At 69.3% G+C, this 57,671-nt stretch carries 48 protein-coding genes and 1 tRNA gene (1 of these 49 running past the window's edge); 17 read left to right on the top strand and 32 right to left on the bottom strand.

Annotated elements, in window-relative coordinates; genetic code table 11:
- Nucleotides 1–1,139: the 5' portion of an AAA family ATPase gene (locus ACT3SQ_RS10650; protein ID WP_442332481.1), read on the bottom strand. The gene continues 7 nt to the left of window position 1, outside the view; only the first 1,139 of its 1,146 coding nucleotides appear in the window; it begins with the start codon at nt 1,137–1,139; its stop codon lies off the left edge, out of view.
- Nucleotides 1,140–1,378: 239 nt separating this feature from the next.
- Here ACT3SQ_RS10650 and glgX point away from each other — a divergent pair, with 239 nt between their 5' ends.
- The 3 genes from glgX (at nt 1,379) to glgB (ending at nt 8,027) form a co-directional block, all read left to right on the top strand.
- Complete coding sequence (gene glgX, locus ACT3SQ_RS10645) at nt 1,379–3,625, top strand: glycogen debranching protein GlgX (protein ID WP_441444790.1); 2,247 nt, start codon at nt 1,379–1,381, stop codon at nt 3,623–3,625.
- A gap of 63 nt (nt 3,626–3,688) precedes the next feature.
- Nucleotides 3,689–5,716, top strand: a complete 2,028-nt coding sequence (locus ACT3SQ_RS10640; RefSeq protein WP_441444789.1) for a maltotransferase domain-containing protein — start codon at nt 3,689–3,691, stop codon at nt 5,714–5,716.
- 130 nt (nt 5,717–5,846) lie between these two features.
- Nucleotides 5,847–8,027, top strand: a complete 2,181-nt coding sequence (gene glgB / locus ACT3SQ_RS10635; protein WP_441444814.1) for a 1,4-alpha-glucan branching protein GlgB — start codon at nt 5,847–5,849, stop codon at nt 8,025–8,027.
- Between the two features lie 179 nt (nt 8,028–8,206).
- Here the strand turns inward: glgB and ACT3SQ_RS10630 are convergent, their stop codons facing one another.
- The 3 genes from ACT3SQ_RS10630 to ACT3SQ_RS10620 all read right to left on the bottom strand — a co-directional run bounded on the left by ACT3SQ_RS10630 (nt 8,207) and on the right by ACT3SQ_RS10620 (nt 11,301).
- Complete coding sequence (locus tag ACT3SQ_RS10630) at nt 8,207–9,112, bottom strand: tetratricopeptide repeat protein (RefSeq protein ID WP_441444788.1); 906 nt, start codon at nt 9,110–9,112, stop codon at nt 8,207–8,209.
- Nucleotides 9,113–9,187: 75 nt separating this feature from the next.
- Nucleotides 9,188–10,279 (bottom strand): hypothetical protein, encoded by a 1,092-nt coding sequence (locus ACT3SQ_RS10625; RefSeq protein ID WP_441444787.1) that lies wholly within the window; start codon nt 10,277–10,279, stop codon nt 9,188–9,190.
- Nucleotides 10,276–11,301: a hypothetical protein gene (locus ACT3SQ_RS10620; protein ID WP_444601126.1), complete on the bottom strand. Its 1,026-nt coding sequence runs from the start codon at nt 11,299–11,301 to the stop codon at nt 10,276–10,278. The genes ACT3SQ_RS10625 and ACT3SQ_RS10620 overlap by 4 nt, the downstream gene beginning before the upstream one ends.
- 196 nt (nt 11,302–11,497) lie before the next feature.
- On the opposite strand from ACT3SQ_RS10620, the gene nucS reads away from it, so the two are divergent.
- Nucleotides 11,498–12,205: an endonuclease NucS gene (gene nucS / locus ACT3SQ_RS10615; RefSeq protein ID WP_441444785.1), complete on the top strand. Its 708-nt coding sequence runs from the start codon at nt 11,498–11,500 to the stop codon at nt 12,203–12,205.
- Between the two features lie 131 nt (nt 12,206–12,336).
- The gene (locus ACT3SQ_RS10610; protein ID WP_442332091.1) at nt 12,337–13,566 is read left to right on the top strand and encodes an N-acetylglucosamine-6-phosphate deacetylase; all 1,230 of its coding nucleotides are present in this window, start codon (nt 12,337–12,339) and stop codon (nt 13,564–13,566) included.
- Between the two features lie 126 nt (nt 13,567–13,692).
- Here the strand turns inward: ACT3SQ_RS10610 and ACT3SQ_RS10605 are convergent, their stop codons facing one another.
- From ACT3SQ_RS10605 to lysA, 22 genes are all read right to left on the bottom strand, one after another.
- On the bottom strand, nt 13,693–14,133 hold the full coding sequence (locus ACT3SQ_RS10605; RefSeq protein ID WP_441444783.1) for a DUF2550 family protein: 441 nt from the start codon (nt 14,131–14,133) through the stop codon (nt 13,693–13,695).
- Between the two features lie 16 nt (nt 14,134–14,149).
- Nucleotides 14,150–14,431 (bottom strand): F0F1 ATP synthase subunit epsilon, encoded by a 282-nt coding sequence (locus ACT3SQ_RS10600; protein ID WP_441444782.1) that lies wholly within the window; start codon nt 14,429–14,431, stop codon nt 14,150–14,152.
- A complete protein-coding gene (gene atpD / locus ACT3SQ_RS10595; protein WP_441444781.1) occupies nt 14,428–15,885 on the bottom strand; it encodes a F0F1 ATP synthase subunit beta in 1,458 nt (485 codons plus the stop codon). Before atpD ends, ACT3SQ_RS10600 begins: the two co-directional genes overlap by 4 nt.
- Nucleotides 15,886–15,936: 51 nt before the next feature.
- Nucleotides 15,937–16,851 (bottom strand): F0F1 ATP synthase subunit gamma, encoded by a 915-nt coding sequence (locus ACT3SQ_RS10590; RefSeq protein WP_441444780.1) that lies wholly within the window; start codon nt 16,849–16,851, stop codon nt 15,937–15,939.
- 70 nt (nt 16,852–16,921) lie between these two features.
- Entirely contained in the window at nt 16,922–18,547 is a 1,626-nt protein-coding gene (gene atpA / locus ACT3SQ_RS10585; RefSeq protein WP_444601125.1) for a F0F1 ATP synthase subunit alpha, read from the bottom strand.
- 85 nt (nt 18,548–18,632) lie between these two features.
- Nucleotides 18,633–19,448, bottom strand: coding sequence for a F0F1 ATP synthase subunit delta (locus ACT3SQ_RS10580; RefSeq protein WP_441444778.1), 816 nt, complete (start codon nt 19,446–19,448; stop codon nt 18,633–18,635).
- Between the two features lie 9 nt (nt 19,449–19,457).
- On the bottom strand, nt 19,458–20,003 hold the full coding sequence (locus ACT3SQ_RS10575; RefSeq protein WP_441444777.1) for a F0F1 ATP synthase subunit B: 546 nt from the start codon (nt 20,001–20,003) through the stop codon (nt 19,458–19,460).
- A 10-nt stretch (nt 20,004–20,013) separates the two neighbouring features.
- Nucleotides 20,014–20,241, bottom strand: a complete 228-nt coding sequence (gene atpE / locus ACT3SQ_RS10570; RefSeq protein WP_087485484.1) for an ATP synthase F0 subunit C — start codon at nt 20,239–20,241, stop codon at nt 20,014–20,016.
- A 108-nt stretch (nt 20,242–20,349) separates the two neighbouring features.
- Nucleotides 20,350–21,093 carry a F0F1 ATP synthase subunit A gene (gene atpB, locus ACT3SQ_RS10565; protein ID WP_441444813.1) on the bottom strand — a complete coding sequence of 248 codons (744 nt, stop codon included), beginning with the start codon at nt 21,091–21,093 and terminating at the stop codon, nt 20,350–20,352.
- A gap of 259 nt (nt 21,094–21,352) precedes the next feature.
- Complete coding sequence (locus tag ACT3SQ_RS10560; RefSeq protein WP_441444776.1) at nt 21,353–21,862, bottom strand: hypothetical protein; 510 nt, start codon at nt 21,860–21,862, stop codon at nt 21,353–21,355.
- A complete protein-coding gene (locus ACT3SQ_RS10555) occupies nt 21,846–22,970 on the bottom strand; it encodes an MraY family glycosyltransferase (RefSeq protein WP_444601124.1) in 1,125 nt (374 codons plus the stop codon). The genes ACT3SQ_RS10560 and ACT3SQ_RS10555 overlap by 17 nt, the downstream gene beginning before the upstream one ends.
- Nucleotides 22,967–23,977 carry an L-threonylcarbamoyladenylate synthase gene (locus ACT3SQ_RS10550; protein ID WP_441444774.1) on the bottom strand — a complete coding sequence of 337 codons (1,011 nt, stop codon included), beginning with the start codon at nt 23,975–23,977 and terminating at the stop codon, nt 22,967–22,969. The genes ACT3SQ_RS10555 and ACT3SQ_RS10550 overlap by 4 nt, the downstream gene beginning before the upstream one ends.
- Complete coding sequence (locus tag ACT3SQ_RS10545; RefSeq protein ID WP_441444773.1) at nt 23,974–24,879, bottom strand: N5-glutamine methyltransferase family protein; 906 nt, start codon at nt 24,877–24,879, stop codon at nt 23,974–23,976. The genes ACT3SQ_RS10550 and ACT3SQ_RS10545 overlap by 4 nt, the downstream gene beginning before the upstream one ends.
- Nucleotides 24,879–26,015, bottom strand: a complete 1,137-nt coding sequence (gene prfA, locus ACT3SQ_RS10540; RefSeq protein ID WP_441444772.1) for a peptide chain release factor 1 — start codon at nt 26,013–26,015, stop codon at nt 24,879–24,881. The genes ACT3SQ_RS10545 and prfA overlap by 1 nt, the downstream gene beginning before the upstream one ends.
- A gap of 94 nt (nt 26,016–26,109) precedes the next feature.
- Nucleotides 26,110–26,319, bottom strand: a complete 210-nt coding sequence (gene rpmE / locus ACT3SQ_RS10535) for a 50S ribosomal protein L31 (protein WP_345079107.1) — start codon at nt 26,317–26,319, stop codon at nt 26,110–26,112.
- Nucleotides 26,320–26,450: 131 nt separating this feature from the next.
- On the bottom strand, nt 26,451–27,425 hold the full coding sequence (locus tag ACT3SQ_RS10530; protein ID WP_441444771.1) for a LacI family DNA-binding transcriptional regulator: 975 nt from the start codon (nt 27,423–27,425) through the stop codon (nt 26,451–26,453).
- 5 nt (nt 27,426–27,430) lie between these two features.
- The gene (locus ACT3SQ_RS10525; protein ID WP_441444770.1) at nt 27,431–29,446 is read right to left on the bottom strand and encodes an aldo/keto reductase; all 2,016 of its coding nucleotides are present in this window, start codon (nt 29,444–29,446) and stop codon (nt 27,431–27,433) included.
- Between the two features lie 206 nt (nt 29,447–29,652).
- Nucleotides 29,653–31,833 (bottom strand): transcription termination factor Rho, encoded by a 2,181-nt coding sequence (gene rho, locus ACT3SQ_RS10520; protein WP_444601123.1) that lies wholly within the window; start codon nt 31,831–31,833, stop codon nt 29,653–29,655.
- A 330-nt stretch (nt 31,834–32,163) separates the two neighbouring features.
- Nucleotides 32,164–33,078, bottom strand: a complete 915-nt coding sequence (gene thrB / locus ACT3SQ_RS10515; protein ID WP_441446076.1) for a homoserine kinase — start codon at nt 33,076–33,078, stop codon at nt 32,164–32,166.
- Nucleotides 33,075–34,133, bottom strand: a complete 1,059-nt coding sequence (gene thrC / locus ACT3SQ_RS10510) for a threonine synthase (protein ID WP_442332099.1) — start codon at nt 34,131–34,133, stop codon at nt 33,075–33,077. Before thrC ends, thrB begins: the two co-directional genes overlap by 4 nt.
- A gap of 4 nt (nt 34,134–34,137) precedes the next feature.
- Nucleotides 34,138–35,487: a homoserine dehydrogenase gene (locus tag ACT3SQ_RS10505; protein ID WP_441446078.1), complete on the bottom strand. Its 1,350-nt coding sequence runs from the start codon at nt 35,485–35,487 to the stop codon at nt 34,138–34,140.
- Between the two features lie 118 nt (nt 35,488–35,605).
- The gene (gene lysA, locus ACT3SQ_RS10500) at nt 35,606–37,018 is read right to left on the bottom strand and encodes a diaminopimelate decarboxylase (RefSeq protein WP_441446079.1); all 1,413 of its coding nucleotides are present in this window, start codon (nt 37,016–37,018) and stop codon (nt 35,606–35,608) included.
- Between the two features lie 354 nt (nt 37,019–37,372).
- Here lysA and ACT3SQ_RS10495 point away from each other — a divergent pair, with 354 nt between their 5' ends.
- Nucleotides 37,373–39,649, top strand: a complete 2,277-nt coding sequence (locus ACT3SQ_RS10495; protein WP_441446080.1) for a bifunctional alpha,alpha-trehalose-phosphate synthase (UDP-forming)/trehalose-phosphatase — start codon at nt 37,373–37,375, stop codon at nt 39,647–39,649.
- 62 nt (nt 39,650–39,711) lie between these two features.
- Here ACT3SQ_RS10495 and ACT3SQ_RS10490 read toward each other — a convergent pair.
- The 3 genes from ACT3SQ_RS10490 to ACT3SQ_RS10480 form a co-directional block, all read right to left on the bottom strand.
- Nucleotides 39,712–39,787 (bottom strand) — tRNA-Arg (locus ACT3SQ_RS10490).
- 78 nt (nt 39,788–39,865) lie between these two features.
- Nucleotides 39,866–40,924: a tRNA (adenosine(37)-N6)-threonylcarbamoyltransferase complex transferase subunit TsaD gene (gene tsaD, locus ACT3SQ_RS10485; protein WP_444601122.1), complete on the bottom strand. Its 1,059-nt coding sequence runs from the start codon at nt 40,922–40,924 to the stop codon at nt 39,866–39,868.
- A complete protein-coding gene (locus ACT3SQ_RS10480; protein WP_442332458.1) occupies nt 40,921–41,700 on the bottom strand; it encodes a M23 family metallopeptidase in 780 nt (259 codons plus the stop codon). Before ACT3SQ_RS10480 ends, tsaD begins: the two co-directional genes overlap by 4 nt.
- 489 nt (nt 41,701–42,189) lie before the next feature.
- Here ACT3SQ_RS10480 and ACT3SQ_RS10475 point away from each other — a divergent pair, with 489 nt between their 5' ends.
- The 5 genes from ACT3SQ_RS10475 to ACT3SQ_RS10455 all read left to right on the top strand — a co-directional run bounded on the left by ACT3SQ_RS10475 (nt 42,190) and on the right by ACT3SQ_RS10455 (nt 49,106).
- Nucleotides 42,190–43,014 carry a response regulator transcription factor gene (locus ACT3SQ_RS10475; protein WP_441446083.1) on the top strand — a complete coding sequence of 275 codons (825 nt, stop codon included), beginning with the start codon at nt 42,190–42,192 and terminating at the stop codon, nt 43,012–43,014.
- Nucleotides 43,011–44,108 carry an ATP-binding protein gene (locus tag ACT3SQ_RS10470; protein WP_441446084.1) on the top strand — a complete coding sequence of 366 codons (1,098 nt, stop codon included), beginning with the start codon at nt 43,011–43,013 and terminating at the stop codon, nt 44,106–44,108. Before ACT3SQ_RS10475 ends, ACT3SQ_RS10470 begins: the two co-directional genes overlap by 4 nt.
- A 150-nt stretch (nt 44,109–44,258) precedes the next feature.
- Entirely contained in the window at nt 44,259–48,155 is a 3,897-nt protein-coding gene (locus ACT3SQ_RS10465) for a multifunctional oxoglutarate decarboxylase/oxoglutarate dehydrogenase thiamine pyrophosphate-binding subunit/dihydrolipoyllysine-residue succinyltransferase subunit (protein WP_444502100.1), read from the top strand.
- 94 nt (nt 48,156–48,249) lie between these two features.
- Nucleotides 48,250–48,894, top strand: coding sequence for a GDSL-type esterase/lipase family protein (locus ACT3SQ_RS10460; protein WP_441446017.1), 645 nt, complete (start codon nt 48,250–48,252; stop codon nt 48,892–48,894).
- Between the two features lie 137 nt (nt 48,895–49,031).
- Nucleotides 49,032–49,106 (top strand): 50S ribosomal protein bL37, encoded by a 75-nt coding sequence (locus ACT3SQ_RS10455; RefSeq protein ID WP_395963762.1) that lies wholly within the window; start codon nt 49,032–49,034, stop codon nt 49,104–49,106.
- Nucleotides 49,107–49,236: 130 nt separating this feature from the next.
- Here the strand turns inward: ACT3SQ_RS10455 and ACT3SQ_RS10450 are convergent, their stop codons facing one another.
- Nucleotides 49,237–49,608 carry an anti-sigma factor gene (locus tag ACT3SQ_RS10450; RefSeq protein ID WP_441446016.1) on the bottom strand — a complete coding sequence of 124 codons (372 nt, stop codon included), beginning with the start codon at nt 49,606–49,608 and terminating at the stop codon, nt 49,237–49,239.
- Nucleotides 49,605–50,402, bottom strand: coding sequence for a sigma-70 family RNA polymerase sigma factor (locus tag ACT3SQ_RS10445; protein ID WP_441446015.1), 798 nt, complete (start codon nt 50,400–50,402; stop codon nt 49,605–49,607). The genes ACT3SQ_RS10450 and ACT3SQ_RS10445 overlap by 4 nt, the downstream gene beginning before the upstream one ends.
- A 256-nt stretch (nt 50,403–50,658) precedes the next feature.
- Here ACT3SQ_RS10445 and ACT3SQ_RS10440 point away from each other — a divergent pair, with 256 nt between their 5' ends.
- The 6 genes from ACT3SQ_RS10440 to ACT3SQ_RS10415 all read left to right on the top strand — a co-directional run bounded on the left by ACT3SQ_RS10440 (nt 50,659) and on the right by ACT3SQ_RS10415 (nt 56,784).
- Entirely contained in the window at nt 50,659–51,225 is a 567-nt protein-coding gene (locus ACT3SQ_RS10440; RefSeq protein WP_441446014.1) for a hypothetical protein, read from the top strand.
- Nucleotides 51,226–51,230: 5 nt separating this feature from the next.
- Entirely contained in the window at nt 51,231–52,556 is a 1,326-nt protein-coding gene (gene aroA / locus ACT3SQ_RS10435) for a 3-phosphoshikimate 1-carboxyvinyltransferase (RefSeq protein WP_442332462.1), read from the top strand.
- The gene (rsgA, locus tag ACT3SQ_RS10430) at nt 52,553–53,629 is read left to right on the top strand and encodes a ribosome small subunit-dependent GTPase A (RefSeq protein ID WP_441446012.1); all 1,077 of its coding nucleotides are present in this window, start codon (nt 52,553–52,555) and stop codon (nt 53,627–53,629) included. Before aroA ends, rsgA begins: the two co-directional genes overlap by 4 nt.
- Nucleotides 53,630–53,727: 98 nt before the next feature.
- Nucleotides 53,728–54,522, top strand: a complete 795-nt coding sequence (gene hisN, locus ACT3SQ_RS10425; protein WP_442332464.1) for a histidinol-phosphatase — start codon at nt 53,728–53,730, stop codon at nt 54,520–54,522.
- Between the two features lie 179 nt (nt 54,523–54,701).
- Nucleotides 54,702–55,922 carry a pyrophosphate--fructose-6-phosphate 1-phosphotransferase gene (locus ACT3SQ_RS10420; protein ID WP_441446010.1) on the top strand — a complete coding sequence of 407 codons (1,221 nt, stop codon included), beginning with the start codon at nt 54,702–54,704 and terminating at the stop codon, nt 55,920–55,922.
- A gap of 31 nt (nt 55,923–55,953) precedes the next feature.
- Complete coding sequence (locus tag ACT3SQ_RS10415; RefSeq protein WP_441446009.1) at nt 55,954–56,784, top strand: C2 family cysteine protease; 831 nt, start codon at nt 55,954–55,956, stop codon at nt 56,782–56,784.
- Between the two features lie 81 nt (nt 56,785–56,865).
- Here the strand turns inward: ACT3SQ_RS10415 and ACT3SQ_RS10410 are convergent, their stop codons facing one another.
- Entirely contained in the window at nt 56,866–57,495 is a 630-nt protein-coding gene (locus ACT3SQ_RS10410) for an SGNH/GDSL hydrolase family protein (RefSeq protein ID WP_441446008.1), read from the bottom strand.
- Between the last annotated feature and the right edge of the window lie 176 nt (nt 57,496–57,671).

Raw genomic sequence — 57,671 nt, 5'->3', positions numbered from 1 at the left:
ATCGGCACGGCGTGGAACACCGCGTCGATGATCTGTTCCGGCTTGATGCCGCTGGCGAGTGCGTCGAAGGTGAGCACCAGGCGGTGGCGCAGCACCCCGTGCCGCATCGCCCGCACGTCATCAGGGGTGACGTAGTCGCGTCCGTTGAGCAGCGCGTGCGCCTGGCCCACCTTCATCAGCGCGAGCGAGCCGCGAGGGCTGGCCCCGACCCGCACGGACTGGGTGAGGTTCGGGACCGGGCGCGGGCCGGATCCTCGGGTGGTGAAGATCAGATCGATGATGTACCGCTTGACCGCGGGATCGACGTACACCTGATCCACCATCTCCTGGAGGAAGCGGACGTCCTGGAGGGTCACGGTGCCCACCGCCTCGCGCGGGCCGGTGAGGCTCCCGGCGGTCGAGCGGTCGAGGATCTCATGCTCCTCGGCCGGTCGCGGGTAGGTCAGGATCTCCTTCATCAGGAAGCGGTCCATCTGCGCCTCGGGGAGGACATAGGTGCCCTCCTCCTCGATCGGGTTCTGGGTCGCGAGCACCATGAACGGCTCCGGCAGGCGGTACACCTCGCCACCGATGGAGGTCTGCCGCTCCTGCATCGCCTCCAGCATCGCGGACTGCGTCTTGGCGCTCGAGCGGTTGATCTCGTCCAGCAGCACCACGTTCGCGTGCACGGGGCCCAGCTGAGTGGTGAAGGTCCCCGTGCCCGAGGAGTAGATCTGGGTGCCGATGATGTCATTGGGCATCAGGTCGGGGGTGCACTGGATGCGCGCGAAGGAGCCGGTGATCGAGGAGGCCAGGGCGCTCGCGGCGGTGGTCTTGGCCAGACCCGGCACGGACTCCAGCAGCACGTGCCCTCCCGCCGCCAGGGCGGCGATCAGCGTCGTGCGCAGGTTCTCCTGGCCCACCACGCGGGAGTGGAAGACCCCGGAGATGGTGGAGATGATCGCTCCGGCGCGCTCGAGGTCGCCGGGCGCGATGGCAGCGCTCGAGGGCGCGAACCCGCCGGGCCGCTGCGCGGCCCCCGGCGCAGGCCGGCCCGGTCCCGAGGCACCCGAGGCAGAGGACTCCGACAGTCCGGGCGGCGGACCCGGCACCATGGGACGCGCCTGATTCCCGGCGTGCTGGCTGGGTGGATTGCTCATGCGCTGCGGCTCCCCCGTCATGCGTTCGACTCGTGCGACTGGTACTGCTCATGCTCGGCGACCACGACCCGAGGCCCTGCTCCTCCCCCGAGGAGGCCGGAGGCCGGACCGGTCGCGGCCATGCTGAGGACCCGCCGGCCGCCGGCAGCGGATCACGGATCACCTCGCCGATCCTAGCGGCACCGGTCACCCCGGGTGCGAGTCGGTCTCGTCCCGGGCGTCGGTGGTGGGACAATGCCATGGTGCAAGCAGACCACTTCGATCGCGCGACACCCCCCGTCGCCCCCACCTCACCGGGGCTGCTGGTGGACGCGCAGGGTCGGGGCACCTTCGCCGTCGCGGCTCCGAGGGCGGAATCGATCGACCTCTGCATCCGCCAGGGTTCCACCGAGCACCGTCAGCGGCTGCGGCACTTCGACGGAGGTCTGCGCTGGGACCGGGTCAGCGGGATGACGCCCGGCACCCGCTACGGGCTCCGCGTCGATGGGCCCTGGGATCCCGGCGCCGGGCTGCTGTGCAACCCTCGAAAGCTCCTGTTGGACCCCTGGGCCCGCGGGGTCTCGCACTCCTCGTCGCTGCTGAGCTCGTTCTTCCCCTTCGAGGTCGATGCGATGCTCGACCGAGTGGGTGAGACGCCGATCCGCAGCGAGGTCGACAACGGTGACGACGCGATCTGGTCCGTGGTCGTCGCCGACGACTTCGACTGGCAGGGGGATCTGCGCCCGCTCGTGGACTGGGACTCCACAGTGCTCTACGAGCTGCACGTCAAGGGGTTCACCCAGCTGCATCCCGAGCTCCCGCCCGAGCAGCGCGGCACCTATGCCGGGTTGGGCCATCCCGCGGTGACCAGCTACCTGCGCAGCCTCGGGGTGACCACCGTGGAGCTGCTCCCCCTGCACGCTGCGATGGACGAGCCGCACCTGACCCGGCTGGGTCTGACCAACTACTGGGGCTACTCGACCCTGTCGTACTTCGCCCCGGACCCCTCTCTCGCCACCCCGGCAGCCCAGCACGCCGGCGCCCAGGCGGTGCTCGACGAGGTCAAGACCATGGTGCGGAACCTGCACGCGGCCGGTTTCGAGGTCATCCTGGACGTGGTCTACAACCACACCGCCGAGGGCGGTGCCGATGGACCTGCGCTCTCGCTGCGCGGACTGGACAACCTCGAGTACTACTGGATCGACCACGGCACCTTCTTCGACGTCACCGGGACCGGCGGCACCCTGGACCCGCGCTCACGGCATGTGATGGACCTGATCCTCGCCTCGCTGCGCTACTGGGTGCAGGAGGTCCACGTAGACGGCTTCCGCTTCGATCTGGCGGCCACGCTGGGCCGGGACGACCACGGCTTCAACCCCGACCATCCGCTGCTGCGCGCGATCCTCACCGATCCCGTGCTGCGCGGCGTCAAGCTCATCGCCGAACCCTGGGACGTGGGCACCGGCGGCTGGCAGACCGGGAACTTCCCCGCCCCCTTCACGGAATGGAACGACGCCTTCCGCGATGACGTGCGTGCCTTCTGGCTCTCGGACCGGGCGATGCGCGAGCGCTCGGGCAATGACGCGATCGGCGGCATCCGCGACCTCGCCACCCGCCTGGCCGGTTCCTCCGACCTGCTCACCGGGCAGGATCCCCTCGAGCTCCCGGCCGGACGCAGCCTCCGCTCCCCCTGGGCATCGGTCAACTACGTCACCGCCCATGACGGCTTCACGCTGCGGGACCTCACCGTCTACGAGACCAAGCGCAATGAGGCCAACGGCGAGGACAACCGCGACGGCACCTCCGACAACCGCTCCTTCCATCACGGATATGAGGGGGAGGTCGGCTCGGGCATCGAGGGGGCGGCAGAGGTCGAGGAGGCACGGCGTCGCACCACCCGCAGCATCCTGGCCACACTGCTGCTGGCCTCGGGCACCCCGATGCTCACCGCCGGGGACGAGCGCTATCGCACCCAGCAGGGCAACAACAACGCCTACTGCCAGGACAACGAGATCTCCTGGATGGACTGGAGCCGCAGCCGCCGCAGCGACCAGCTGCGCGAGACCGTCTCCCGACTGCTGCAGCTGCGCGGCGAGCATCCGCAGCTGCGCGCGCCGCACTTCCTGCGCCCCGCCGACCCGGCGGCGCTCGATGCCGGGCAGGTCGCCTGGTTCGGTGCCGAGGGTCTGCCGATCGCGCACGAGGAGTGGATGGATCCCTCCCAGCACCTGCTCGCCATGCTGCGGCCGGCGATCCCGGGTCGGGAGGGTTCCGAGCACCTGCTCGTGATCCTCTCCACCGAGGCCGAGGAGGTCGCGCTGCGCCTGCCCAGGGCTCCCTGGCCGCAGGGCACCGCACGGATCCTCCTGGACACCGCCCTGGAGACCCCCGAGGGTCTTCCGCTCACACCGCTGGTGGAGCGGAGCGTCATGGTGGAGCCCGGCAGCGTGGTGGTCATCGGGATCAGCCCCGACGGCGCAGAGGGGACGCCCGAGCGGCTATCGTGAGGACCGTCACCGCGACCGTCGCAGAGCACCTCGTCAAGGACGAGAGCTCAGGCAGGAGAGGCCATGTCCGAGACCACTGACCGCACGGGGCTGGACGCCGGCATCGGCCGTATCCCGATCATGGCGGTGCAACCCGTCGTCGACGGCGGGAGGTACCCGGCACGCTGCGTCGAGGGCGAGACCGTCACGGTCAGCGCCAACACGTTCCGCGAGGGGCACGATGCGATGGGCGTGCAGCTCGTGCTGATCTCCCCCGAGGGGAAGGAGCAGCGACGCGCACTCGACCTCGTCGAACCCGGTCTGGACCGCTGGGAGACCTCCATCCGCCCCGAGCAGATCGGTCGCTGGAGCTTCCGGATCGAGGCGTATTCCGCACCGTTCAGCACCTGGGCGCACGTCGCCGAGGTGAAGATCCCGGCGGGGATGGACGTGGACCTGGTCTGCGCCGAGGGTGCGCTGGTGCTGCAGCGGGTGCTCGCCGAGATCGAGGACGGGAGCCGGCCTGCCGCCGACGGCCCGGTGCTCCGCGCCGCGCTGGAGAGCCTGCGCGCCCCCGGCCTGTCGGCCGCCGCGCGCGTCGCCCCGGCACTCGCCGCAGACCTGCGGGGCATCCTCACGGAGCGTCCGCTGCGCGAGGGGGTGACCGTCGCGGGACCGTTCCCGCTCGAGGTCCAGCGCCGTCGGGCCCTGTACGGCTCCTGGTACGAGTTCTTCCCCCGCTCGGAGGGAGCCCGCTTCGACCCCGAGCACGGCTGGACCTCCGGCACCTTCCGCACCGCGGCCGAGTCCCTGGACCGGATCGCCGAGATGGGCTTCGACGTCGCCTACCTGACGCCGATCCACCCGATCGGCTCGACCTTCCGCAAGGGCCGCAACAACACCCTCGACCCGCTGCCCGGAGACCCGGGCTCCCCCTACGCGATCGGTGCTGCGGAGGGCGGGCATGATGCGCTCCACCCTGAGCTGGGCACCATGGAGGACTTCGACGCCTTCATCTCCCGGGCGAAGGAGCTCGACCTCGAGGTCGCGATGGACATCGCACTGCAGTGCTCCCCGGATCATCCCTGGGTGAAGGAGCATCCTGAGTGGTTCACGGTGCAGGCGGACGGCACGATCGCCTATGCCGAGAACCCGCCGAAGAAGTACCAGGACATCTACCCGCTCAGCTTCGACACCGACTACGAGGGTCTCTACGCCGCGATCCGCGACATGCTCGAGCTGTGGGTGGCGCACGGGGTGACGCTGTTCCGGGTCGACAACCCCCACACCAAACCGGTGCGCTTCTGGGAAGAGCTCCTGGCCGAGTTCGCCCAGACGCATCCCGAGGTCATCTTCCTGGCCGAGGCCTTCACCCGGCCCACCATGATGCACACCCTGGGCAAGGTCGGCTTCCACCAGAGCTACACCTACTACACCTGGCGCGAGAGCGCCGAAGAGCTGCGCGAATACCTCGAGGAGCTGGTCGAGACCGCCCCCTTCATGCGGCCGAGCTTCTGGCCCACCACGCATGACATCCTCACCCCGTTCATGAGCGAGGGCGGTCGGCGGGCCTTCGTGCTGCGCGCCATCCTGGCCGCGACGCTGGTCCCGACCTGGGGCATCTACAGCGGCTATGAGCTCGTGGAGGACGTCCCCCGGCCCGGCGCCCAGGAGCAGATCGACAACGAGAAGTACGAGTTCAAGCCGCGCGACTACGCCGGCGCGCTGGCCCGGGGCGAGAGCCTCGAGCCGCTGCTGGGGACCCTGAACCGGATCCGCCGCGAGCACCCCTCGCTGCAGACCCTCACCACGATCCGCTTCCATGAGGCCGACGACGAACAGGTGCTGGTCTTTTCCAAGCACCTCGACGCCGCAGGCAGCGGGACCGGTGCCCCGGACACAGTGCTGGTGGTCTCGCTGACCGCGCACGACCGCGATGCCTGGACCACTCTGAGCCTGGATCTCGATGCGCTCGGGGTGGGCGAGAGCTTCGAGGTCGAAGATCTGCTGACCGGTGAACGGTTCCGCTGGGGACGCGATCCCTACGTGATCCTGAGCGCCGAAGACCGTCCCGCGCACGTCCTGCGGATCATCCACCCCGAGGAGAGCTGACATGTCCGACACTCCCGCCCGCGCTGACACTCCCGCCCGCGCTGCGACGCCGACGCCCCCTGATGCGGGAGCGGCGTCCCTCCCTACTCAGGGTTCCCGCTCCGCTCAGGGTTCCCGCTCCACGCCGGTGATGCCGCTGGGTGAGCATGAGCTGGGCGCCACCGCGACCGGCAGCTACCACGAGCCCCACTCGGTGCTCGGTGCCCACGAGTACGAGGGGGCGACCACTGTGCGCACCCTCAAGCCGCTCGCGCACGAGGTCTCGGTGCTGCTCCCGGACGGCGCCGTCCACGCCATGGAGCACGAGTACGACGGCATCTGGGTGGCGACCCTGCCGCTGCCCGAGCTGCCCTCCTACCGGATCCGGGTGACCTGGTCCGAGGGCACCGCCGCGGTGGACATCGAGGAGCCGTATCGCTTCCTGCCGACCGTCGGCGAGCTGGATCTGCACCTCATCCAGGAGGGTCGCCACGAGGAGCTGTGGCGCGCGCTGGGCTCGCATGTGCGCACCGTCGAGGAGGGCCCGGACACGATCGCGGGAACCTCCTTCACCGTCTGGGCCCCGAACGCGCGCGCCGTGCAGGTGGTGGGCTCGTTCAACGGCTGGGATGGTCGGATGCACGCGATGCGTTCGCTGGGCTCGGCCGGGGTGTGGGAGATCTTCATCCCCGGTGCCGGCGACGGCGAGACGTACAAGTATCGGATCCTCGGCGCCGACGGGACCTGGCGCGACAAGGCGGACCCGATGGCCCGCTTCGCGGAGGTGCCACCGGCCACCGGCTCCGTGATCACCACCAGCAGCTTCGAGTGGACCGACGAGCACTGGCTGGCCGAGCGCGCCGCCCATGATGCGGTCGCCTCGCGGATGTCCATCTACGAGGTGCATCTGGCCAGCTGGAGGCCGGGCCTGGGCTATCGGGAGCTGGCCGTCGAGCTGACCGACTATGTGCGCGACATGGGCTTCACCCATGTCGAGTTCATGCCGGTGGCCGAGCATCCCTTCGGAGGCTCCTGGGGATACCAGGTGACCGGGTACTACGCCCCCACCTCACGGCTGGGCACGCCTGATGAGCTGCGCCATCTGATCGACACCCTCCATGGAGCCGGCATCGGCGTGATCCTGGACTGGGTCCCGGCGCACTTCCCGAAGGACGAGTGGGCGCTGGGCCGTTTCGACGGCACACCGCTGTACGAGCATGCCGATCCACGTCGCGGGGAGCATCCGGACTGGGGCACCTACGTGTTCGACACCGGCCGCAATGAGGTGCGCAACTTCCTGGTCGCCAATGCGTGCTACTGGCTCGAGGAGTTCCATGTCGACGGCCTGCGGGTCGATGCCGTCGCCTCGATGCTGTACCGGGACTACTCCCGTGAGGAAGGGCAGTGGCTGCCCAACCACCACGGCGGCCGTGAGGATCTCGAGAACATCGCCTTCCTCCAGGAGACCACCGCCACCGCCTACAAGCGGGCCCCGGGCATCATGATGATCGCCGAGGAGTCCACCTCCTTCCCCGGTGTCACCCGCCCCACCGACACCGGCGGGCTCGGCTTCGGGTTCAAGTGGAACATGGGCTGGATGCACGACACCCTCGAGTACCTCGGGCAGGATCCCGTGCATCGCCAGTACCACCACGGCGAGCTGACCTTCTCGATGGTCTACCAGTACTCCGAGAACTTCGTGCTCCCGCTGAGCCATGACGAGGTCGTGCATGGCAAGGGGTCGCTGCTGCGCAAGGCTCCGGGCGATGACTGGCAGCAGGCGGCGAACCTGCGCGCCTATCTTGCCTTCCAGTGGTCGCATCCGGGCAAGCAGCTGGTGTTCATGGGCATCGAGTTCGCCCAGGGCACCGAGTGGTCGGAGCAGGCCGGACTGCCCTGGTGGCTGTTGGAGTACCCGTTGCACCGGGGTGTCCAGCAGCTGGTGAAGGATCTCAACGCCCTCCAGGCGGAGTTCCCCGCCTTCTACGAGCGCGACCAGGACCCGGGCGGCTTCGAATGGCTGATCGGTGACGATGCGAGCCACAACTCGCTGTCCTTCGTGCGTCGCGATCAGGCCGGCGATCCGGTGGTGGTGGTCCTGAACCTCTCGGCGGAGCCCTGGCACGAGTACCGGATCCCGTTGCCCGAGGGCGGGAGCTGGCTCGAGGTGCTGAACACCGACGCTCCGGTCTACGGCGGCGGCGGCGTAGGGAACCTCGGCCGGGTGCACGCGGAGCCGCTGCCGCAGCATGGCCGCGACTACTCGGTGCGGCTGTCGGTGCCGCCGCTGGGCGCGGTGGTGCTGGTCCCCGAACGGCTGCGGGCGGGCTGACCGCGCACCGCCGGGTCACACCGCCGGATCACTCCGCCAGATCACTCCGCCAGGTCCGCCCCGGCTGACTGCAGATGGACGATGCGCGGCCCGCTCCCCCGAGGGAACGGGCCGCGCATCGCGTGGGGCCGGGCATGTCAGAACAGACCTGTCAGAACAGACCTGTCAGAAGGGACCTGTCAGAACAGCAGGTTCGCCATGCGCTTGCGTGCCGGCGCCACCCGCGGGTCCTCTGCACCCGCCACCTCGAACAGCTCCAGCAGACGTGTCCGCACGATGTCCTTGGTCTCCTGATCGGCGCCGCGCAACAGGTCCAGCAGACGCGCGAAGGCGTCCTCCACATGACCACCGAGCATGTCGAGATCCGCGGTCAGCAGCTGGGCTCCCAGATCGGTGGGGCGCTGCGCAGATGCTTCCCGGGCTGCGGCGAGCTCGGTGCCCTGAGTGCGCCGCATCAGGTTCACCATCGCCAGGCCGGCCTTCGCCTCAGCATCTGCCGGCGCTTCCTGCAGCTGCTTCTGGTAAGCGGCCACGGCCGCGTCGAGATCGCCACGCTCGATCGCCGCATAGGCCTCGGCGATCAGCGGCGGCAGCGGCTCTTCGGCGGGAGCCTCTTGCGCGCCGTCGCCGGCGGGGATATCCATGCCCTGCTGGCGGGCCACTTCGAGCACCTGGGCGAGGAGATTGTCGATCTCTGCATCCGGGAGCACGGCCTGCACGATCGGCTGGATCTGGCCCATGATCAGCAGCAGCAGGGTGGGAAGCTGCTCGACGCGCAGCGCGGTGGCGACCCGCTGCTGGGTGTCGGCGTCGACGAGCGCGAGCCTGATCGCCCCGCCCCGCCCGTCGACCGAACGGCGCAGAGAGGCGAGGAACTGCTCTCCCTCGGGGACCCGCGAGCTGGTCACCAGCAGCAGGGTGGGCACCTGCTGGGAGTCCGTGATCAGCTGTTCGAGACCCTGCTCGGTGACAGCGACCTCGTGCGCCGACGGGGTGCCGGCACCGGGTGCTGCGCCGGCGGAGGCGGCGCCTCCGGCGGGCTGCTTCAGCGCTGCCAGATCGATGATTCCGTACGGATCGGTCACAGGTGTACTCCTTCGACGACTGCAGGACGGACCCAGTCTAGGGAGTCGTGCCGGGCATGCGCTGAGCCTGCCCGGTCACTTCCCGCTGGCATTCAGCGCGGTCTGCGTGGCGCCGATCGGCTGGACCTGTCCACCTGCGTCCTGAGACGGGATGTAGAGCGCGACATGGGTGCCGTACTCCCGGATGTACTCGGAGGTGAACTCCTTCTTCCCGATCACCTTGGTGTACTTGTTGTCCTCGGCGTAGCGCATCGTGGCGCCGTCCTTGATGGTGACCTTCCGGGTGGACATCAGCGTGCCCATCACGATCGCCCCGCCGTCATCGGTGCGCAGCCCGAGCAGCTCGCCGTCCTTGACGGTGTAGCTCTCCCGCACGGTCGCAGCCTCGTCCCACTCGACCCCGGCGTTGAGCTCGGAGCGCTCGGTCTGGATGCGCTCATGGGTGCCGGCCTGGAAAGGGTTGGGAGCGAGCAGGTCCTCGGCGTCGTCGGCATCGCCGCCGGTGAGCACCTTGGCGTAGAGCGCGAGCGCCTCGGCCGGAGTCATCACCAGGCCTTCGGTGTCCGCGGTGACCTGCTCCGCACCGATCAGCTCGTTGGCGACCACGGGCATCTCGATCCCCACGGCCTGCTGAGCCCAGCCCCAGGAGCTGTAGGGCGATTTCGCATCGGCCTGCTGCAGCGCCATGAAGTACGGGACCCCGTCCTCCGCCACCGAGTCCTGGACCAGCGCGATCGCGACCCGGGGGAACTCTGCGGTCACGGAGGTCATCGGGACGATCAGTTCGGTGCCGGGGACCTTGAGGTCCTCGGCCCACTCCTCTGCCTTGGCGATCATGGCGTAGGCGGCAGTGCGAAACTCGGCGGCGGATCCGGAGACACGCGGGGCGAGCAGCGCCGCGTCCCGCGCCTCATCGGCGGCGACCACTGCGGCATTGACCTCGGGCACGATGGTCGCGAACTGCTCCGTGGTCTGGACCGGAGCGGGCTCCTCTCGCGGCTCGCCGGTGGGCGGGGCCTCCGGCGGTGCGAGCTCGGCCGTGCAGGCGGCGAGGAGTCCGCTCGCCATGAGGGTTCCGGCACCGAGGAAGAGGCCGCGGCGACCGACGGATCGGCTGTTCATGGTGGTGTCCTTCGATGCAGGGTAGGGCAGGTCGTGGCGGCTCATCGGCGCTCCTCGTCATCGCCGAAGAGCCGGACCGGTCCGGCAGGATCCGAGTCGTCGTCCTCGGTGCCGGGCGTGCCGGGCGTTCCGAGCGACCAGACGCTCTCCTCCGGCACCGGATCCGTACCGGCGGTCTCGGTGCCTGCAGCCACGTCGTCAGCGGGTGCGGCGCCAGCGGCCGCGCCATCAGCAGGTGCGGCGTCAGCAGGTGCGGCGTCAGCAGGTGCGGCGTCAGCGGAGGTGAGGTCCGCGGAATCGACGTCGGGCTCGTCGGCGTCGGACTCATCGACGGTCGCAACAGCTTCGCTCCCGCCGGCTGCGGCACCGGCCAGGGCCGGAGCGGCCTGGTCCGCGACGCCGGGCTCCCCGTCCTCGACGCTCCAGTCCTCGTCCTCATCGCGTCGGCGGCCGCCGATCGAGACCACCAGCAGCACCAGCCCGATCACGGCGATCGCGGCGCCACCGGCGTAGGCGAAGGGCACCCATTCGTTCTCCGCGTCGACGGGCCAGGTGATGGAGACCTTGTCCGCGCCGGGGGCGGTGCCGTCGGTGACGATCAGCAGTGGCCGGTAGGCCTGCGCGTTCTCCCCATTCTCGCCCGCCCAGAAGTCCGCGACATCGATCGTGTAGGGGCTGGGCTTCGTCTCCACGGACCGCCAGAGGTCAGACGTGGTGGGATCGGTCAGCTCCGCGGCACCCTCGGGGTTGACCTCCTGGGTGCTCAGCGTGGTCCAGTCATCGGCGCCGGTGATCCGGGTGTAGCGGACGTCTTCGAGGTAGGCATCGATATCGCCGTTCGCAGCGGTGATGACCGAGACGTCAGAGGCGCCTTCGATGACGACCTTCCCCTCCTCGCCGCCCACATAGAGCACACCCGGGTCGATCACCACGGCAGAGCCGGGATCGTCGAAGGTTACCGTCGCGGTGGTCTCGGTCTCGGGCGCCCAGGTGGTCTCCCCCAGGCGGCCCAGCACGAGTCCGATGATTCCGATGAGGATCAACAGAACTGCCAGGGGTCGTTGCACGGTAGGAAGCTCCTTCGGGGTGGCCCGGGATCGGGACCGGTGCGGGGACCTGTTCACGATACGAGCGGCGCGGATCCCAGACCAGGCCCTAGTGAGCATCTGCACCTGGGTAAAGCCCTTCTCATGAACGTCTCATCGAACTCTCATCCTCCGGCCCGGGACCAGACCGCCACGGCCGGTGACGTACCCTGGATGGGTGCGTCTCGTCGTTGCCCGTTGCTCTGTCGACTACACCGGTCGGCTCACCGCCCATCTCCCGCTGGCCCCTCGGCTGCTGATCATCAAAGCCGATGGCAGCGTCCTCATCCATTCCGATGGGGGAAGCTACAAGCCCCTGAACTGGATGAGCCCTCCCTGCACGCTGTCGACCACGCGTCGCAGCGACGAGGAGGCTGCAGACGATCCCGAGGGCGGCTGGTTCGAGCAGTGGGACGTGGTCCACGGGAAGACGGGCGACCGGTTGCGGGTGCGGCTCCACGAGGTCTTCGAGGACTCCTCCCATGAGCTCGGCGTGGATCCCGGCCTGCAGAAGGACGGGGTCGAAGCCCATCTCCAGGCTCTGCTGGCGGACAACATCGAGACCTTGGGCACGGGCTGGTCCCTGGTGCGCCGCGAGTACTTCACCGCGATCGGCCCGGTGGACATCCTCGCCCGCGACCAGGACGGCGGTTCTGTCGCAATTGAGATCAAGCGACGGGGCGAGATCGACGGCGTCGAGCAGCTCACCCGCTATCTCGAGCTGCTCAATCGTGACCCGCTGCTGGCTCCGGTGCGCGGCATCTTCGCCGCCCAGGCGATCAAGCCGCAGGCCCGGGTGCTCGCCGGTGACCGCGGCATCGACTGCGTGACCCTCGACTACGACGCCCTGCGCGGCATCGACGACGCCGAATCCCGTCTGTTCTGACTGCCTCTGTTCTAGCAGTCTCTGTTCTGACCGTCGCTGTTTCGACCGTCTCTGTTTCGACCCTCTCTGTTCTGACCGTCGCGCCTGATCCGATGGCGCCGTCGGCATCCACCGCCTGACCAGGAGCGACCATGAGCACGTCCGAGCCTGAGCGGTCCCCCGCACTCACCGCCGATCTGGTCCTGCGCGGAACTGCCGTGCTCGAGCAGGGGCTGGTGCCGGACGCGCTGGTGCTGATCGGAGGAGGCGACATCCTCTGGGCCGGGCCCGCCGCACTGGCTCCGTGGCATGGGGCGACGAAGGTCCTCTCCCACGACGGCATCATCCTTCCCGGGCTGGTGGACCTGCACTGCCACGGCGGTGGCGGGGCGTCGTTCCCCGATGCGAGTGATCCTCGCGAGCTGCTCACTGCGGTGCACGAGCATCGTCGACATGGCACGACCAGCCTGGTCGCCTCTCTGGTGACCGCCGATGCGCAGACGCTGCGCTCTCGCGTCGCGGATCTCGCCCAGCTCGCCGCCGACGGCGAGATCGCGGCGATCCATCTCGAGGGCCCGTTCATCTCCGTCGCCCGGCGCGGGGCCCAGAATCCCGAGCACATCACCGGCGGCGATGCCGATCTGGTCCGCGAGCTCGCCCAGATCGCCGGCGGCGCTCTCGTCACCATGACGGTGGCCCCGGAAGCAGAAGACGCCGACGCGGTGATCGAGGCGCTGGCCGAGGTCGGGGCACTCCCCTCGCTCGGTCACACCGACGGCAGCAGCGCCCAGATGACACGGGCGATCGAACTCTCCCGCACCGAGCTGCGGCGGGAGCACGGTCGTTCCGCGCTGCCCACCGCGACCCATCTGTTCAACGGAATGCGTCCGATCCATCATCGGGATCCCGGCCCCGCACTCGCCGCTCTGGATGCCGCCGCGCGCGGGGAGCTGGTGGTCGAGGTGATCGCGGATGGCGTCCACCTCGATGCCCGCACCGTGGCCCACGTCTTCACGATCGCTCACGAGGACAGCGTGGCATTGGTGACCGACGCGATGGCGGCGGCCGGGATGCCGGACGGCCAGTACCGGCTCGGCGCGCTCGACGTCACGGTCGATGCGGGGGTGGCGACCCTCACCGGCGGCACGTCGATCGCCGGTGGCACTGCGCATCTGCTTGACGTGGTCCGCTTCGCGGTCACCGAAGCCGGGGTGGACCTGGTCCGCGCCGTGCGTGCGGCCTCCACAGTGCCGGCCACGGTGCTCGGCATGCAGGATCGGATCGGGATGCTGGCCGCAGGCCGCCGTGCCGATGTGGTGCTGGCAGATGCGCAGCTGAGGCCCATGACCGTGCTGCGTAGCGGCGAGACCGTGAGCGTCTGAGGCTCTGAGCGTCTGAGGCTCTGAACCTCTGCTCTGAGGCTCTGGGCCTCTGGGCCTCTGGCGAGCCTTAGGGAGCTCGCGTGCTAAGGCCTTAGGGCTCCAGAGCCGCATGATGGGGTGAGGGTCTCAGTCGGCGTCGCCGAGGACCATCCCCGTCGGTGCGGCCTCGAGCCAGGAGTTCAGCGCCGCCCCGGAGACCAGGTCCACGATCGCGCTGACCTCACGCCCGCCGCGCAGGTCGAACTCGAGGAGATAGGAGTCCTCCCCGCCCTCGATCGGGGACGGGAGGCGACGCCGCGAGACGTCCAGGATGTCGATCCGGCGGATCACCACCTCGGGGCGCACCCGCAGCGAGAAGGCCCGGAACCAGCGCAGCCGGTCGTTGCCGAAGCGCATCAGGCCGTGCTGCCAGCTGGTGCCGCCCACCAGCCCCCGGCGCCGCAGCGTGCACTCGAAGGCACCTCGGCGGCGAGAGACCAGCACCTGGCGCAGCACCACGAGCAACGCGGCCACGACGACGAGCATCCCGACCCCCAGCAGGAGGATCGGGATGCTCAGCTCTGTCATGGTCGGAGGGCGCGGATCAGAACCGGGAGTCCTGCGACGGAACGCTCGTCGCGTCGTCCACGCCGATGGTCACGACATCGGAGTCGACCGAGACGAAGCCGCCGTCCACGGCAAGCTGCTCGACGTGGCCGTCCTGGTCGATGATCCGCACCGTGCCGGTGCCGAGGATCGCCAGGGTGGGCTGCATCTGGGGCAGGATGCCCATCGAGCCGTCCACGGCAGGCACGACGACCTGCGCGGCCTCTCCGGTCCAGACGGTCCGGTCCGCGGTGACGAAGGTGACGTCGAGCGCACTCACGCGCCGAGCTCCTTGTCGATGCGGTGCTGGTTCTCGAGCACCATGTCGATCCCGCCGACGTTGAAGAAGGCGGACTCGGTGATGTGGTCGAACTCGCCGTCGCAGATGCCGCGGAAACCCTCGATGGTGTCGCGCAGCGGGACGTCCGAGCCGTCGACGCCGGTGAACTGCTTCGCGAGGTGCGTGTTCTGGGAGAGGAACTGCTGGATGCGGCGCGCACGCGAGACGATGACCTTGTCCTCCTCGGACAGCTCATCGACGCCGAGCATAGCGATGATGTCCTGCAGCTCCTTGTTGCGCTGGAGGATCTGCTTCACGCGCACCGCGGTGTCGTAGTGGTCCTGGCCCACGTAGCGCGGGTCGAGGATCCGCGAGGTCGAGGTCAGCGGATCGATCGCCGGGTAGAGGCCGCGCGAGGCGATCTCACGCGAGAGCTCGGTGGTGGCGTCGAGGTGGGCGAAGGTGGTCGCCGGAGCCGGGTCGGTGTAGTCGTCGGCCGGGACGTAGATCGCCTGCATCGAGGTGATCGAGTGGCCGCGGGTCGAGGTGATGCGCTCCTGGAGCACACCCATCTCGTCGGCCAGGTTGGGCTGGTAGCCCACTGCAGAGGGCATACGGCCCAGCAGGGTCGAGACCTCGGAGCCCGCCTGGGTGAAGCGGAAGATGTTGTCGATGAACAGCAGCACGTCCTGGCTCTGCACATCGCGGAAGTACTCCGCCATGGTCAGTGCCGAGAGCGCGACGCGCAGGCGGGTGCCCGGCGGCTCGTCCATCTGGCCGAAGACGAGGGCCGTCTTCTCGATGACGCCGGATTCGGTCATCTCCTCGATGAGGTCCCAGCCCTCACGGGTGCGCTCGCCCACGCCGGCGAAGACGGAGACGCCGTCGTGGTTGTTCGCCACGCGGTAGATCATCTCCTGGATGAGGACCGTCTTGCCCACGCCCGCGCCGCCGAACAGGCCGATCTTTCCGCCCTGCACGTAGGGGGTGAGCAGGTCGATCGACTTGATGCCGGTCTCGAACATCGTGGTCGCCGATTCGAGCTGGTCGAAGTTCGGTGCCTTGCGGTGGATCGGCCAGCGCTCGGAGATCTCGAGCTCGGAAGCCGGCTTGTTCAGCGGGTTCCCGACCACGTCGAAGACCGTACCGAGCGTCGCATCGCCCACGGGCACGGAGATCGGGGCGCCGGTGTCGGTCACGGCCTGACCGCGCACGAGGCCATCGGTCGGCTTCAGAGCGATCGCACGGATCATGCCGTCGCCCAGGTGCTGGGCGGTCTCGAGCGTCAGGGTCGAGGCCTCGAGGCCCGAGCCTTCCGCCGAGATCTCGATGGTCAGCGCGTTGTAGAGGTTCGGGATGTTCCCCGGGGGGAACTCGATGTCGACGACGGCGCCGGTGACGCGGGCGACGCGCCCGGTGGCGGTCGCGGTCGGAACGGGGGCGGTGGTGGTCATGTGCGTTCTCTCCATGTCGGGCCGACGCGCGGGGCGCTGTCGGCCAGGGTCTCAGCGTTCGGTGCGGCCAGATCCCGAGAGGGCGTCGGCGCCGCCGACGATCTCCGTGATCTCCTGGGTGATCTCCGCCTGACGGGCGGAGTTCGCCAGTCGGGTGAACTTTCGGATCTGGGTCTCCGCGTTGTCGGTAGCGGACTTCATGGCGCGCTGCGTGGAAGCGTGCTCCGAAGCCATCGCCTGCAGCAGGATGTTGATGATCCTCGACTCGACGTATCGCGGCATCAGCTCCGCGACGACGGTGTCGGCGTCGGGAGCGAACTCGTACAGCGGGAACGCCGGTCGAGTCTCGACTGCCCCGGGCGCCACAAGACCCATCGGCACCATCCGGATGGACTTGGTGTCCTGGACGAACCGGGTCTTGAACTGGGTGCCCACGACATACAGCTCGTCGAGGTGCACGGCCGGGTCCTCGCTGAGGAGATCCCCGGTGAGGACTCCCGCGATCTCCCGACCGAGGTTCGGCAGCTCGTTCTCCTTGTACGGAGTCCACGCGCGATGCGGGGGACGATTTCGGAAGCGGTAGTACGACTCGCCCTTGCGGCCGACGACGTACATCACCGGTTCCTTGCCCTCGTCGCGGAGCGTGTTCGCGAGCTGCTCCGCCGCCCGGATCACGTTGTGTGAGTACGGACCGGTCATGCCGCGGTCCGCCGTGATCATCAGGATTCCCGCACGGCCCGTCTGCTGGCGCTCGCTGTCCAGGAACGGGTGCGTGATCTCATCGGAGTGGGTGGCCACCGAGCCGATGGCGCGCGTGAGCGCATCGGCGTACGGCGTCGTCGCCAACACCCGGGCGTGGGCCTTGGCGATGCGCGACGCGGCGACCATCTCCTTGGCCTTGAAGATCTTCTTCATCCCTTGGGCTGAACGGATCTTCTGCTTGTAAACCCTCTGCTGGGCTCCCATGTCTCTCCTCGTGCGGGGTGGATGCGTCCGGCGGATGCCGCCGCCTCCTCAGAGGCGGCGGCAGCTCGCATCAGCCGCGGACGATCTGCTCCTGCTCGATCTGATCGGCTGCCAGTCGGCCGCTCTCGTCGTTGCGCACCGCACCGTCGCCCTTGCCGGCGAGGTAGTCCTGCTTGACCTGGTCGAGGATGCTCGAGAGCTCCTCTTCGGTGGCGGACTCGAACTTGCCGGTGGTGCGGATCGCCTCGAGCACGCCGCCGTTGTGGCGGAGATGCTCGAGCAGCTGACCCTCGAACTCGCGCACGTCCTCGACCTCGAGGTCGTCGAACTTGCCCTTGGTGCCGGCCCAGATCGAGACGACCTGCTCCTCCATCGGGAACGGCGAGTACTGGGACTGCTTGAGCAGCTCCATGAGGCGAGCGCCGCGGCTCAGCTGCTGCTTCGAGGCGGCGTCGAGATCCGAGGCGAACATCGCGAAGGCTTCGAGGTCCCGGTACTGGGCGAGGTCGATCTTCAGCGTGCCCGAGACCGACTTCATGGCCTTGGTCTGGGCGGAGCCGCCGACGCGGGACACCGAGATGCCGACGTCGACCGCAGGGCGCTGGTTCGAGTTGAACAGGTCCGACTGCAGGAAGCACTGGCCGTCGGTGATCGAGATGACGTTGGTCGGGATGTACGCCGAGACGTCATTCGCCTTGGTCTCGATGATCGGCAGGCCGGTCATCGAACCGCCGCCCATCTCGTCCGAGAGCTTCGCACAGCGCTCGAGAAGGCGCGAGTGCAGGTAGAAGACGTCACCCGGGTAGGCCTCACGGCCCGGCGGGCGGCGCAGCAGCAGCGACACGGCGCGGTACGCCTCGGCCTGCTTCGAGAGGTCATCGAAGATGATGAGGACGTGCTTGCCCTCGTACATCCAGTGCTGGCCGATGGCCGAACCGGTGTAGGGAGCGATGTACTTGAAGCCCGCGGGGTCAGAGGCCGGGGCGGCGACGATGGTGGTGTACTCCATCGCGCCGTTCTCCTCGAGCGTCGCGCGCACCGAGGCGATGGTCGAGCCCTTCTGGCCGATGGCGACGTAGATGCAGCGCACCTGCTTGTCCGGATCGCCCGACTCCCAGTTCGCCTTCTGGTTCAGGATCGTGTCGATCCCGATGGCGGTCTTGCCGGTCTGCCGGTCACCGATGATCAGCTGACGCTGGCCACGGCCGATCGGGGTCATCGCATCGATCGCCTTGAGGCCCGTCTGCATGGGCTCCTTGACGGCCTTGCGCTGCATGACGCCGGGAGCCTGGAGCTCGAGGGCGCGGCGGCCCACGGTCTCGATCTCGCCGAGGCCGTCGATCGGGGTGCCGACCGGGTCGACCACGCGGCCGAGGTAGCCGTCACCGACGGGCACGGAGAGGACCTGGCCGGTGCGACGCACCTGCTGGCCCTCCTCGATGCCGGTGAACTCGCCGAGCACGACGACGCCGATCTCGCGCAGCTCGAGGTTCAGCGCGAGGCCGAGGGTGCCGTCCTCGAAGCGGACGAGCTCGTTCGCCATGACGTTCGGCAGGCCCTCGACACGCGCGATGCCATCGGCGGCTTCGCTGACGCGGCCGATCTCCTCGCGCTCGGTGGCGCCTGCCTGATAGGTGGACACCGCAGTGTCCAGGGCGTTCCGGATCTCCTCCGGGCTGATCGTGAGCTCCGCCATCTGGTGCTTCGCTTCCTCTCGGTCTCCCCGCTGGGGGGGGATGGTCTTCACAAAGTGCTGGGGACGCCGGGGCGTCGGGACTAAGTCAGGCCACCAGCTGCGACCGGGCTCGGGAGAGCCGGGCCAGCACGGTGGCGTCGTAGAGGTCGTCGCCGACCTGGATCCGGAGACCGCCCACGACATCAGGGTCGACCTGGAGGTTCATCTGAACCTCGCGGCCGTAGATCCCGGCGAGGACCGCGCCGAGTCGGGACTGCTGTGCCTCGTTCAGGGGCACCGCGCTCGATACTGCAGCGAAGACGCGCCGACGACGATCGGAGGCGAAGCGTGCGAACTCCTCGACCCGCCGGGCCGGCTTGGTCGCGGTGCGACGTCCGACAGCTCTGGCCGCGAGGGCGAGAGCGAGCCGGTGGGTGCGACCCTCCAGCAGCGAGCGCAGGATGGTGGCGCGCTGCGCGGGATCCTCCCGAGAGCCGTCGAGCGCCGCAGTGAGATCACCGCTGTCGTCGATCAGCCGGGAGATCTCGAACAGCTCTCCTTCGACCTGCTCGAGCACGCCCTCGGACTGCGCCTGGGCAAGCAGCGCCGAGACGCCGAGCAGCTCGAGAGCGTCGAGGATGTCCTCCTGCTCGGACCAGCGCCGCTGCACGATCTCGAGCGTCAGCTCGAGGCTCTGCGGGCTGACCCGGCTGTTCAGCAGCGCACGCACGGTGGCCTCCTTGACCGCGGCCGGTCGGCCGGGGTCGGAGAGCGTGCGCACGAGCTGGTTGCTGGAGTCGATGGCATCTGCCACCGAGAACAGCTCCTGGGCTTCGGACTCCAGTGCACCGTTGCCGCCTGCGAAAGCGGCTTCGGCCTGCCGGAGCACCTCGGCGAAGGAGGTGGAGGAGGTTCCTCGCATCACGGTTCCTTATCGGGTGGTGGTCTGGCTCGACTCGAGGTCGTCCAGGAACCGGTCGATCACACGGCGGGAGCGCTCATCGTCGGTGAGTGACTCGCCGACGATCTTGGACGCCAGATCGCTTGCGAGCGATCCGACCTCCCCGCGCAGCTCGGTCGAGGCGGCGATCCGCTCGGCACTCAGCTGCTGACGGCCGTTGGCGAGCACGCGCTCGTTCTCGGCGTCGGCACGGGTACGGGCCTCGTCGACGATCTTCTGACCGTCGGCGCGGGCCTTCTCGCGGATCGAAGCGGCCTCCTGCCGAGCGGCAGCGAGCTCCTGCTCCTGATCGCTCTTGAGCTGGTCGACCTGCTCCTGGACCTTCTCCGCGTTGCGGATGCCGCCCTCGATCTTCTCTGAGCGTTCGTCCAGCACGGCGTTCATGCGCGGGAGCACGAACTTCATGAAGACGAGCACGAAGATCAGCAGGAAGATCGCCGACCAGGCGATCTCCTGCGGGAGCGGGATGAGCAGCCGCCAGCCGGGGACTTCTCCCCCTGCTTCTGCCAGAATCATCTGCTCCGCCTCAGAAGATCAGGCCGGTGACGATCGCCAGCAGCGCGAGGATCTCGGTGAAGGCGACGCCGATCAGCATCGTGGTCTGCAGCTGCGAGCGCATCTCGGGCTGACGAGCCTGAGCCTCAGCGGTCTTGCCGACCAGGATGCCGAGGCCGATGCCCGGGCCGATGGCGGCGAGGCCGTAGCCGATGGTCGCAATGTTGCCGGACACCTCAGCGAGGATCGTGGGCTCCATGGGGGTTTCCTTTCGTTGTGCCGCGTGGGGGCGACGATCAGGTTCTTGGGGGTCAGGCGGGAAAGCACCGCTCGGCGGTGGCCGCGAGGCCGCCCGCCGTGGCGGGGGTCAGTGCTCGTCGGAGGTCGCGAGCTGGATGTACACGGCGGTCAGCATCGTGAAGATGAAGGCCTGCAGTGCGCCGACGAAGATCTCGAAGCCGTAGATGCCGATGGCCATCGCTCCGGCGAAGGGGCTGATCGCGATCAGCCAGTCTCCCGAGAACAGCAGCGCGTGGGTCATGCCGATGAACACGACGATCATCATGTGTCCGGCGACCATGTTCGCGAGCAGTCGGATGGTGAGCGATGCCCAGCGAATCACGACGACCTGCAGCAGCTCGATCGGGATCAGCAGGATGTAGATCGGCCACGGGATGCCGGGGGGCATGGTCTCGGACTTCAGGTAGCCCAGGAAGCCATGCTTCTTGATGCCGGCGCCGACGTAGGTGACGAAGGTCCACAGGGCCAGCAGCAGAGGCAGCCCGATCACCGAGGTGCCGGCGAGGTTCAGGCCGGGGATCACACCGGCCAGGTTCATCGAGAGGATGAAGAAGAACATCGTGATCAGCATCGGGGCGAAACGCTTGCCATCCTTGAGGCCCAGCGTGTTCGCGATGATGTTGTTGTTCACGAAGTCGATCACGAGCTCGACGACGCTCTGGACGCGTCCGGGAACGAGCTTGGCCCGCGAGGCGATGATGCACATGGCGATCAGCACGACGGCGAGGACGATGAGCCGCACCAGCTGGACGCGGTTGAACTCGAACCAGGTCCCCTCGAAGAGGAGCGCCTCCGGGAAGAACTCCCCCAGCGTGGGGATATGGAAGAAGGAGTCCTCTGCATAGAGTGCGGGACTGAGGTCTGCGGTGTTCAGCTCGATCTCCCAGATTCGTTCGACCGTCGAGGACGGCCTGGATGGTCATGCCAGATCGAGTCCACTCGCGGTGCGGCCACCGTGCGTACGGCGATGGACGACGCCATGGCGGCCCGGGTGGTCGATCAGCCCTCGTCTGGTTCACAGTTCTATGCCGTGATCAGCGGTCGAGCGCCTCCGGAAGCATAACAGAGACTCATACTCCGGCAGTGGCCTCGGGCTCCTCCTCGGCGCCCTGATGGGGCTCCACATCCAGGGGCTGGCGGGTGCGGGCCAGCAGCACGGCCTCGACGAGCACCGCCGAGACCGCGCCGACCAGCAGTGCGAGCCCGATCCACGGCGTGGACACACTCGCCAGGTCCTTCACGGCGATCAGGACGAGGATCACAATGAACATCTTGACGGCCCAGCTGCCGAGCACGGTCGCGGCCATCGAGATCGGGGTGAGCCGTTTTCCGAGGAAGGTGATGCCCACTGTCGGCAGCACCATCACGAGGGTGAGCGCCGAGCCGACGAGCGCACCCCAGAGGGCTGCGGGGTCCGGGCGCGTGGCGGCGATGACGACCACGACCGCTGCCAGGAGGACACCCACGGCGAGTGCGATCAGCGTGGCGCGCTGCATGGCCCGGTCGCCAGCGGTGCGGGGCGGCGAGGTCCTGCGGCTGGCCTGCTCGGGAGCGTCGGGGGTCTCAGGGTGAGGGGACATCGGATTCCTTCCGGTGACGGCCGGAGCGCCATCTGAGGGGGTCGAAGGTGAGTAGGACGGCGAACAGCAGACCGATCACCCAGAAGATGACGACCGTGCGCATCGGGAGCACCAGTGGGAGCAGCAGCCCCACCGAGATGACCACGGTCCAGGTGTACATGATCAGCACAGCGGTGCGCTTGCTGTGCCCGAGGCTGAGCAGGCGGTGGTGCAGATGCGCCTTGTCCGCGTGGAAGGGCGACTTGCCGGAGCCGATCCGTCGCACGACCGCGAGGGCGAAGTCCAGGAACGGGACCACCATCACCCCGATCGGGAGCAGGATCGGCAGGAACTGGCCGAAGAAGTCCGCGCCCGAGAGTCTGCCGGGGTCGACCTGGCCGGTCACCGCGATGGTGCTCGCCGCGAGCAGCAGGCCCAGCAGCATCGACCCCGAGTCCCCCATGAAGATGCGGGCGCGGGTGAGGTTATGGGGCAGGAAGCCGAGGCACGCCCCGATCATCACTGCGGTCAGCAGCGCGGCCAGCGAGGAGTAGTCCGTGGCCGAGGAGCTGCGGGTGAGCGTGTAGGCGTAGACGAAGAAGGCGGAGCCGCCGATCGCCATCACTCCGGCGGCAAGGCCGTCGAGGCCGTCCACGAAGTTGACCGCATTCATGCTCACCACCACCACCAGCACGGTGAGGATCAGAGCAGTTCGCCCCGAGAGGACGGTGACGCCGTTGATCGGCAGGGTCACCAGGCTCACGCCCTGCCAGGCCAGCAGCAGCGCCGCCAGCACCTGGCCGGCGAGCTTGGTCACCCAGTTCAGATCCCATTTGTCGTCAGCGGCGCCGAGCAGGCACACGAGGCCTGCTGCGGCGAGGATCGCCCAGGGCTGCCGAGAATCGCGGAAGAGCCCTTCGAGGAAGGGCACGTTGCTCGCGACCAGCATCGCGCAGACCACGGCCACAAGCATCGCGAGGCCGCCGAGCCGGGGCGTGACGGCATCATGCACGTCACGGTCCCGCACCGCTGTCATCGCCCCTGCGCGCCGAGCCAGCAGCCTCACAGCAGGGGTTACCAGGTAGGCGACCGCCGCTGCGAGCAGCAGGAGGAAGAGATAGATCCTCACCCGGGCGTGTTCTCCGCGGGACCGTCCTCCGCGCCGCTGTCCCCGGGTGCGGCAGGGGCCTCACCGATCCCGTCCAGCGGAGTCTCGGCGAGCGGCAGCTCGGCACTGGCCGCGGACTGCTCCGGCTCGGAGGGGAGGTCCAGGACGGAGTCGTCCGACGACGCCGGGGGGTTGGCCGGGGGGTTGGGCGGGGTGTTGGGCGGGGTATTGCCGGCCTCGTCTGCATCGCCCGGGGTGATGCCGGCCGACCCCTCATCGGTGGCCTCCAGCTCCCCCGCCGCTGCGGCGTCGGTCGCTGCGGCCTCCTCCCCGGGCTGCTCGGCATCCTCGGGATCCGTCTCCGGCTCCGCCTCGGGCTCGGGCTCGGGGGCGGTGAAGATGTCCCCGACCGCCTCGATGATCCGCTCCTTGCTGATGGCGCCTTCGCGGACGATCTCCGCAGGGGTCACGGTGGTGTCCAGGATGGTGGAGCTCGAGCCGATCCGGGCCGGTCCCCCATCGAGGTAGATCGCCACCGAATCACCGAGCTGGGTCGCCGCGTCCAGGACGCTCTTCGCAGCGGGCTTGCCGTGGCGGTTGGCGCTCGAGACGGCGAGCGGGCCGGTGCGACGCAGCAGCTCGAGCGCCACCTCGTCCTCAGGCATCCGCAACGCCACGGTGCCGCGCGTTTCGCCCAGGTCCCAGGTGAGCGAGGGCTGGGCGGTGAGGATCAGGGTCAGCGCACCGGGCCACAGCTCCTCGGCGAGCTCCTCGACATAGTCGGGGAGGTCCGCGGCCAGTGCCAGCAGCACGGCGTGGTCGCCGATCAGCACCGGCGGCGGGGTGTCCCGGCCGCGGCCCTTGGCCTCGAGCAGCGCTTCGACCGCCTCCGGCGTGAAGGCGTCCGCGCCGATGCCGTAGACGGTGTCCGTCGGCAGGACGATCAGCTCACCTCCGCGGACGGCGTCGACGGCGGCGGCGAGGGCTTCCTCGCGGTTCTCTGGGTTCTGTGTGTCGTGCACGCTCACCGGGACAGTCTCTCACTTCCGAGGTTCGGTGCCCCCTGGGAGCGGCGCGCGATGAGGAAACGGTCGCGGCCGGTCAGGTCGGGGGCGGTGGTCAGCAGGTCGAAGCCGTCGAGCTCGGCGGCGAGGGCGCGGGTCGCTGCGCCCTGGACGTCCGCGTGCTCCATGATCAGCACTCCGCCGGGTCGCAGCAGGCGTCCGGCCCAAGCGATGACCGCTCGCGGCACCTCCAGGCCGTCGTCCCCGCCGCCGAAGAGTGCGCGGTGCGGGTCATGGTCGATGACCTCCACGTCACGGGGCACGGCGTCGGGCGGGATATAGGGAGGGTTGGAGAGGATCGCGTCGAAGGGTGCAGCGGCGACCAGTTCCGGGATCGCCGCTCTGAGGTCCGCCTGCACGACCCGACCACGGCCGGGTCCCGCCAGCTCGAGGTTCTCGGTGCTCAGCGCCGCCGCAGCGGCATCGACCTCGATGGCCAGCACGGCGGCGCCGGGGATCTCGTCGAGCACCGCAGCGCCCAGCGCACCGGAGCCCGAGCAGAGGTCCGCCACCTGGGTGGGAGCATCCGGGAGGTGCTCGCGCAGGAGGTCGAGGGCCAGCTCGGTCTCCGGCCTCGGGATGAAGATTCCGGGACGCACCGTGAGCATCAGTCGGCGGAAAGGCGCGCGCCCGAGGATCAGCTGCAGCGGCTCCCGCCGCTCGCGGCGGAGGGTGAGCCGCTCGAGGTCTGCGGAGAAGTCCGCCGGGAGCTCATCGAGCATCACCAGCGGCTGCTCGGTCCGCGCCGCATGGGCGATCAGTGCCCGGGCATCGACGCTCGGGGAAGGCACCCCGGCCGCTCCGAGCCGCTGGGTGGTCTCGGCCAGTGCAGTGCGCAGCCGGGCGCGCAGGTCTCGGGCGTCCATCAGAGCCGTTCCTCGGGGGTGCCCGCGCGGGCATCGGCCAGGCGGGCGTCCCGCTCGGCGGTCCGGGAAGAGGCGATCAGGTCGTCGAGGTCCCCGGCGAGGACCTGGGAGAGGTTGCCGGCCTTGTACCCGGTGCGGTGATCCGCGACCCGGGATTCGGGGAAGTTGTAGGTGCGGATGCGCTCGCTGCGGTCAACGCTGCGGACCTGCAGGCGGCGGGTCGCCGAGGACTGCGCCTCCTGCTCGGCGCGGCGGGCGTCCAGCAGGCGGGTGCGGAGGATCCGCAGCGCCTGATCGCGGTTCTGCAGCTGGCTCTTCTGGTCCTGGCAGGAGACCACCACTCCAGTGGGCAGGTGGGTGATCCGCACTGCGGAGTCGGTGGTGTTGACGCTCTGCCCGCCCGGGCCGCTCGAGCGGAAGACATCGATGCGGAGGTTCGCGGGGGCCATCGCCTCGGCCAGCAGCTCCGATTCATCGGCCTCGTCCGCTTCGGGCAGCACCAGCACGCCGACGGCGGAGGTATGGATCCGCCCCTGGGACTCCGTGACCGGGACCCGCTGGACGCGGTGCACGCCCGCCTCATGCTTGAGATGCGCGTAGACGCCGTCACCCGGCCCGGTCGCCGTGCGAGCCGTGATCGCGACGGTGACGTCCTTGAGGCCTCCGAGGTCGGACTCCGCGGAGGTCAGCACCTCCAGGCGCCATCCCTTGGACTCGGCATAGGCGCGGTACATGCGCAGCATCTCGGTGGCGAACAGAGCGGACTCCTCGCCGCCCGCTCCTGCCTTGATCTCGAGGATCACGTCGCGTGCGTCGTCGGGATCGCGAGGGGCGAGCAGGTCGTCGAGATGCTCGTGCTCGTGCTCGAGGCGGGCGGCGAGCTGCTCGGCCTCTGCGATCAGCTCCTCGTCCCCGTCCTCCAGGGCGATGAGCTCGCGGGCGGTCGCGAGATCCGCGGCAGTGCTCTCCATCCGCGCGGAGGCGGCGAGCACGCTCTCCAGCTCCGCATAGCGCCGACCGACTCGTCGGGCACGGGCCGGGTCATCATGCAGGGCGGGATCGGCCATCGACTCCTGGAGTCGGGCATGCTCGAGGCGCAGCGGAGCGAGGCGATCTGCAGCGTCTTGCTCGCTCATCGGTGCATCTTCCTCTGCGGCCCGGGCTCCGAACCCTCACATGCGACGACGCCGGTGCACGCCCGCAGGCGCGCACCGGCGTCGGAGACGTCGATCAGTTCTTCTTGCCGTAGCGGGCCTGGAAGCGAGCGACGCGGCCGCCGGTGTCCAGGATCTTCTGCTTGCCGGTGTAGAACGGGTGGCACTCGGAGCAGACCTCGGTGCTGATGGCACCGTTGCTCTTGGTGCTGCGGGTGGTGAACGAGTTACCGCAGGTGCAGGTCACCGTGGTCTCGCCGTAAGCGGGGTGGATATCAGCCTTCATGACTCTCCTTGCTCGGGGTCGCTGGGTCGGCGCCCGGCGGGCACCGTGAACCAGAACCGACGTCACAGTCTGCCACGACCAGCCCCTCCCGGGCGAGGGCTGTGGGTGCGGCGTGCGCAACATCGCGCTGCTCAGGTGGAGGCACGCACCTCCAGGCGGTACGGCACCACCCGGTGGGCGCCCTCCCCCTGCAGCGGGACGGAGCCGTCGAGCATCCCGGCGACGAGCGAGACCGTCTCCCGGGCCACCGCCTCGATGTCGATGCTCAAGGTGGTCAGCTCGGGGGTGACCAGCGAGCCGATCTCGAGGCCGTCGATGCCCACCAGGCGCACCTGGTCCGGCACGGTGATCCCGAGCTCGCGCAGGGCCCGCAGCAGACGGACGGCGAGTTCGTCGTTGAAGGCGACGAGCGTATCGACCCCGTCGGCGAGGACCTCCTCGAGGAGCTCCCTGTGTCCCTCCCTCGCATCCACCTCGCGCACCGGCACCTCGCCCTCTGGGACCAGCGGCGAGAGTGCGGCGGCGAGCGCGAGGCAGCGTGAGCGGCCGAGCCCGCCGGTGAGGTCGAGCACCAGGGGTCGGCGAGCACCGGACCGGCCCAGGTGCTCGGCAAGCTCCGCCATGGCGGTGCCCTGCGCCAGCTCGACCACCCCACCCTCATCGAGATGGGAGCGATGAGAATCCAGCTGGACCACCGGCATCCCGCCCCGGCCACGGATGTCGTCGGTGAGCACCCCGTAGCCGACGAGCGCGTCGACCCGTCGCGCCAGATCCCCTGCCACCTGCTGAGGGTTCGGGGCGTTCATCGCCTCGGCGAGCACCACGTTCCAGCCATGGGGTGCGCAGGCGCGGACCACTGCGGCGCCGAGCTCTGCGAAGTACGAGTTCGAGAGATCCTCCACCACCAGGCCGAGAGTGATCGGGCCCTGCTCGACGAGTCCGCGGCCGAACCGCGAGGGCCGGTAGCTCAGCTCCTTCGCGGCCGCGAGCACCCGCTCCCGGGTCCCCGCGCTGATGCCGGGCAGATCGTTCATCGCGCGCGAGACGGTCTGCCGGGAGACCCCGGCCCGCTCGGCGACGTCGACGATCGTGGCCCGGCGTGGCATGCCGCTCATCGTACCGGCGACTTGAGATCCAACCAGGCCATCTCCTCCGTGGTCAGCTCGACGCCCAGTCCCAGGGTGGACGAGCGCATCTCGGCGATGCTGCGGGGGCCGAACAGGGCGAAGGTCGGGAACTTCTGGTGCAGCACGAAGGCCAGCGCGATCGCCGTGGCCGGAACCCCCCGCTCGGCGCCGAGCTGCTCTGCGCGGGCGAGGCGTTCGAAGTTCTCGTCGCTGTAATAGCAGCGCACCAGCTCTGCATCCGAGCGGTCCTCCGGATGGGCGCGGCCGGTGAAGAAGCCGCGTGCCTGCGAGGACCACGGCAGCAGGGCGATGCCGCGCTCCTCGAACCAGGCCTTGGACTCGGGGTCGGTGGCGTGGACGCAGCCTGCCCACGGCACGTCCAGCGCCTCGGCGAGGCCGAAGTGGTTGGAGACGCCGACGAACCCGGTGCGTCCGTTGGCACGGGCGTACTCGTTGGCCTCGTCCACGCGGGCCGGGGTCCAGTTGGATCCGCCGTAGGCGCGGATCCGGCCGGCGCGCAGGTGCTCGTCCATCGCGTCCACGAACTCCCCGACGGGGATCTCGGGATTGTCGCGGTGCATCATGTAGAGGTCCGCATAGTCCGTGCCCTGACGCTCGAGGGACTCCTCGAGCTGGCGCGTGATCGACTCCGGGTCGCAGTGAGGGGTGTGCGCTCCCTTCGTGATCACGACGACGTCCTCGCGGACCCCGCGGTTGCGCACCCACTGGCCGAAGAGCTTCTCGATGTATCCGCCGCCGTAGATGTAGGCGGTGTCGAAGGTCGTTCCGCCGATCTCGTAGAAGGCGTCGAACATCGCCGATGCCTGGGGCAGGGTCATCTGGTTGTCACAGCCCATCACCAGGCGGGAGATCTGCTTCTCGATCCCCGGGATGCTGCCGTAGGTCATGGCCGGGCCCGTCTGGGCCGAGCCGTGCTCGATCGGGCGTCCGGTGAGGGTCGGGATATCTGCGTCCTCCGCTTCGAAGGGGTACTGCAGCCCGATCTGCTCGCGCCAGGAGTCCAGCGCCCGTGCCTGGCCTAGCGAGTTGTCCGCGGTGAGCTCGGGGACCTCTCCTGCTCCGCGTGCTGCCGCGGCGAGCGCATCGGCCTCGAGGGCATATGGAGCGGCGGCCGGCACCTCGATCCGCTGCGGCTGCTCCCCGACCACGTCGAGCTCGATCACCGTCGGCTCCTGGCCGAGAGCCCAGGGATCGGACAGCCGGATCACGCCGCGGGAGCCCGTGATGGTCGCGGACTGCGGATCGGCCAGACGCACCCCGGTGCGCAGGCTCGCGGTGATGTCGCCGGGCAGTGTGAGCTCGGCGGTGGCCCATTCGTCCACCCCCGTCTGGCCGATGGTCCCGTGGCCGGTGACGGTGAGCGGATCGGCGAAGGCTCGGCCCTGTGCGGCTCCGGCGACGAAACGGGCCAGGGACATCGGGTAGCAGCCCACGTCGAGGATGCCGCCTCCGGCGATGGCCGGGTCGAACAGGCGCCCGCTGCGGCCGCCGGTGTCGAAGGCGAAGGACGCATCGACATGGGCGACATCGCCGATCGCGCCCTCGGCGACGAGGTCGAGCACGCGCTGGGTCTGGGGGTGGAAGCGGTACATGTATGCCTCCAGCAGCACCCGGCCGGTGCGTGCGGCCAGATCGAGGAGGGCCATCGAGGTGGCGGCGTTCGGGGTGAGCGGCTTCTCGCACAGCACGTGCTTGCCCGCTTCCAGGGCCATCGCGGCCAGCCGGGCGTGACCGGTATGCACGGTCGAGATGTACACGGCATCGACCTGTTCGGAGGCGAGCACCTCGGCGTAGTCACCGATCAGCGCGGGCTCCGCGAGGGGGAACTCGTCGGCGAAGCTCTGCGCCCGCTCCTTGGAGCTGCTGCCGACGGCGACCAGGACACCGTCCTGGGAGGCGGGCAGCTGGGAGGCGAAGCGACGAGCGATCGAGCCGGGGCCAAGAACAGCCCAGCGGAAAGGGGAGGAATCGCGATGCATGGAGGGGTTCATCCTTCTGAAGGGGTCCGACACTGGACGTGAACGTTCACGAGGGATCACGCTATCCCCTCTTCCCCGTCCTCACAAGCGTTGCCGGGAAGCAGGCCCGGAAGCTCCCGGCCGCAGACGCCGCAGGGCCTGCCCACCATGGTCGGTGGGCAGGCCCTGCGGCGTCTGCGACCTGCGCAGTGACGGGTGACGCCGGGTCAGTCGCCGCTGCGCCCGTTCACGCTCGGGGTGTTCTTCTGGACCGTCATGAGGAACTCGGTGTTCGACTGAGTCTTCTTGACCCGCTCCATGAGTATCTCGAGCGCCTGCTGCTGCTCGAGCGAGCCCAGGACACGACGGAGCTTCCACATGATGGCCAGCTCCTCCTTGCCCATCAGCGCCTCCTCGCGGCGGGTGCCGGAGGCGTTGACATCCACTGCCGGGAAGATGCGCTTGTCCGCCAGATGGCGGGACAGTCGCAGCTCCATGTTGCCGGTGCCCTTGAACTCCTCGAAGATGACCTCGTCCATCTTGGAGCCGGTCTCCACCAGGGCCGAGGCCAGGATGGTCAGCGAGCCGCCGTGCTCGATGTTCCGCGCCGCGCCGAAGAATCGCTTCGGCGGGTACAGCGCCGAGGCGTCCACACCACCGGAGAGGATGCGGCCGGAGGCCGGGGCGGCGAGGTTGTACGCGCGGGACAGGCGGGTGAGCGAGTCCAGCAGCACGACCACGTCGCGGCCCATCTCCACCAGTCGCTTGGCGCGCTCGATGGCGAGCTCGGCCACGATCGTATGATCCGAGGCAGGGCGGTCGAAGGTGGAGGCGATGACCTCCCCCTTGACGGTGCGCTGCATGTCGGTGACCTCTTCGGGACGCTCGTCGACGAGCACAACCATGAGGTGGACCTCAGGGTTGTTGGTCGTGATGGCGTTCGCGATCTGCTGCATGATGATCGTCTTGCCGGCCTTCGGGGGCGCGACGATGAGTCCACGCTGGCCCTTGCCGACGGGCGAGACCAGATCGATCAGCCGGGGAGCGACGCTCTTGGGATCGGTCTCCAGTCGCAGCCGCTCGTCCGGGTACAGCGGAGTGAGCTTGCTGAAGTCCACCCTCTGGCGCGCACGCTCAGGAGGCATCCCGTTGATGGTGTCGACCTGCACCAGCGCCGCGTACTTGCTCTGGTTCCCGCCACCGCCGCCGCTCTTGCCGCGGCGGTTCCGGCCACCGCCATGGTGCTGCTGCGGCTGCTCGACATAGTGGTCCTCGCCGTCGCGCGGCGCCTTGACCTGCCCGGTGATCGCATCGCCCTTGCGCAGACCTGCGCGCTTGACCTGATTCATCGTCACGTACACGTCGCTCGCACCGGGCAGGTAGCCGGTGGTGCGCACGTAGGCGTTGTTGTCGCGGATGTCCAGGATGCCGGCGATCGACATCAGCTCATCGCCGTCGCGGGAGTCACCGCCGTCCTGCTGGCCGCCCTGGGTCGACGAGCCGCCCTGGCTCCGCTGGCCGCCCTGGTGGTGCTGGCCCTGCTGACCGCCCTGGCCACCCTGACCACCCTGGCTGCCCTGACCGTCCTGCTCGTTCGCAGCGCCACGGCCGCGACGCTTTCGGTCGCGGGAACGGTTCCGGCTGCGGGACCGACCGCGACGGTCGTCGTCGTAGTCATCCCCGCCCTGGCGATCGTCATCCTGCTCGCCGGAGCGATCCGGCAGCTCGATGTCTTCGAGCCGGCGGCGCTGGTTGCCACCCTGCTGGTTGCCACCCTGCTGGCCGCCGCTCTGCTGAGTGCTGTCCTGCTGGCCACCGCTCTGCTGGCCGCCGCCCTGCTGGTTGCCGCTGCGCGAACCGCGCTGCTGGTCGCGTCCACCACGCTGCTGACCGCCGCTTTCGCGGCCGTCGTCCTGCTGGCTGCGATCCTGCTGGCCGCGGTCCTGCTGGCTGCGGTCCTCGTGACGTTCTGCAGCGTCCTCTGCACGCTCGTCCTGCTGCCCGCGCGAGGCGGAGCTGCTCGGCAGCTCGATGCCCAGTGCAGGGGCGCCCTCGTCCTGTCGTGCGGCAGCCTGGCTGCCGCGACGGGAACGGGACCGGCTGCGGGTGCCCTGCTCGGCCCGGTCATCGCCGGACTCGCCCTGCGGGTTCTGCTGAGCCTGTTCGGCGGGAGCCTCGCTCCGCGCCGGAGCTGCCTGCTGGGCGGGGGCCTCTGCGGCAGGGGCGGCAGCGGCGGGCGCTGCGGCGGAAGCGGGTGCTGCTGAGGTCGATCCACCCCCGCGGATCGCGTCGATCAATTCGCTCTTGCGCAGCCGACGAGCGCCCTTGATGCCGCGCTCGGCGGCCATGGCCTGCAGTTCGGGAAGCTTCTTCGCCGCAAGGTCTGCGCCGGAAGTGGTGTCGTTCACCCGGGTTCCTTCCTGTCGAGCCGTTCTCGCCGGCTCTGTTCTGGTCTGGATGCCGCGCAACGCCGGGAGCTCTCGGGCTCCGGGTGCTGCAGCGACTGGTCCGAGCAGGGTTGTTCCCCCAGGATGCAAGGCATCTGTGGTCGGCCTGCCGGTGTGGTTCTGGGTGCGTCAGCGGAGGTGCACGGACCTGCGGGGCACATCATGAAGGGTGCGCGAGGACCGTGCGAAGCACTGATCAGGGGACACATCGAGGCGCGGAGTTCTGCGCACAGCATCCACCGGGGATCTGCTGCAGGGTTCAGCGCCGTGCGATATCGCCTGGACGCAGGCTCAACCTACCACAGGGGCGGAAGGGATCTCTCGCAGCCGCACCTCAGCGATCCGCCAGGCTTCGGGGTCCGTGACGAAGCGACGCACCAAGGGGGCGAGCTCTCTGCGATGTCCCGACAGCACCAGCACCGAAGGGCCCGCGCCGGAGACCACTGCAGGGTGGCCCTCACGGCGCAGCACCTTCATCAGCTCAATGCTCTCGGGCATACCTGCGGAGCGCTGCTCCTGGTGGAGGCGGTCCTCCGTCGCGTCCAGCAGCAGCTCGGGAGCGCCGCTGAGCGCGTGCACGAGCAGCGCGGCACGGGAGGCGTTGTGGACGGCATCCTGGTGAGGGACGTGCTCGGGGAGCAGACCGCGGGCCTGATCGGTGGAGAGCGTCGTGCGCGGCAGCAGCACCACAGGGTGCAGCACTCCTTCAGCACAGGCCAGGGACACTGCGCGGGCCGTGTCGCCGTGCATCCAGGAGAGCACCACGCCACCCAGGAGCGCCGGGGCGGCATTGTCGGGATGCCCTTCGAACTCAGTGGCCAGCTGCAGGACAGCCTGGTCATCCAGAGCCCGCGGATCAGAGATCATCCCCCGCGCGAGCAGCAGGCCGGCGATCGTCGCCGCGGCGCTCGAGCCCAGGCCACGGCCATGCGGGATCCGGTTCAGCGCGCGCAACCGCAGTCCGGTCTGGGGAGCACCGGCATGATCCAGACCGCGGCGCAGAGCACGCACGACCAGATGGTCCTCCCCTGCGGGGACCGCACCGGCGCCCTCTCCCTCGACCTCGATCTCGATCGAACCGGTGGTCGCCTCGACCGTCAGCTCGTCACAGAGGTCCAGCGCGAGCCCCAGGGTGTCGAAACCGGGCCCGAGGTTCGCGGAGGTCGCGGGGACCTGCACGGACACTCGCGTGTTCTGGATCCTCACAGGCCGATGGCCTCCGCTGCGGCGGCGATGTCGACCGGCACGACGGTCGGCGTCAGGTCGTGCTGGGTCAGGGCGGTGTCGGTGTCCTTGAGTCCGTTGCCGGTGACCGTGATCGCGATCGTCGCCCCGGCCGGGACCAGCCCTCGCTCGGCCTGCTGCAGCAGGCCGGCGACGCCGGCCGCAGAAGCTGGTTCGACGAAGATACCGACCTCGCCGGCGAGGAGCTTCTGCGCATCGAGGATCTGCTGGTCGGTGACGGCATCGATGAGACCACCGGAATCGTCGCGCGCGGTCACGGCGAGGTCCCACGAGGCCGGCGCGCCGATCCGGATCGCGGTGGCGATCGTCTCGGGGTCGCTGATCGGGTGGCCCGCCACGAACGGTGCGGAGCCGGCGGCCTGGAAACCCCACATCTGCGGCAGCGACTGCGTGATGCCTGCCTCGCGGTACTCGCGATAGCCCATCCAGTAGGCGGAGATGTTCCCCGCGTTGCCGACCGGGAGGATGTGGATGTCCGGAGCCCTGCCCAGGGCATCGCTGACCTCGAAAGCGGCGGTCTTCTGGCCCTGGAGCCGATAGGGGTTCACGGAGTTCACGAGCTCGATCGGATGCTCTGCGTCCAGCTTGCGGGCGATCTCGAGGCAGTCGTCGAAGTTGCCGTCGACCTGGATGAGCTTGGCACCGTGGACCACTGCCTGGGCCAGCTTGCCAGCAGCGATCTTGCCCTGCGGCAGGAGCACCGCACAGGTCAGGCCCGCGGCGGTGGCGTAGGCGGCGGCCGACGCGCTGGTGTTCCCGGTGGAGGCGCACACGACAGCGGTCGCACCGTCGTTCAGCGCCTTCGTCATCGCGGAGACCATTCCCCGGTCCTTGAAGGAGCCCGTCGGGTTCATCCCCTCGACCTTGATGTGCACGTCCGCGCCCACGGTCTTCGACAGGGTGGGCGCGTGCAGCAGCGGGGTGCCTCCCTCCCCGAGGGTCAGCAGGGTGTCGTTCGCGGTGAACGGGAGGTGCTCGAGATATTCGGCGAGGACGCCGCGCCACTGGTGTGCCATTGGGTCATTCTCCTTCGATGCGCAGGACGGAATCGATGCTGAGCACCGTGGCAGTGGAGGAGAACACATCCAGAGAGGCGGTCATCGCGGACTCGAGCGCACGATGGGTGCTGATGCCGATGTGGGCACGGGCCTGCTCCCCCTCCTCTCCGCGTTCGTCCAGCAGCTCCTGGTGGATGGTCGAGATCGAGATCCCGTAGCCCGAGAGGGTGCCGGCGATCTCGGCGAGCACACCGGGGCGGTCCTGCACGGTCAGGGAGACGTAGAACGCACTGCGCAACTCCTCGAGCGGGATCGACTCGAGCTCGGCGTAGCGGGACTCCCGCGGTCCCACTCCCCCATGGACCCGGGCGCGGGCAGCGGAGACGACGTCGCCGAGAATCGCGGAGGCGGTCGGTGCACCGCCTGCACCCTGTCCGTAGAACATCAGGGAGCCGGCGGCCTCTGCCTCGATGAACACCGCGTTGTACGCCTCGGAGACCGAGGCCAGGGGGTGGTGGTCGGGGATCAGTGCCGGGTAGACACGGGCTGAGATCCGCTCGCCGCCCTCCTCCTCGATCCGCTCGACGATCGAGAGCAGCTTGATGGTGCGTCCCATGCGGGCGGCTGCGGTGATGTCCTGCGCGGAGACGGCGGTGATGCCCTCGCAGTGCACGTCCGCGAGCCGGACCCGGCTGTGGAAGGCGAGCGAGGCGAGGATGGACGCCTTCGCCGCCGCGTCGTGGCCCTCGACGTCCGCCGTCGGATCAGCTTCCGCATAGCCGAGCTCCTGGGCGTCGGCCAGGGCGTCCTCGAAGCTCGCCCCGGTGCGCGTCATGGCGTCGAGGATGAAGTTGGTGGTGCCGTTGACGATCCCGAGCACGCGCTGGATGCGGTCCCCCGCGAGGGACTCGCGCACCGGGCGCACCAGCGGGATCGCGCCGGCGACCGCTGCTTCGAAGTAGAGGTCCACGCCATGGGCGTCGGCCGCTTCGTAGAGCGAGGCACCGTCCTGGGCCAGCAGCGCCTTGTTGGCGGTCACCACGCTGGCTCCGTGGATCATCGCGTCCAGCAGCAGCGTGCGGGCCGGCTCGATGCCGCCCATCACCTCGACCACCAGATCCGCCTCCCGCACCAAGCGGGTCGCGTCGTCGGTGAGGAGGGCCGCGGGCACGTGCTCTCCGCGGTCCCGGCCGAGATCGCGCACGGCGACGCCGATCACCTCGAGCCGAGCCCCGATCCGGTGGGTGAACTCGCTGCCCTGCTGGGAGAGCAGGCGCAGCACCTCAGAGCCGACGGTCCCGGCGCCGAGGACGGCGACTCGGAGCGTCGGCAGATCCGGGGACACCGGGCTGCCTGAATGGTGCAATGACATCTGCGAGGTGGTCCTTCCACGGGGTCCGACGGATCGGCGGAGGCGGGCCCCCGCACTGTATCCGAGGGGGAGGGCGCTCCGTGACCCTGCATGAACGATTGCGACAGCCGCCGGAAGCTCAGCCGACGTCGAGGCCCAGCAGGTCCTCCTCCGTCTCGCGACGGATGAGGGTGCGGATCTCACCATCACGGACCGCGACCACCGGCGGTCGCGGGACATGGTTGTAGTTCGAGGCCAGTGAATAGCAGTAGGCACCGGTGACGGGGACCGAGATCAGGTCGCCGCGGCGGACGTCGCCGGGCAGGTACTCGTCCTTGACCACGATGTCGCCGCTCTCGCAGTGCTTGCCGACCACGCGGACCACCTCGGGGGTGACGTCGGAGACCCGACCGGTGAGCAGGCACGAGTAGTCGGCGTCGTAGAGGGCGGTGCGCACGTTGTCGCTCATACCACCGTCGACCGAGACGTAGAGGCGGTGATGAGGGCCGCCGAGGCGCACGTCCTTGATGGTGCCCACGGAGTAGAGCGTCTGTGTGGAGGGGCCGGCGATCGCGCGGCCGGGTTCGAAGGACACGTGGGGCACGTCGAGCTCGAGCTCGAGGCACTGCTTCTCAACGATCCGGGCGATGCCGTTCGCGAGCGCTTCCGGCGTGGCCGGCGTGTGCTGGGTGTTGTACATGACGCCGAAGCCGCCGCCGAGGTCGAGGTTCTTGATGGTGTGACCGAGCTCGTCCCGGACCTCGGCGACCAGCCCGAGCACGCGGCGTGCGGCGACCTCGAAGCCGCCGGTGTCGAAGATCTGGGAACCGATGTGGGAGTGCAGGCCGATCAGGTCCAGCTGGGGTGCCTCGAGCACGCGACGCACCGATTCCAGGGCGGCGCCTCCGGAGAGGGAGAGACCGAACTTCTGGTCCTCGTGCGCGGTGGCGATGAACTCGTGGGTGTGCGCCTCCACACCGGTGGTCACCCGCAGCATGACGGCAGTGCGCACGCCGAGCTGCTCGGCGAGCGCGTTGACGAGCTCGATCTCTTCGAGCGAGTCGATGACGATACGGCCTACCCCTGCCTCGAGGGCGCGGCGGATCTCGCCCTCGGACTTGTTGTTGCCGTGCAGCGCGATACGGGCAGCGGGGAATCCAGCACGCAGCGCCACGGCGAGCTCGCCGCCGGTGCAGACATCGAGGCCCAGCCCGTCCTCCTGGACCCAGCGGGCCACCGCCCCGCACAGGAAGGCCTTGCCCGCGTAGTAGACATCGGCCCCGGCATGCGCGTGGAACGCCTCGGCGAAGGCATCGCGGAAGGCCCGGGCCCGGTGGCGGAAGTCCTCCTCGTCGAGCACGAACGCAGGGGTGCCCACCTCTTCGGCGATGCGGTGGACGTCGACCCCGCCCACCTCGACCGCGCCCTGTGCATTCCTGGAGGTGTTGCGCGACCACAGCCCATCGATCAGGGTGTTGACATCGGTCGGATAGGGCAGCCAGGTGGGGGCGGCATCGTTGCCATGAAGGGCTCCGGCTTCGTGGGCGCGCATATCTGCTCCTGGTCTCGCACTCTCCCGCCCCGGCGGACGTGCCGAAGGGTCGCGCCATCGGCGCCCTGCCGAGGGTAGGCGCGCCACCGCGCACGGCGCAGGCGCGTCCGGTCCGCGAACGCCCCTCCGGGCTGTGCCCGTCCAGCCGGCTCAGAGCTGTGCCCATCCAGCCGGCCGGGATCCTCCACGCCGGTCAGAACCCCAGCTCACCGGCAGGCTCAGGGCCTTCCGGCGCGACGGGGTGAGTGAGCGCACTTGATAGTGTCGAGATATCGGCGCGGGAGCCCTGTCCGTCGCTCTCGGGCGACGACAGCCCCCTCGCCTCCTCACCCGACTCGACGCGAAGGAGACCCGATGCCCTCAGCATCCTCGACTCAGGGCGGGCACCACCAGCTGGTGGTGGTCGCCAACCGGCTGCCGGTGGATTCACGCACGCTTCCCGATGGTGCCACCGAGTGGGTGACCAGCCCCGGCGGCCTGGTCACGGCCATGGAGTCGGTGATGCGCAACGTCGACTCGGGGGCCTGGGTGGGATGGGGCGGCTCCCCGGGAGACGCTCCGGACCCGTTCGACGCGGATGGGATGAGCCTGTACCCCGTACGGCTGGACCAGCAGGACATCGAGCGGTACTACGAGGGGTTCTCCAATGGCACCCTCTGGCCGCTCTATCACGACGTCATCGTCGAGCCGGAGTTCCATCGCGGCTGGTGGGACACCTATCTCTCGGCGAACCGGCGCTTCGCGCAGACCGCGGCCCAGGTGGCGGCCGAGGGCGGGATGATCTGGGTGCACGACTACCAGCTCCAGCTCGTGCCGCAGATGATCCGGGCCTCGCGCAGCGACGTGCGGATCGGATTCTTCAACCACATCCCCTTCCCCGCCGTGGAGCTGTTCTCCCAGCTGCCCAAGCGGAACTCGGTGCTGCGCGGGCTGCTGGGCGCCGACCTGCTGGGCTTCCAGCGCGAGAGCGATTCGCTGAACTTCGTGGCGGCGGTGCGCAAGCTCCTGGGCTACCACGTCGAGGGGAAGACGATCTTCGTGCCCGGCCTCGGCGCCGCTCCTGTGCGCGAGGTACAGGTGCAGACCTTCCCGATCTCGATCGACTCCGCCGCCGTCTCCGCCCTCACCGAGGACCCGGAGATCCGGGAGCGTGCCGCGCAGCTGCGCCGAGACCTCGGCGAGCCCGAGAAGATCGTGCTGGGAGTGGACCGCCTCGACTACACCAAGGGCATCCGCCACCGCCTCAAGGCCTACGGCGAGCTGCTCGATGACGGGTCTATCGATCCGCACGAGACGGTCATGATCCAGGTCGCCACTCCGTCCCGGGAACGGGTGGAGGCTTACCGCCAGCTGCGCGACGAGATCGAGCTGATCGTGGGCAGGATCAACGGCGAGCATGCCCCCATCGGCCGCCCCGCCGTCTCCTATCAGCACCACTCCTTCGATCGCCGCGACATGACCGCGCTGTTCATGGCTGCGGACGTGGTGCTGGTGACGGCGTTGCGCGACGGCATGAACCTGGTGGCCAAGGAGTACGTCGCCTCCCGGCCCGACCTCCAGGGGGTGCTGGTGCTCAGCGAGTTCGCCGGCGCCGCCGACGAGCTGCGTGCCGCGGTGCTGGTGAACCCGCATGACATCGACGAGCTGAAGGCGGCGACGCTGCGGGCGCTGGCGATGCCGCCCGAGGAGCAGGAGGAGGCGATGCGCTCCCTGCGCCATCAGGTGATGGAGCAGGATGTGCAGGCCTGGGCGCACAGCTTCCTGCAGCAGCTCGAAGAGTCCCGGACCCCGGAGCAGAAGACCACCCCGGTGGTGCACCTGAGAGGGGACAAGACCAGCGCGGACGCAGAGATCGAGACGGCGCTGAAGGACTTCACCGAGGTGCCGCGGCTGCTGATCGCCTCGGACTTCGATGGGGTGCTCGCACCGATCGTCGCCGATCGCGATGCGGTCCAGCCCGACTTCCCTTCGCTCACCGCGCTGCGCGAGCTCTCGGAGCTGCCCGGCGTCGCGGTCGCCCTGGTCTCGGGGCGGGCGCTGGCCGACCTGGACGCGCTCACCAACATGCCCAGCTCGGTGGTGCTGGTGGGATCCCACGGTGCGGAGGTGGGGGCGCTGCCGCCGTGGATGCAGGCTGAGGTGGTCGACAAGACGGCGCTGGCGATGACTCCGGAGAAGGAGGACCTGCTCGCATCGATCACGGCAACCCTGCGCAGGATCGCCCGTGCCCATCCGGGCACGGAGGTCGAGACCAAGCCGACGGCTGCGGTGCTGCACACCCGCAATGCCAAGGGCCGCGGCGCGATCAACGCCACGGAGTCCGCGCTCGAATACGCGACGACCCTGCCGGATGTCACCGTGACGCCGGGCAAGGAGGTGGTGGAGTTCGCCGTCGTCCACACCTCGAAGGGGGTGGCCATCGATGCCCTGGCCCGGGCGAGCGCCGCCGACGCGTGGCTCTACCTGGGTGACGACGTCACCGACGAATCCGTCTTCGCCCAGCTCGGCGCCCATGATGTGGGGCTCAAGGTGGGCGGCGGAGACACCGCGGCCACGTTGCGGATCTCGGACACCGAGGCGGTGCGGGGCGTGCTGCAGCGGCTGCTCGCGCTGCGGGGCGAGCAGAGCTGATCCTCAGCGGAACAGAGAAGAGCCGGGACGCCGTCTGCTGACGACGTCCCGGCTCTTCATTCTGGTGCCCGCGACAGGATTCGAACCTACGACCTTCTGCTCCGGAGGCAGACGCTCTATCCACTGAGCTACGCGGGCCGACCACGGAAGTCTAGCAACACCTCTCGCCCGGGGTCGTCCTCGGACACTCCGCAGACGGTCGGTGTGAGCGGGACCTCACCGCAGCAGCGGCAGCTGGGCCCCGTGCAGAACGGCGGAGGGATCCGCGGCGATGCGCAACCCGCTCGGAGCGGCACCGGAGCGCACCAGGAGGTCGCCAACAGCGGCGATCATCGCCCCGTTGTCGGTGCACAGCGCCGGCGGTGGGATCCGCAGCTCGATGCCCGCCGCGGCGCACTTCTCCTGCGCCACGGCGCGCAGCCGGGCGTTCGCGGCGACGCCGCCGACGATGATCAGGGTGTCCAGATTCCGTTCCTTCACGGCCCGGAGCGCCTTCTTGACCAGCACATCGACCACGGCCTGCTCGAAGGAGGCGGCGATGTCCGCGACCGGCACCGGCTCCCCCGCCCGTTCGAGGGTCTCGACGGTGCGTGCCACTGCAGTCTTCAGCCCGGAGAAGGAGAAGGTGAACGGCGCGTCCTTCGGCCGCAGCATGGCGCGGGGGAAGGAGAAGGTGGTGGGGTCGCCCTCGAGAGCGGCTCGGGAGATCGCCGGACCGCCGGGGTAGCCGAGCCCCAGCAGACGCGAGACCTTGTCGAAGGCCTCGCCGGCAGCATCGTCGAGGGTGTCGCCGAGGTGCTCGATGGGGTCGCGCACCAGATCTCCGACGGCGAGGATCGAGGTGTGACCACCGGAGACGATCAGCACGATGCTGCGCTCGGGCAGCGGACCGTGCTCGAGGGTGTCGGCGGCGGCATGTCCGGCCAGGTGGTGGACGCCGTACAGGGGCTTGCCGAGCGACCACGCGATCGACTTCGCGGCGGCGAGACCGACATGGACCGCAGTGGCAAGTCCCGGGCCGGAGGTCACGGCGACGTGGCTGATGTCCGACAGCTGGATGCCGGCGTCCTCGACGGCGATCCGCAGGGTGGGGACCACCGCCTCGAGATGGGCGCGGGCGGCGATCTCGGGGACCACTCCCCCGAAGTCGGCATGCTGTGCGGCGCTCGAGGCGAGGCCCTGCCCCAGGAGGACTCCGTCGGAGACGAGGCCGAAGCCGGTCTCGTCACAGGAGGACTCGACCCCGAGGACGATCGGGGACCCAGAGGATGTCACCGCAGGATCGACATCGGGTTGGAGTAGTTGCCCGCCTCGTCCATCTTCGCGAAGTGCAGGTGGCAACCAGTGGAGCGGCCGGTCGAGCCGACGTAGCCGATGGTGTCGCCTGCGCCTACGGTCGCACCCACCGAGGTGTTGAACCCCTGCAGGTGGTAGTAGCCGGTGACGACCCCGTTGCCGTGGTCGATCTTGACCCGGTTGCCGGAGGCGTGGTGGTACTCGACCGCGACGACGGTGCCGGACTTGGCCGCGTGCACCGGGGTACCGCAGGAGGCACCGAAGTCGACGCCGTCATGGCCCTTGTAATAGCCGAGAACGGGGTGGACGCGGCCGCCGTAGCCGGAGGTGATCGTGCCGTTGACGGGACGGACGTAGCCGGAGCCGCCGATGGGAGCCGCCGCGCCGGAGCCGTCGACCTCGACCGCCTCGGGTTCGGGTTCGGGCTCAGGGAGGGAGACCTCGATGCCGGTGCCCTGCTCTGCAGGCTCCTCGGCGGCGGCCTCGTCGGACGCGGGAGCGGTGCGCTCCTCGGAGCGGCTGGCGCCGTCCTCCTCGGTGCGGGTCTCGACCGCAGCATCGACGGTCGCGGCGGCCTCGGCGGCGGGCAGCGCCACCGGGGCGATGGCGGCAGCGGGCTGCGCGGCGACGGCAGCGGGCTGAGCCTGCGCCACGGTCTCGCCCTGCGGGGCGGCCTCATCGATCCCGGCCGCGGCGGCAGCCAGCGGAGCGGCGATGGTGGCGGTGGCCAGGACTCCCAGGACACCCGCCTTCAAGGCACCCGAAGAGAGTGCAGAATCGCGATGGGTCCCTCCGACTGCGCGGTGCTTGCGCACTGCTGCGCGTCCGTCGGCGCGATGATTCGCCACGTGTTGACCTCTTCCATTGCGACTGCGTAGTTCCCGTTCAAGCCTCTGTCCGAACGCGACGCCGGACAGGGGAAGTACGCGTCGCCGAACAACCTCGACCAAACTACGTGCCGCTCGGGGCGCCCGACGAGCAGGTCAACCGGGTCATTGCCAAGTTTTTGCCGAGATGCCATAAAGGTTGCCCGATCTTGACGCGAGGGCGCCCAGCCAGGGGTTCGCATCACGTCCGGAGGCTCGGGAGTGCCCCGTGCGTCACATTCCGGCGCGGCACCCGTCGCTGCGGTTCCTGCCGCTGCGATACCCGCCGTCACGCGCCGGGTGCCGGGCCGGTCGCAGGTCCCCACCTGCCCGGCCGTTACCCGGAGGGATCCAGGCAGCGCCGTCTAGAGTGTCCCCATGCCGACCCCGGACAAGACAGCAGCCACCGGAAACGCCCCCGTGCGCGTGGTGGTGATCGAGGACGAGCCCACGATCACCCGTGCGATCGCCGACCGGCTCACCGCCGAAGGGTGGGAGGTCTCCACCGCCCTGGACGGTCCGTCCGGAGTGCGGACGGTGGCCGAGGTGCGACCCGATGTGGTGGTGCTGGATGTGATGCTCCCGGGCTTCGACGGGCTCGAGGTGTGCCGCCGGATCCAGGCCGACGAGCCGGTCCCGGTGCTCATGCTCACCGCGCGCGACGACGAGACCGACATGCTGGTGGGCCTCGGCGTGGGCGCGGATGACTACATGACCAAGCCCTTCTCGATGCGCGAGCTCGTCGCCCGCCTCAAGGCGCTGCTGCGACGGGTGAGGCGCGCCGGTGCACCGGCCCCCACCGAGGCGGAGAAGCAGGAGGCTCTTGAGTTCGGGGACCTGGTCATCGACCGGGCCGGCCGCAGGGTGATGCGCGCTGGGGCCCCCGCCCATCTGACGCCCACCGAGTTCGATCTGCTGCTGTGCCTGGCTGGAGCGCCCGGCACCGTCCTGACTCGCGAGCAGCTGCTGGCGGATGTCTGGGACTGGGTGGACGCGACCGGAACCCGCACCGTGGACTCCCACGTCAAGGCGCTGCGCCGCAAGCTCGGCGCCGACCTGGTGCGCACGGTCCACGGAGTCGGCTACGCCCTGGAGATCCCCGAGGACCCGGAGGCGGGCGCGGAGGCTCCGGGCACGAGTGCAGGGACCACACCGGACCTCTCCTCGATGGCGACCCCCAACCTTCCCACCGACGGCTCGTGAGCTCCCCCCGGGGCGGGGTGCCCGGCTCTTCTCGGCGCCGCGTCCCCGAGCGGCTCGACGTGCGCCCCCTGGATCGTTTCCGCTCCTTCAAGGTCAAGCTCGGCATCCTGGTCGCGGCGAGCGTGAGCGTCGCAGCGCTGCTCACGCAGGTGAGCATCCGTGCCGGCATCGAACCGCTGCTCGCGCTGCCCCTGGTGGTGATCGCCGCGCTGGTCTTCACCCAGCTGCTGGCCCGCGGCATGACCTCGCCGCTGCGCGAGATGACCGGCGCCGCCCAGGCCATGGCCCGCGGCGACTACAGCCGAGAGGTGCGCACCAGCAGCCGCGACGAGGTGGGTCAGCTGGCCGCAGCGTTCTCCACGATGGCCTCTGAGCTCGAGCAGACCGACCGGATGCGCCGGGACCTGGTCGCCAACGTCTCCCATGAGCTGCGCACCCCGGTCGCCGGGCTGCGCGCGCAGCTGGAGAATCTCGTGGACGGGGTCACCGAGCCCGACCCCGCCGCTCTCGAGGTGGCGCTGAACGAGACCGAGCGGCTCTCCCAGCTGGTGGGCCACCTGCTGGATCTCTCCCGTCTGGATGCCGGGGTGGTCGAGCTGGATCTCGAGGCCGTCGAGCTCACTCCGTTCCTCCACGAGGTGGTGGACGCCGCGTCCCTGGCCTCGGGCGGCCGCGACGTGAGGTGGATCGTCGAGGTCGATCCTCCCGACCTGTCGGTCGCGGCGGATGCGGCCCGCTTGCATCAGGTCATCCACAACCTGCTCGAGAACGCCGCCCGGCACTCCCCCGTCGGCGGTCGGATACATATCTCCGCGGTGCGCACGGGAACGGACCGAGGGGTGCGGATCGACGTGCACGATGAGGGCCCGGGCATCGCGCGCGAGGACCGCTCCCGCGTGTTCGAACGATTCCAGCGAGGGGGCTACGCCGACTCCTCGGGAGGCACCGGCCTGGGCCTGGCGATCGCCCGATGGGCGGTGGGCCTGCATGGCGGCACGATCGAGGTGCTCGACGACCCCCGCAGCCGGGACGACCAGGACGGCCGCTCCTCGCTGATCCGAGTTGTGCTCCCGGGGGACGCGCCCCTGGTCTGACAGGGTGATCCTGGCCTGACAGGGTGATGTCAGGCACCTCACCCCCTCTGTTCCTGCCGAGGAGGCGGCGTCCGCGCACGTCGGGCACCGTCTGCCGTTAGGCTGAGCCCATCCGTATCTCTCGACCGTGAGAAGGCTGGCGATCTCAGAGTGTCACAGCAGACACAGGACTCCGATTCTGCGGAGTTCGGCCCGAATCAGTGGCTCGTGGACGCGCTCCGCGAGCAGTGGCGTGAGGATCCCTCGAGCGTCGACCCGAGCTGGGCGGAGTACTTCTCCACCCACACGGTGAACGCCGAGCCCTCGGCCCCTCCCGAGTCCTCCTCGAGTACCGACTCCCCCTCGAGCTCCTCCGAGACGTCGACGACGACGCCTCCGAAGAGCTCCGAGAGCTCGCCCGTCGCCCAGGAGCAGGACGCTTCTGCCGCGAAGGCATCCGCCGCTAAGGCCGATCCCCCGCCGGCGCAGCCCGCCGAGGCGGCGTCTGCAGCGGCCTCCCCTGCCCAGTCCTCCCCGTCCTCCCCGTCCTCCTCGTCGGCCGCAGCTCCAGCGTCCGCCTCCCAGCCCGCGAAGGAATCCCCTGCCGTGAACGACCATCCCGCGAAGTCAGCCTCCAAGGCACCGGCGGTCTCCACCACCTCGGACCGTCCCGCGAAGGTCCCCACCACCACGTCGCAGATCCCTGCCGTCGAGCTGCGCGAGCCCGAGGTCGTCAAGCTGCGCGGCCCTGCCGCGGCGATCGTGCGCAACATGGCCGAGTCCCTCGAGGTGCCCACGGCCACCTCGGTGCGTGACGTGCCGGTGAAGCTGCTGTTCGACAACCGCATCGTCATCAACAACCATCTCAAGCGCCACCGCGCCGGCAAGGTCTCCTTCACCCACCTCATCGGCTGGGCGATGATCGAGGCGATCACCGAGATCAACGACATGAACAACGGCTTCGATGTCGACGAGAAGGGCAAGCCGCTCCTCCTCAAGCGGGAAGACATCAACTTCGGCCTCGCCATCGACATGCCACGGCCCGACGGCTCGCGCGGCCTGGTGGTGCCGAGCATCAAGGCAGCCCAGCGCTTCGACTTCCGCGGCTTCTGGAAGGCCTATGAGGAGGTCGTCAAGAAGGCCCGCGCCGGCAAGCTCACCATGGACGATTTCGCGCACACCACGGTGTCGCTCACCAACCCGGGAGGCATCGGCACCGTCCATTCGATCCCGCGGCTCATGCAGGGCCAGGGCGTGATCGTGGGCGTCGGGGCGATGGACTACCCCGCCCAGTTCCAGGGCGCGAACCCCGCCACCCTCGCGGAGCTCGCGATCTCGAAGGTCATGACGCTGACCTCGACCTACGACCACCGCATCATCCAGGGCGCCGCCTCGGGCGAGTTCCTCAAGCGGATGGGCGACAAGCTGCTGGGCAAGGACGGCTTCTACGACCGTGTCTTCGTCTCGCTGCGGCTTCCGTACCAGCCGGTGCGCTGGGTGCCGGACAACCCCTTCAAGCACACCACCTCGGAGCGCCTGGCCCGGGTGATGGACATGATCCATGCCTACCGCGTGCGCGGGCACCTGATGGCGGACACCGATCCCCTCCAGTACAAGGTGCGCACCCACCCGGATCTCGATGTCGAGACCTATGGCCTGACCCTGTGGGACCTGGACCGCACCTTCCCCACCCGTGGGCTGGGCGGCAAGGACGAGATGTCGCTGCGGGACATCCTCGGGGTACTGCGCAATGCGTACTGCCGCACCATCGGTGTGGAGTACATGCACATCTCCGACCCGGAGGAGCGTGACTGGATCCAGCAGCAGATGGAGACTCCGCGCAAGCCCTTCGACAAGACCGAGCTGACCCACATCATGGATCGGCTCAATGCGGCGGAGGCCTTCGAGACCTTCCTGCAGACCAAGTTCGTGGGCCAGAAGCGCTTCTCGCTGGAGGGCGGCGAAGCCGTCATCCCGATGCTGGATGCCGTCCTGCATGGCGCCGCGCACAACGGTCTCGAAGAGGTCTGCATCGGCATGTCCCACCGAGGCCGCCTCAACGTGCTCTCGAACCTCGCCGGGAAGAGCTACGGTCAGATCTTCCAGGAGTTCGAGGGCAACTACGGCAAGAAGCTCGGCTCCGGCGACGTCAAGTACCACCTGGGCACCGAGGGTACCTACACCTCGCATGACGGCGAGTCCACCAAGGTGTACCTCGCAGCGAACCCCTCTCACCTGGAGGCCGTGAACCCGGTCCTCGAGGGCATCGTCCGCGCCAAGCAGGACCGTCTCGAGCGGCCCGAGGAGTTCCCGGTGCTCCCGGTCCTCGTGCACGGTGATGCGTCGTTCGCTGGCCAGGGAGTGGTCACCGAGACCCTCAACCTCTCGGAGCTGCGCGGTTACCGCACGGGCGGCACCATCCACGTGATCATCAACAACCAGATCGGTTTCACCACGCTGCCGGACTCCTCGCGCTCCTCGTACTACTCCACGGATGTCGCCAAGTCCACGCAGCTGCCGATCTTCCACGTCAACGGCGACGATCCGGAGGCCTGCGTGCGGGTCGCCGAGATCGCCTTCGAGTTCCGTCAGAAGTTCCAGCGCGATGTCGTCATCGACATGGTCTGCTACCGCCGCCGCGGGCACAACGAGGGGGACGATCCCTCGATGACCCAGCCCGAGATGTACAAGCTGATCTCGGAGAAGCCCTCCACGCGCAAGCTGTACATGGAGGCGCTGATCGAGCGCGGAGACCTCACCGAAGAGGAGACCGAAGGGCTGGTTCGCAACTTCCAGGATCACCTGGATGAGGCGTTCGCCTCCACGCGCGGGGGCGCTGCGAGCTCTTCGGACACGGACACGGTCAATGGCCTGGAGCTGCCGGACGCTCAGCAGGACGCTGCGGAGCCCGAGGAGGTGCGCACCGCCCTCGATCCCGCCGTGCTCGAGCAGATCGGCAAGGCGCACACCGACATCCCGGGTTCGTTCACCGTCCACCCCAAGCTGATGACGGTGCTCCAGCGCCGCACGCAGATGTCCACCTCCGGCAAGATCGACTGGGCCTTCGGCGAGCTGATCGCCTTCGGCTCGCTGCTGCTCCAGGGGCATCGGGTGCGACTGGCGGGCCAGGACTCCCGACGCGGCACCTTCGTGCAGCGCCACAGCGTGCTCATCGACCATGAGAACGGTGACACCTGGACCCCGCTGTCCTACCTCTCTGACGACCAGGCTCGCTTCAATGTCTACGACTCCTCGCTCTCGGAGTTCGCGGCACTGGGCTTCGAGTACGGCTACTCGGTCGAGAGCCCGAACTCCCTGGTGCTGTGGGAAGCGCAGTTCGGCGACTTCGTCAACGGCGCGCAGACCATCATCGACGAGTTCATCTCCGCCTCCGAGCAGAAGTGGGGCCAGAACTCGAGCGTGGTGATGCTGCTCCCGCACGGCTACGAGGGCCAGGGACCGGACCACTCCTCCGCCCGCATCGAGCGCTTCCTGCAGCTGTGCGCGGAGGAGAACATGCGGGTGGCGGCCCCGTCGACCCCTGCGAGCTACTTCCACCTGCTGCGCAAGCAGGCGCTCGCAGAGCCCAAGAAGCCGCTGGTGGTCTTCACCCCGAAGTCGATGCTGCGCAACAAGGCAGCGGTGAGCGGCGTGGAGGACTTCACGACCGGGACCTTCGAGCCTGTCCTGCCGGACACCACCGTGGACCCGGCCGGGGTGCGTCGCGTGCTGATCGCCTCCGGCAAGGTCTACTGGGACCTGGCCGCCCGCCGCGAAAAGATGGGCACTACCGACACTGCGATCGTCCGCGTCGAGCAGCTCTACCCGCTGCCCAGCGAGCAGCTGAAGAAGGCGCTGGACGGCTACCCCGACGCCCACCTGGTGTGGGTCCAGGAGGAGCCGCAGAACCAGGGCGCCTGGAGCTTCATGGCGATGAACTTCGCGGTCGAGGTCGGTCGCACGCTGCGGGTCGTCGCCCGAGCGGCCTCCGCCTCCCCCGCCACCGGCTCGAACGCGACCCACAAGGTCGAGCAGGAGGATCTGCTCGATCGGGCCTTCGACGCCTGATTCCTCGCGGGTCACGGGTTCGCCCGTGGCCCGCGACGCGGTTAGTGTTGACGCCGTTAGTGTTGAGGTCCCCGTCCCCGTCCAGGAGGTCCCGGTGCCCACCGTGCCCATGACGCTCGCCCCGCATCCGGAACCCCGGATCCGCATCATCGCGCTCGGAGACGAGCTCCTCGCCGGGGTCGGTGACGCCCGCGCACTGGGCTGGCTCGGACGAGCGGTGGCCAGCGAGCAGGGTGCGGACAGCCGCATCGACGTCTTCACCGCGGCACTGCCCGCGCAGAGCTCCGCGGACCTGGCCGAGCGCTGGGACGAAGAGGTGCAGCGTCGCTTCTCGACCCAGGGGCAGGCCGACGGATCGATCGATCATCGGGTGGTGGTGGCCATGGGACGCGGCGACGTCGAGGCGGGGATCTCCCTGGCCCGCTCGCGCCTGAACCTCGCCAAGATCCTCGACGGGCTGGAGCGTCTGCGGATCCCCGCGTTCGTGGTCGGCCCGCCGCCCAGCCGCGACCCGGGGACCACGAGCTCCGTCCGTGAGCTCTCCGCAGCCTTCGAGGACGTCTGCTCCCGTCGTCGGATCCCCTTCGTCGACACCGTCGGCGGTCTGACGGGTCACGACCAGTGGGAGAGCGACCTGTCCCGCTCACCGGGCGACCATCCGGGGCAGACCGGCTACGGGCTGATGGCCTGGCTGGTGCTGCACGCCGGCTTCGGCTCCTGGCTGGGCACCTCATCCTGACTCACCCGCCCCTGAGCAGGGACGAGGCCGAGTGACCTCGGACTCAGCAAAGTTCATGCGCCCCCTCCGGGAGACTCCAGGGGCGGCGTGATGTGGCACAATCGTCGGGTTCCCCCGGGCGAAGAAAGGAGATCGTGATGAGCAAGCGAGGACGCAAGCGCAAGGCTCGCCGCAAGAGCGGCGCGAATCACGGCAAGCGCCCCAACAGCTGACCGTGACGTCGCCACGAGCGACATGACGAAGGGCCCCTCCCATCGCGGGAGGGGCCCTTCGTCATGCCTGCGCTCGTCATGCCTGCGTCGGCGCCCGAAGGCAGTCTCTTCGCGGCGGCGCCACTCTCCGTCAGTCGGAGTCGGGATACGTGCGACGGGTGGTGGTCGAGCTGGTGGTGATGCGCACTGTGCTGCCGTCGACCTCGGTGCGGGTCACCGAGACGGTCCGGCACTGCACGGCGATGCGCTCGCGGAGCTCGGAGGGTGCGCGATCCGCACAGCTGCGGCGCACCAGCTCCTTCACCCGGCGCACCTGCTCCCACTCATCGGCGCATTCCGGGCAGTCCACGGTGTGGCGCTGCATCTTCTCCACCATCTCCCGGGGAAGCTCACCGTCGAGCGCCTCTTCGAGCCCGTAGCGAAGATCCCGTCGCGGCCGCTGCCCGGCATCCTCACGCCCTGCGTCGTCGCTGTCACGCCCTGCGTAGTCGCTGTCGCTCATCGTTCCTCCTCCCGATCGTCCGACGAGGTGATCGTCTGGTCCCGCACATCCGTCTCGGCTTCCGTCGTGGCGCCCGGCCCGGAACCTGCCCCTGTATCCGACCCGGTGCTCGACCTTGTGTCCGACCCGGTCTCCGTGGGGTCCTCTCGCAGGAAGCCGCTGCGGTAGGCATAGTCGGAGAGCTGCTCGCGCAGCTGTCGGCGCCCGCGGTGCAGGCGCGACATGACCGTGCCGATCGGGGTGTCCATGATCTCGGCGATCTCCTTGTACGCGAAGCCCTCCACGTCGGCGAGATAGACGGCGATGCGGTAGTCCTCCCGCAGCTCGCCCAGCGCATCTTTGACCGCCGAGTCGGGGAGGCTGTCGAGCACCTCGGTCTCCGCCGAGCGGAGACCGCTGCTGGTGTGGCCCGCGACCTCCGCCAGCTGCCAATCCTCGACCGTGTCGGTCCAGGCCTCCTTCGGCCTGCGCTGCTTCTTGCGGTAGATCGAGATGTAGCCGTTGGTCATGATCCGGTACAGCCAGGCGCGCATGTTGGTGCCCGGGGTGAACCGATCACGAGCACGGAAGGCCTTGACGAAGGTGTCCTGGACCAGATCCTCCGCGTCATGCGGGTTGCGAGTCATCCGCAAGGCGCCGCCATAAAGGGAGTCCAGGTGCGACAGCGCCTCGGTCTCGAAGTCGAAATCCTGCACGTCGTCAGGGGCTGGGATCGTCGGCGCCCGGTCAGCCTCAGGGGGGCCTGCCTCGGGCGGGCCGGCCTCAGGGCTCGGGGTGGCATCAGTCTGGATCATCGTCCTCCAACCTACGCCACGGGGCCGGGTCGGAGCGTGCTCGAGCACAGTCACGGACATACATCGTCTCCTCTCCCGGCATCCGCCGGAGTCTCGCGGGATCGTCAGGGGCGGCCAAGTCCGTCCCCTCCATGCACCCGGTGCAACGCAAGAGGCCCGGCGGATGTTCCCTCCGCTGTAGTCTGGACGCCGGTGAGCTGCCCGACACGGCCGGCTCACCGGACCTGCTGACACCCGTCAAGAACGTGAGGACACCATGGCCCTGGTCCGCCGCATCGCACGACCGCTGCTCGCCGCTCCCTTCATCTTCGAAGGTGTGCGCACCGCACTCCACCCCGAGCGGGAGATCGATGTCTACCCGCAGGCCTTCGACGCGGTCGATTCTGCGATCGCCAAGAGCTCAGCGCCCGGCTTCGTCGATGCGCGCACCGTGATCCGCGCTGCCGGCGCGGTCGCGGCCGGCGCCGGCGTCCTGTACGCCACCAACCGTTACCCGCGCGCCGCGGCGGCGACGCTGCTGTTGACCACCTCGATCGGCTGGGCCGGACGCAAGAAGGTCTGGGAGCTGCGGGGCGAGGAGCTGACCCATGAGGTCCAGTCGATCCTCACCGACGCCGGGCTGCTCGGCGGCGTGCTGCTGGCAGTGGTGGATCACGATGGTCGTCCTTCGCTGGGCTACCGCGCGAACAAGTTCGTCGAGCGCAGCCAGAAGAAGGCCGCTGCGACGCAGCGTGAGCTCGAGAAGAAGGCCGACAAGCTGGAGAAGAAGGCGAAGGGCGCAGTGCAGACAGCACAGAAGCAGCTCTCCGTCCAGCAGGGTTGACCTTGATGGCTTCCGAGGTGCTGTGGAACGCACCTGTTGCTGACGAACCCGTCGACGCGCTGGTGCGGGTCCCGGGATCGAAGTCCCTGACCGCGCGCTGGATGCTGCTGGCGGCCGCCGCGGACGAACCCTCGACGCTGCGTGGCGCCCTGGTCTCCCGCGACACCCGGCTGATGCGCGATGCGCTCGAGCGACTCGGCGCGGTGCTGGTGGTGCAGGACGGCTCCCTGCAGGTGACACCGCTTCCGCCCCCTGCCGAGCATCCTGCCGACCCGATCGAGATCCACACGGGTCTGGCGGGGACGGTGATGCGGTTCGTGCCGATGCTCGCAGCCCTCCATCACGGAGACGTCCGCTTCACCGGGGACGACGCCGCGCTGCAGCGTCCGATGGATGCGGTCATCGACGCCCTGCGGCAGCAGGGCGTCGAGATCACCGAGCACGGACAGCCCGGGCATCTGCCTCTGACCGTGCACGGCACCGGGCGCCTGCGCGGCGGCCGGATCGAGGTCGACGCCTCTGCCTCCAGCCAGTTCGTCTCCAACGTGCTGCTGGTCGCCGCGCGTGCCGAGACGGATGTGGAGCTGGTGCACGTGGGCCAGGTGCTGCCCTCGCTGCCGCACATCGAGATGACGCTGGAGACGATGCGTCAGGCCGGGATCCAGGCCTCTCATCGCATCGACGACCAGGGTCGGCACAGCTGGAGCGTGAGCGCCGGGCCTATCCGACCGGTGCAGGTCTCCATCGAGCCGGACCTGTCGAACTCCGGCCCCTTCCTGGCCGCGGCGATGGTCACCGGCGGCACGATCGCGGTTGACGACTGGCCCGAGACCACGACCCAGCCGGGGGATGCCTACCGGGAGCTGCTGAGCCGGATGGGCGGTGAGATCTGGCGTGAGGACGAGACGCTCTGCGTGAAGGGCACCGGGAAGATCCGTGGCATCGACGCGGATATGTCCGCGGTCGGCGAGCTGGTGCCCACCATGGCGGCGCTCTGCGCTCTCGCGGACTCTCCGTCCCGGCTGACCGGAGTCGCGCATCTGCGCGGCCACGAGACCGATCGGTTGAAGGCCCTGGCCACTGAGCTGTCGAAGATCGGGGCACGCACCGTCGAGCTGGAGGACGGGCTGGAGATCCACCCGGGGCCGCTGCATGGCGAGGTGTTCGAGAGCTACGAGGATCACCGCATGGCCACTGCCGGCGCGATCATCGGGCTCAGGGTTCCGGACCTGCGGGTGGTCAACATCGGCACCACCCAGAAGACCCTCCCCGACTTCGTCGGGATGTGGCTGGCGATGCTCCACCCGGAACCGGCGGTGGACGACGCGTGAGCCGCTCGGCCCGCGAGTACGACGAGAGCGATATCCGCGTCCGCCCCAGCAGGCGCGGCTCGCGGCCTCGTACCAAGGACCGGCCCAAGCATGAGGACGCCGTCACCGCCCGCGTGGTCTCCGTGGACCGCGGGCGGTGGCGGACGATCGTCGAGGAGGGCACCGGAGCGGAGCGCGCGGTCACCGCGATGCGTGCCCGTGAGCTCGGCCGCTCCCCCATCGTTCCCGGCGACCTGGTCGGCCTGGTCGGGGACATCTCTGGGCGTGATGGGTCGCTGGCCCGCATCGTGCGCATCCAGGAGCGCAGCTCCTTCCTGCGCCGCAGCGCCGATGACGACGACCCGACCGAGCGCCCGCTGGTCGCGAACGTCGATCTGATGGTGATGGTGACCGCTGTCGCCGATCCCGAACCGCGCGGCGGCATGGTCGACCGCTGCCTGGTCGCGGCTTATGTCGCCGGCGTCGATGCCCTGCTGGTGCTCACCAAGACCGATCTGCGCTCCCCCGACTCGTTCCTCACCGCCTATGCGCCGCTGGGGCTCGATCATGTGCGGACGCGACGGGAGTTGCCCGAGGAGGCGGCCGAATCCGGGCGTCCCGGGCAACCCGGGATCGTGGGCCTGGAGGAGCTGCGCGAGCGGCTCTCCGGGCGGGTCAGCGTGCTGATCGGGCACTCGGGCGTGGGCAAGTCGACGCTACTGAATGCCCTGGTCCCCGGTACCGACCGGGCGATCGGAGTGGTCAACGACGTCACCGGCCGGGGCCGCCACACCTCCTCCTCAGCGCTCGCGATGGCGCTGCCGGAGGACGACGGCTGGGTGATCGACACTCCCGGCGTGCGCTCCTTCGGGCTGGGCCATGTGGACCCCGAAGAGCTGCTGGAAGCCTTCACAGACCTCGCGGAGCTCGCCGAATGCTGCCCCCGTGGCTGCACCCATCTCGAGGACGCGCCGGACTGTGCTCTGGATGCGCTGGTCGAAGGCGGCAAGGCGGGAACCGCCGGTCCTGCCCGTCTGCTCTCCTACCGGCGCCTGGCCACCGCGCTGCGCAAGAACGATCCCTGGGAGCTGTGAACGCAGCGCGGAGAAGCCGCCGCTGCGCCGCGCAGGTGGCTTCCCGAGGGTCCGCGTCGCTGCGGGAAGCAGGCGGGCACGGGTCGTAGTGTGGGCGCATGTCGAGTCGATTCGCCGATGACCTGCGCCTGGCCCATGTGCTCGCCGATGCCGTGGACCAGCTGACCATGTCCCGCTTCAAGGCACAGGACCTCGAGGTCTCCACCAAGCCGGACCTCACCGAGGTCACCGATGCCGACCGCGCCGCCGAGCAGCTGGTGCGCTCTCAGCTCTCGCGCTCACGCTCCCGGGATCAGGTGATCGGTGAGGAGTTCGGCTCCACCGGTGCGTCGCCGCGTCAGTGGGTCATCGACCCCATCGACGGGACCAGCAACTTCGTGCGCGGCGTGCCCGTCTGGGGCACGCTGATTGGCCTCATCGAGGATGGCCGCCCCGTGGTGGGCCTGGTCTCTGCGCCAGCGTTGAACCGGCGCTGGTGGGGCGGCGAGGGCGCAGGGGCGTGGACGGGCTCGCGGATCAACAGCGCCTCTCGCCTTCAGGTCTCCTCCGTCGACTCGATCGAAGAGGCCTCGCTGTCCTACTCCTCCCTGCACGGCTGGGCGGATCAGGACCGGCTCCCGCAGATGCTGAACCTCATGCAGCGCTTCTGGCGCACGCGCGCCTATGGTGATTTCTGGTCCTACATGCTCGTGGCGGAGGGCGCGGTGGATGCGGCCTGCGAACCGCAGCTCGCCCTGCAGGACATGGTCGCGCTGGTCCCGATCCTCACCGAGGCCGGCGGCCGCTTCACCTCGCTCGAGGGTGAGGACGGCCCCTTCGGCGGCAGTGCGGTGGCGACCAACGGTCGCCTGCATGAGGAGATCCTCGAGGCGCTCGCGGCCCGCGACTCCTGAGGACGCGAATACTGAGTTTTCCGCTCCTGGTCCGGGCGGGAGATCCGAACGGGCGCCCACGGAGTCAACCTCGTCGCGGCGACCGCGGCGTCCACGCGGGGACCTTCGTCATCGGGCCCCAGGCCGTCTCGGTAGACTCGGGGCACTGTGCCCCCGAACTGTGAAGGGAATCCTTCTCCATGACCGTCAAGCGCGTCGCCCTCCTGACCGCAGGTGGCTATGCCCCCTGCCTGTCCTCCGCCGTCGGCGGTCTCATCGAGCGGTACACCGAGCTCGTGCCCGACGTCGAGATCATCGCCTACAAGCACGGCTACTGGGGCCTGCTCTCCGGCGAGAAGATCGTGGTGGACGACGAGGTGCGTGCGAAGGCCGGCCTGCTGCACAACTACGGCGGCTCCCCCATCGGCAACTCCCGCGTGAAGCTCACCAACACCGCGGATCTGGTCAAGCGCGGCCTGATCCAGGAGGGCGAGAACGCCCTCGAGGTCGCGGCGAACAAGCTCAAGGCCGACGGCGTGGACGTGCTCCACACCATCGGCGGCGACGACACCAACACCACGGCCGCGGATCTCGCGAAGTTCCTGCACGAGAACGGTCACGAGATGCAGGTCGTGGGCCTGCCCAAGACCATCGACAACGACATCGTGCCGATCAAGCAGTCGCTCGGTGCGAAGTCCGCCGCAGAGCAGTCGAGCATCTTCGCGCAGAACATCATCGCCGAGCACGGCTCGAACCCGAAGATGCTGATCATCCATGAGGTCATGGGCCGTGCCTGCGGCTACCTCACCGCACAGGCGGCCGAGTACTACCAGACCTGGCACTCCCAGCAGGAGTGGCTGCCCGGGATCGGGCACCGCGCCGAGCGCTGGGACGTGCACGCCGTGTTCCTGCCCGAGCTGAAGCTCGACATCGAGGCCGAGGCCGAGCGCCTCAAGGTGGTCATGGACGAGGCCGGCTGCGTGAACATCTTCCTCTCCGAGGGTGCGGGCATCCCCGAGATCGTCGCCGAGATGCAGGCGCGCGGCGAGGAGCCCGAGAAGGACCCCTTCGGCCACGTCAAGATCGACACCATCAACCCCGGCCAGTGGTTCGCGAAGCAGTTCGCCGAGAAGCTCGGCGCCGAGAAGGTCATGGTCCAGAAGTCCGGCTACTTCTCCCGCTCCGCGAAGGCGAACCCCGAGGACATCCGCCTGATCAAGTCGATGACCGACTACGCGGTCCAGGTCGCTCTCGAGGGTGGCTCGGGACTGATCGGGCACGATGAGGAGCGCGGGGATGTGCTGCGCGCCGTCGAGTTCGAGCGGGTCGCCGGGCACAAGGCCTTCGACATCTCCCAGCCCTGGTTCCATGAGGTCATGGAGCGCACCGGCCAGAAGATCGTCGCGGCTGAGAAGCACTGAGCCTCTCCATGATGTCCGGGCGGAGATCCTCATGAGCAGCTCCCGCCCGCGCGTGCGCACCTGGCGCCGCACCCTTCGCGCGCTCGCCCTGACCGGGCGGGCGCGCGATGCGCGTCTCGGGGCCACTGAACCCGCCTGGTCCGGTCCGGAGACGGGCTCCCCCGACCCGACTGTCCATCACCTCGGGCCCGGACCGGGCGCCACCGCGCTCAAGGCGGACCACGGCCCGCTCGCCCCACCGCAGCTGCTGAGGCCCAGTCAGGGGCGGCTCGGCGACTGCTGGGTGATGGCCTCGATGCTCGCGATCCATGAGACGGCTCCGGAGCGTCTGCGTGCTCTCCTCTCTGCCGAGGAGGAGGGCATCGTCACGGTGCGGCTGCCCGCGGTGTCGGTCCCGATCCGCGTGGATCGGATGCTGCCGGTCGATGAGCAGGGGATCTTCCAGTACGGCCGACGGGACGGCGCGAACCCGGGCTGGGTGGGCGTGCTCGAGAAGGCGATCGCCGCCCATGTGGCCGGGGACTACCGCTTCCTGCAGCGCGGCTTCGCCCGTTTCGGCTTCGAGCTGCTGCTGGGCGAGCGGGTCCACTCCCAGCTGCGGATGCCGAGCGCCGCGCAGATCATCACCTGGCGCGACGAGGGGCGGGCGATCGCCGCCTCCACCCATCCGCTCAGCTCGCGTGTTCCCACCGCCGCCGGCCCGTTGCCCCGCAACCATGTGTTCGCGGTGGTCGGCGCGGATGCGCGCAGCGGTCATGTGCACCTGCGGAATCCCTGGCGCCCTGATCAGCTGCTGGTGCTCGATGCCCGCAGCTTCCGCCGCGGGTTCCTCTCGGTGGATGTGACCGCGCCGCTGCGGTGAGGCTCCACGGGGTGCCGGAATCGGACGGATGACCGGCGGGATCTGAACCCGTCACCTCCACGGCGCAGCGTGAGGAGCCGTTCAGCGTCCTGCTGCGTCGAGCCAGGCGTCGGCGATCAGGCGGTGCCCCGGCGGGGTGGGGTGCACGCCGTCCTCGGCGATGCTCTGCGGGGTGTGACCTGCCGCGAGGGCCGTGGCGAGCACCTGCTCGAGATCCACGATGCGGTGGCCGTGCTCCTGCGCGAGCCGGCGGATGATCGCCACCTTGCCGTCGAGGTCGCTGTGGATCCGCGTGCGCTCCTCGTCGATATCCGCGACGAACGGGATGATCATCAGCACCGGTGCCTCCGGCACCGAGGCGGCGAGCTGCGCGAGGAGGTGGCGGTAGCCCTGCTCGAACGATTCCTCGGTAACATGCTCACCCCGGGTGAAGCGGTGCCAGGAGTCGTTGACGCCCACGTAGATCGTCACCAGGTCGGGGGTGAGGTCCAGGCAGTCGGGGCCGAATCGAGCCTCGAGGTCGGCGACCTTGTCCCCGCCGATCCCGCGGTTGATCACCGTGGAGGTGGGCTCGTGGGCCGCGAAGTGCTCCGCGAGCAGACGGACGTAGCCGTGGCCGAGCTCCTCGGGGTCTTCTCGACGGCCGGCATCGGTGATCGAATCGCCGATGAAGAGCAGGGTGCGGGATGCGGGGGCGGTGGGCGCGGTCATGGCGGACATCGTGCCAGAAATGCGATTCGGATGCTCGAATGATCTGCGACCACTCGCCGCGACACGTCCAGCACTGTGCGGGTCGCGCAGTGCAACGGCTGGTGCTATCGCGACGTCGATACCCGGATCGGTGGCGTTCGGGGTCTTCAGCGACGGCTCTGACGAGGGCGATAACG

The organism is Brachybacterium sp. AOP42-C2-15 (genome assembly GCF_052377065.1).
Taxonomy (GTDB): domain Bacteria; phylum Actinomycetota; class Actinomycetes; order Actinomycetales; family Dermabacteraceae; genus Brachybacterium.
Note: the sequence above shows the minus strand (reverse complement) of the source record. Positions and strands in the feature narration are given on the sequence as shown.

Coding starts and splice junctions, on each gene's coding strand:
- glgX (WP_441444790.1), top strand. CDS start 1,379: ATGGTGCAAGCAGACCACTTCGATCGCGCGACACCCCCCGTCGCCCCC.
- ACT3SQ_RS10640 (WP_441444789.1), top strand. CDS start 3,689: ATGTCCGAGACCACTGACCGCACGGGGCTGGACGCCGGCATCGGCCGT.
- glgB (WP_441444814.1), top strand. CDS start 5,847: ATGCCGCTGGGTGAGCATGAGCTGGGCGCCACCGCGACCGGCAGCTAC.
- ACT3SQ_RS10625 (WP_441444787.1), bottom strand. CDS start 10,279: ATGAGCCGCCACGACCTGCCCTACCCTGCATCGAAGGACACCACCATG.
- ACT3SQ_RS10610 (WP_442332091.1), top strand. CDS start 12,337: ATGAGCACGTCCGAGCCTGAGCGGTCCCCCGCACTCACCGCCGATCTG.
- ACT3SQ_RS10605 (WP_441444783.1), bottom strand. CDS start 14,133: ATGACAGAGCTGAGCATCCCGATCCTCCTGCTGGGGGTCGGGATGCTC.
- atpD (WP_441444781.1), bottom strand. CDS start 15,885: ATGACCACCACCGCCCCCGTTCCGACCGCGACCGCCACCGGGCGCGTC.
- ACT3SQ_RS10590 (WP_441444780.1), bottom strand. CDS start 16,851: ATGGGAGCCCAGCAGAGGGTTTACAAGCAGAAGATCCGTTCAGCCCAA.
- atpA (WP_444601125.1), bottom strand. CDS start 18,547: ATGGCGGAGCTCACGATCAGCCCGGAGGAGATCCGGAACGCCCTGGAC.
- ACT3SQ_RS10580 (WP_441444778.1), bottom strand. CDS start 19,448: ATGCGAGGAACCTCCTCCACCTCCTTCGCCGAGGTGCTCCGGCAGGCC.
- ACT3SQ_RS10575 (WP_441444777.1), bottom strand. CDS start 20,003: ATGATTCTGGCAGAAGCAGGGGGAGAAGTCCCCGGCTGGCGGCTGCTC.
- atpE (WP_087485484.1), bottom strand. CDS start 20,241: ATGGAGCCCACGATCCTCGCTGAGGTGTCCGGCAACATTGCGACCATC.
- ACT3SQ_RS10560 (WP_441444776.1), bottom strand. CDS start 21,862: ATGTCCCCTCACCCTGAGACCCCCGACGCTCCCGAGCAGGCCAGCCGC.
- ACT3SQ_RS10545 (WP_441444773.1), bottom strand. CDS start 24,879: ATGGACGCCCGAGACCTGCGCGCCCGGCTGCGCACTGCACTGGCCGAG.
- prfA (WP_441444772.1), bottom strand. CDS start 26,015: ATGAGCGAGCAAGACGCTGCAGATCGCCTCGCTCCGCTGCGCCTCGAG.
- rpmE (WP_345079107.1), bottom strand. CDS start 26,319: ATGAAGGCTGATATCCACCCCGCTTACGGCGAGACCACGGTGACCTGC.
- ACT3SQ_RS10530 (WP_441444771.1), bottom strand. CDS start 27,425: ATGCCACGCCGGGCCACGATCGTCGACGTCGCCGAGCGGGCCGGGGTC.
- ACT3SQ_RS10525 (WP_441444770.1), bottom strand. CDS start 29,446: ATGCATCGCGATTCCTCCCCTTTCCGCTGGGCTGTTCTTGGCCCCGGC.
- thrC (WP_442332099.1), bottom strand. CDS start 34,133: ATGGCACACCAGTGGCGCGGCGTCCTCGCCGAATATCTCGAGCACCTC.
- ACT3SQ_RS10505 (WP_441446078.1), bottom strand. CDS start 35,487: ATGTCATTGCACCATTCAGGCAGCCCGGTGTCCCCGGATCTGCCGACG.
- lysA (WP_441446079.1), bottom strand. CDS start 37,018: ATGCGCGCCCACGAAGCCGGAGCCCTTCATGGCAACGATGCCGCCCCC.
- ACT3SQ_RS10495 (WP_441446080.1), top strand. CDS start 37,373: ATGCCCTCAGCATCCTCGACTCAGGGCGGGCACCACCAGCTGGTGGTG.
- ACT3SQ_RS10475 (WP_441446083.1), top strand. CDS start 42,190: ATGCCGACCCCGGACAAGACAGCAGCCACCGGAAACGCCCCCGTGCGC.
- ACT3SQ_RS10450 (WP_441446016.1), bottom strand. CDS start 49,608: ATGAGCGACAGCGACTACGCAGGGCGTGACAGCGACGACGCAGGGCGT.
- ACT3SQ_RS10445 (WP_441446015.1), bottom strand. CDS start 50,402: ATGATCCAGACTGATGCCACCCCGAGCCCTGAGGCCGGCCCGCCCGAG.
- ACT3SQ_RS10440 (WP_441446014.1), top strand. CDS start 50,659: ATGGCCCTGGTCCGCCGCATCGCACGACCGCTGCTCGCCGCTCCCTTC.
- aroA (WP_442332462.1), top strand. CDS start 51,231: ATGGCTTCCGAGGTGCTGTGGAACGCACCTGTTGCTGACGAACCCGTC.
- hisN (WP_442332464.1), top strand. CDS start 53,728: ATGTCGAGTCGATTCGCCGATGACCTGCGCCTGGCCCATGTGCTCGCC.
- ACT3SQ_RS10420 (WP_441446010.1), top strand. CDS start 54,702: ATGACCGTCAAGCGCGTCGCCCTCCTGACCGCAGGTGGCTATGCCCCC.
- ACT3SQ_RS10415 (WP_441446009.1), top strand. CDS start 55,954: ATGAGCAGCTCCCGCCCGCGCGTGCGCACCTGGCGCCGCACCCTTCGC.
- ACT3SQ_RS10410 (WP_441446008.1), bottom strand. CDS start 57,495: ATGACCGCGCCCACCGCCCCCGCATCCCGCACCCTGCTCTTCATCGGC.